This window comes from Bradyrhizobium sp. HKCCYLR20261 (assembly GCF_051168435.1).
In the GTDB taxonomy this organism is placed as follows: Bacteria; Pseudomonadota; Alphaproteobacteria; order Rhizobiales; family Xanthobacteraceae; genus Bradyrhizobium.
The window spans coordinates 55,514-111,840 of sequence record NZ_JBNPUZ010000019.1; the positions used below are offsets into that span (position 1 = coordinate 55,514).

Below are 56,327 nucleotides of genomic sequence, written 5' to 3' on the forward strand. Positions count from 1 at the left end.
TGCTCGTGTTCATGGCCGCGCTCGGCTACTACATCACGCCAGCGCTGATCGGCGGTGCCAACGACCAGATGATCTCGTCGGTGATCGCCTATTACGCCACCGGCGCCGCGAACTGGGGTATGGCCGGCGCGCTGGGCCTGGTTCTTCTCGCGATGACGATCCTGCTCTATGCCATCTATATGCGCCTGACGGTCGAGGAGCAGCGCGCATGAGGCCGCTGCCGATCCTGAAAGCGGCCTTCGCCGCCCTCGTCGTGATCTTCCTGCTCGGCCCGCTGGTCGCGGTGCTGCCGCTGTCGCTGACCGACAGTGTGTTCCTGAACTATCCCATCCCCGGCTACTCGACGCGCTGGTTCAAGGAGCTCGTCACCGCCGACTCCTGGCGGCTCTCGATCGTCAACAGCCTGCTGATCGGCGCCGGCACGACGGTGCTCGCCACCCTGCTCGGCACCCTCGCCGCGCTCGGCCTGCGTGGCAAGCGCGCCTCGCTGCTGTTTTCCACCTTGCGGACGGTGTTCCTGCTGCCGATGGTCGTGCCAGCGGTGGTGCTCGGCGTCGGCATGCAACTGATGTTCGCGCGCTACGGTCTCACCAACACCTATCTCGGCGTCATCATCGCCCACACCGTGGTCGCCGTGCCGTTCGTGCTCGTCAACGTCTCCTCGGCTTTGCAGGGCGTCGACGTCAGGCTGGAGCAGGCCGCCGCCAGCCTTGGCGCCGCGCCGCGGACGGTGCTGTTCTCGGTGACGCTTCCCATTGCGCTCCCCGGCATCATCTCCGGCGCGCTGTTCGCGTTCGCCACCTCGCTCGACGAGGTCGTGCTGACCCTGTTCGTCGCCGGTCCCAACCAGCGCACCCTGGCCCGGCAGATGTTCGCCACCATCCGCGAGAACATCAGCCCGGCGATCGTCTCGGCCGCGGCGGTGTTCATCGTCGGCACGATCGTGCTGTCGCTCGCGATGCTGGCGATCCGGCGGCGGATGGCGTAACGCGCGGCGTGCACGTGAGGCAATTGGGTTACTCGTCATGCCCGGGCTTGTCCCGGGCATCCACGTCCTTCCGCGAGGCCCGACGTGGATGGCCGGGACAAGCCCGGCCATGACGTTGTGGAGAGAGTCGAGCATATCTCGCGATTGAGTGACCTACCCCGCCTTCACATACTTCCGCCAGTCGTGCTCTTCCTTGAACCCGAGCACCTCCCGCGTCTTGCGGTTCGACAGCGGCGCTTCGCGCTCGCCGAGCTCGCGCGTCACCGGCACGCCGGGGCAATAGCGCTGCAGCAGCTCGCGCGTCGGGATGTTGGCCGTGACCGTATCGTTCACCGCGTTGAACACCTGGAAGCCGAGTCCGTCCTTGGCGATCGCCAGATGCACGATCTCGCCGAGGTCGCGGGCATCGATGTACGACCACGCGTTGCGCTTGCGCGACGGCGGGTCGGCGAGGAAGCGCGGGAACATGTCGTATTCATGCGGCTCGATGACGTTGCCGATCCGCAAACAATAAATGTCGATGCCGTAGCGCATCGCGAACGCACGCGCGGTCTTCTCGTTGACGACCTTCGACAGCCCGTAAGAATCCATCGGGTCGATGTCGTAGTCCTCCTCGAGCGGAAAGCTGTGGAAGTCCTTGTCGCCCTCGGCAAAGCACACGCCGTAAGTCGTCTCGCTGGAGGCGATGATGATCTTGCGGACGCCGAGCTTGGCCGCGGCCTCGATCACGTTGTAGGTCGAGATCGTGTTGACGCGGAACGTCTCATTGTCGGGCTCGATCAGCACGCGCGGAATCGCCGCGAAATGCACCACGGCATCCGGCGGAGACGGCGGCCGGCCGGCATTGAATCCGCCGAAGCCGTAATGGCTGGTCAGCGCATTGAAGGCCTGGCCGCTGTCGGTGAGATCGGCGACCAGCGTGTTGATGCCGGGATGATCGAACGGCTTGAGATCGACGTTGAGCAGCTCATAGCCCTTGGCCTGAAGATGCGGCAGCACATGCCGTCCCGCCTTGCCAGTTCCTCCGGTGAACACCACGCGCTTTGTTGTCATCGTCTTTTCATCCTCGTGAGGTGCGTGAACGCGCCTGTCCTTAACAGCATTGCCCCGCCCGGCTCCATAGGAACTTGCCCAGGTCTCGCGGCCGGCTTCGGGCCATGACGGCAACCGGGCCTTCATCAACACCGTGCGATGCTGAACTTTTCCAGGCGTGAACCGACGTATTCAAAGCAAGGCCGAGGTGGAGGTCGCAAATGACGACTCTGGCCAGAGTGATTTCGAAGGCATTTTCCGAGCAATCCCAGGGGACGCACAACACGCTGCTGAGACATTTGACGTTGTTCGGTGCAGCGGTCGTTTTTGTCTGGATATTGACGCTGACCTACGGGCTCGATCTGAGCCCCGCGCTGTTCTGACCGTTATCGCCTGCAGGGTGTGCGCCGCGCCCGCGCGGAGCCGAACTCATCAGCTACAAGTCGGCAGCTCAAAGTCGGCGGATCAAACGCGGCAGCTGCAGGTCCAAGCTGGCCATCTAGCAGATGGCTGGAGGCAGCCGCGATATAGCCCACGGGGGGGGCGATCCTCCTCATTCGCCGCGCGTGCAATAGGCGCCGGCGAGCGTCCTTCGCAAAACCGACACAAGATTCTTTTCACTCATCAGTAGCCAGGTTCTTAGCTTTCTGATAGGTAACTCAGTGTGGTTAGTTGGACGCATTTGGGGCGGCCTGGCCGTCCCGGGAAAGGACGTGGTCATGAAACTGTCGTCGAGTGTTACTCCGTCAGCCGTCGCGCTGTTTGCAGCGATTTTGCTATGTGGCACGGCCGTGGCTCAGCCCGTAGCGGGCCCCGCCCCGACGCTGCCTGGCGTCACCGTCGACGCCCCGAAGACGGCGGCCAAGCCATCTCGACCGACCGAGGCGGCAGGCACGGCGACATCGCACCGGGCGGCCTCGACCCACCGATCAACCGCCCGCGCGGCGGCGTCGGGCCAGACGCCCTCGACGACGAGCAACGAAGTCCTGGACAGGATCTCCAAGCTGGAACGCGCGGCCAGCAGCTGTAACGGTGGCTGCGAGACCAGCTTCAAGTCCGGCAACCAGCCCTGGATCGGCTGCAGCCTGTCGGGTCAGGAATCGGTGCCGTTCGACGGCAAGTGCTCGGACACGCTCACCTACGCCCACTACTCGGATTGCCAGCAGACCAAGGCCTTCCTGGGCTGGGACCGCAACAAGATTTGGTGGCACTGCAGCAGCCTGCAGGTCGGCAACAAGTTCAAGGTCGCCGAAATCAAGCGGTTGAAGTCCACCCGCTGACGCGGTTCGATAAACACATCGTCGCCGGCCCGCGCTTTGCGTGGGCCGGCGACATGCGCCTTGTTCGACGGATGACGTGGGCCGGCACGGCGTATGGGTGCCTCAGGATGCGCCGTCCTGATCGCATCAACCCGGCCCAAGCGATCCCAGCCGCCTGATCCCAGCCGCTTGATCCCAGCCGCCTGGTGGCGAGCCGAGCACACGCATCGAGCGGCCTGTCCGGCCGCGCAATGATCTCGCATCATTCGCTCTCGAACTTCGTCGGAGGCGGGGACAGCACCTGAGGCCCGTGCGCCGTGTCGACGCGAAACACGCCGAACCCGCGCTCGGTGCTTCCATCGCGGCGGAAACGAAACAGGCCCATCACGCCGAAGAAGCCGGACGGCTGGGATATGGTCGTCACGTCAATTCCTCGCGGGCCGTGCTCCCTGAACAGCGCGACGGCAAGTGACCCCGCATCATAGGCGAGATAGGACATGGCGGTCGGCGCTTCACCGAACCGCTCGGTGTATCGGTTCTCGAATGCGCCGAGTCCGCGAAGCTCGGGCGATACGAACCAGCCGCCATCCAGCGCCGGTTCGCTGAGATTGGTGTAGCTGGCCCAGTTCACCGTTCCGACGAATTGAGCCTTGGCCAGATCGCCGCCGTCCGCTTTGACCATGCGCGCAATCCGCCCGACATTCCCCAGGTCGTCGTAAAGAAACACCGCGCCCACCGACGCATCCGCAAGCTTCCGCAGGGCGTCCCGCGGCGGTTCACCGCCAGCCGGGTAACGCTCGACGATGAGGCTGCTTCCGCGATCGGCGACGGACTTGCGCAGCGCGTCTTCGACCCGCCGTCCGGCCTTCGCATCCGGCAACAAGGCGCCGAAGGATTCGAGTCCGCGCGAGCGGCTGAACGCAATCATTGCGTCGGCCATATGATCCCGATCGACATCCAGGCGGAACAGATTCGGCGCCGCGACGATGGGCTCGGCCGTGAGGCAGATCACCGGCACGCCCGCGCCCACGGCCGTCTCGGAGACCTTGCCGACGGCGCCCGGGAGCTGCGGGCCAACGATCAGTCTTGCTCCGAGGTCGAGGACGCGCCGCAGCGCGCGCTCGGAACGATCCGGATCGCCGCCATCATCCTCGACCAGGACGGCGATCCCGAGCTCCTGCCACTCGGCGACCGCCATCTCGAAACCTTGCCTGATCGCACGTGCCGACTTCCCCAATTCGCCGCTGGCGGAGATCGGGAGCACGAGAGCCACCTTCACCTGGAGGCCTTCGGCTGACGCAGCCGATGCCGCTCCAGGACTCCCGGCCAGCGCGGCCGCGGCGATCATCACGATCATCCGCCAGGACAGGGATCTCGTACGGGAAAGCGCCATCACCACCGTCTCCATCGAGGACCGACCGACCTCACCCCATTCGTCCCGGCGTCGGATGTCATGGGATCGTAGATGACCTTGACGGAGCGCTCCGAACCAAGTCCCATCCGTTTCAGCATGCGTCGACCTCGTCCTGGCTTTCCCGATCGGCCTCACGCCTCTGATGAACGAAGCATCGAAGCCAAAATGAAGACGCAAATCCAGAGCGCCATCAAGTCTGCCCAAAGCAGCCATTTGGCTGTGCGCAATGACAACACGGCTTTCAAGATATTCTCGCCTCTGTTCGTCTCTCGATCCAGGAGAGATCATCGTCCGGACATGAGTACGCCGATGCTCGCTTCTCTTCCCTGCTGGATCGAGCTAACTTGTTTGGAAGTCCGGCTGCAAGGGACGACCTATGAGTGCGGAGCGATTTCGCATTTTCGCCGCGGCGGCGTGCCTCGCTGCGCTGTTGCCTCAGACAACACCGACGGCGGCCCAGACCATGCCCGCGCCCGACATCCAGCAAAAGATTGATGCCGTCTGCGCCTGTCTCATGACAAAGGTCGTGGAGAAGGACGATCCCCACATCTGCCAGCGGCTGAAGGATCGCATGGCCGCCAGCCATGTGCCGGGCGTCAGCATCGCCGTCATCCACGACGGCGCCATCGAATGGGCGCAGGGGTTTGGCGTTGCCGAGGTCGGCGGCCGCGCGGTCACCGCTGAGACGCTGTTCCAGGCCGGCAGCATCAGTAAGCCTGTCGCCGCGATGGCGGCGCTTCGTCTCGTCGAGCAAGGCCGGTTGGCGCTCGATGCCGACGTCAACCACGCTCTGACCTCCTGGAAGCTCCCGGCAAACACGGCATCCCCCGGAGCCGTCACCCTGCGCCAATTGCTCAGCCACACGGCCGGGCTCACGGTGCATGGATTTCCCGGCTACGCCGCCGGAGCGGCGCTGCCGTCGCTGGTGCAGATCCTGAATGGAGAGCCGCCCGCCAACACCGCGCCTGTCCGCATCGAGGCGCCCCCGGGAAGCCGTTGGAAATATTCCGGCGGCGGCTACACCATCGCGCAACTGCTGCTCGAGGATATCTCTCGGCAGTCCTTCCCCCAACTCATGCAGGACACCGTGCTGGGACCAATCGGCATGCGCAGCAGCACCTATGAGCAGCCCTTGCCGGTGGCGCTGCGCTCCGGCGCCGCCACGCCCTACCGGGCCAACGGCACGCCGATCCCGGGCGGTTTTCACACCTATCCGGAAATGGCAGCGGCTGGGCTTTGGAGCACACCGACCGAACTCGCGCGCTATGTGATCGAGGTCCAGCGCTCGCTGCGCGGCGATGCCAACCATGTGCTGTCGGCCGGAATGACCCGCGAGATGCTCACCCCCGGCCTCGGCCGGCACGCGCTCGGTCTGCCGATCGGCGGCTCCCCTGACGACCCGTTCTTCTCGCATAGCGGCATCGATGCCGGCTTCGAAGCCATTCTCGTCGGCTATCAGCAGCGCGGCGAGGGCGCGATCGTCATGACCAATGCGCAAGGCGGCCAGTTGCTGGCCGGCGAGATCCTGCGCAGCATCGCCCATGTCTATGGCTGGCCGGATCTGCATCCGATCGTCCGCAGCAGCATCGCGGTCGATCCCGCCCTGCTTGCGACCTATGCCGGCGTCTATCAGCTGACGCCGACCTTCGCGGTCACCATCACGCTGGAAGGCGGCAAGCTGATGTCGCAGGCGACGGGCCAGGGCAAGATCGAGCTGTTCGCGGAGGCGCCAAGCCGCTTCTTCGTCAAGCCGGTCGATGCCCAGTTGGAGTTCTTCACCGCTTCATCCGGGCAGATCACCCACCTCGTTCTCCATCAGAACGGCCAGGAGATGCGCGGCGAACGCAAGCCATAGCCCCGACCAGCGCGCCGGTGGCAGAGCTCACCAGACGGCCAGTGGCGCCCTAGAGATCACAGAGCACGTTCCTGATGAGGTCCGACATTGTCATTCGTCACCCAAGCGCCGCGCCTTGCTGGATGTAGCGCGTTCACGCATCGAACTCGTCCAGCTGACGGTCGTCGGTGGCAACGAGCCCGCGCGGCTGCTCTATGAGAGCGCCGTCTTCGGCGTGCAGCCGAAAGCATTCAATGTGGGCGATCGCTATCTCAATGAACTCCACATGCTCCTCGACCTCGGCCGCAAGGCCAGGGCTCCGCGCGGTCATCCTGATCGGGCCTGTCGCGGTTTCTATGGCGCCTCACGCCGACGCCAGCTGCGAGATCACGAGGTCGAGCAGCGCACGCAGCCGCGCCAGCCGGCGCAGGTCGCGGTGATAGCCGACATAGGTGTCCCGTCCCGGCGGCTGCTCGCCGACGTCGACGGGCCGAAGGCCCGGCGTCGCATCGCCGAGCGGCCGGGGCAGCACGGCGAGGCCCGCTCCTTGCGCACAGAGCATGGCCTGAACGTCGCGGTTGTTGCTGCGCATCGCGACCTCGGCCTTCGGCAGTCGCTTGGCGAGCCAGCGCGCGTCGGGCATGTCGGCGAATGCCGTGTCCATGGTGACGACCCTGATCCCCTGGCCATCGCCCTTCACGCGCCGCGGGCCATCCATGGGACCGTACACGGCGTAGGGAATGTGCAGCAGCCGCCGCGAGATCACCTCCGGCTCGTCGAACGCGCGGATGCGAAACACGAGATCGGCCTCGCGGCGGGGAAGACTGTACAGCCGCGCGTCGGTCAGAAGTTCGACACAGACGCGCGGGTGCAGCCGGCCGAATTCGACCAGCACCGGCGTCAGCATCAGGCGGCCGAACCAGTCCGACGATGAGACCCTGAGGAAACCGTCGAGCTGCGCCTGCGCGCCCGCCAGGCGCCGCTCGAACGCGAGCGCCTCCTCCTCCATTCGCTCGGCATGCGCCAGAACCGCCGTGCCTTCGTGAGTCAGCACGAAGCCTTCGGCCGTGCGCTGAAACAGCGTCTGGCTCACGGCCGCTTCGAGCGCCGCGAGGCGGCGTCCCATGGTCGGCTGCGACAGGCCGAGCCGGCGCGCGGCCGCGCCGAGCGTGCCCTCGCGCGCGATGGCGAGGAAGATCCGCAGGTCGCTCCACTCCATGCAAGACCTTTCGGACAGGGACGCGACGGACACCGCCCCATTCAGAACTGAATGAATTACATACGAATTCGATGATGTCCATTCAGAGTGCGAGCGCCGATGATGCCTTCATCACAGCAGGAGGTCGCCATGACCATCTCGATGAAGGCTGCCATTCTCCACCAAACCGGCGCGCCGCTCCGCGTCACCGCGATCAGCCGCCCCGCGCCGGGCCGCGGCGAAGTCCTCGTCCGCATCGCCGCGGCGGGCACCAACCCGCTCGACACCAAGATCCACGCCGGCCAGGCCGCGCATGCGAGGCACCCGGCGCCATCGATCCTCGGCCTGGACATGGCCGGAACGGTCGAAGCCATCGGCGAAGGCGTCACCCGGTTTCGCCCGGGCGACGAGGTCTACGGCTTGGTCGGGGGTGTCGGCGGCCACCCCGGCACGCTCGCCGAATATGTCAGCGCCGACGCGGATCTGCTCGCGGCCAAGCCGGCGAACCTCAGCATGCGCGAGGCGGCCGTGCTGCCGCTGGTGACGATCACGGCCTGGGAAGGCTTGGTCGACCGCGTCGGCATCCGGCACGGCCAGACCCTGCTCGTACTCGGCGGCGCCGGCGGCGTCGGCCACATCGTCGTCCAGCTCGGCCTCGCCTTCGGCGCGACGGTCTTCGCAACGGGAAATCCCGAGAGCCAGCCCGTGATCGAGCGCCTCGGCGCTGTCTTCATCGACCGCAACGAGCCGATCGCCGACGCCGTCAGTCGCATCACGGCGGGCCGCGGCTTCGACGTTGTCTACGACACGGTCGGCGCACTCGACACAGCCTTCGCCGCGGTCGCGCGGTTCGGCCACGTCACCTCGTCGCTGGGCTGGGGCACGCATCCGCTGGCGCCGCTGTCGTTCAAGGGCGGCACCTATTCCGGCGTGTTCACGCTCCTGCCGCTGCTCGACGGCAAGGGACGGCGGCATCACGGCGAGATCCTCGAACAGGCCGCTCAGCTGGTGGAAGCCGGCAAGCTCACGCCGCTGCTCGACCCGCGCCGGTTCGCACTCGAAGAGGTCGGCGCAGCCTATGACGCGCTCAAGACGGGCAGCGCCGGCAAGATCGCCATCGACATCTCGGCGGCGTGAGCCGGCGCGCTCTCCAAGCCTCACATGCATCAAGGAGTTATCCGATGAGAGTCTGGTTCATCACAGGTGCCTCGCGCGGCTTCGGCGCGCTGGTCGCGCAGCAGGCGTTGGCGAGAGGCGACGCCGTCGTGGCGACGGCGCGCGATCCGAATGCGATCACGAAGCGCATCGGGGCGCACCCCAACCTCCTGCCGCTCGCGCTCGACGTCACCAAAGAGAGCGAGGCGGTCGCGGCGGCGCAGGCGGCGGTCGACCGCTTCGGCAAGATCGACGTGCTCCTCAACAATGCCGGCTTCGGCCTGATGGGCGCGGTGGAGGAAGCTAGCGCAGACGAGATCGAGGCCGTCTTCCGCACCAACGTGTTCGGCCTGCTCGCCGTCACCCGCGCGGTGCTTCCTCACATGCGCAAGGCGCGCTCGGGCCGCATCCTCAACATCTCCTCGATCGGCGGCTATCGCGGCTCGGCCGGCTTCGGTGTCTATGGCGCGACCAAGTTCGCGGTCGAGGCGCTGACGGAGGCGCTGCGCGTCGAGCTGGCGCCACTCGGCATCCATGTCACGGCGATCGAGCCAGGCTATTTCCGCACCGACTTCATGGATGCCTCGTCGCTGAGGGTCAGCCGTCTCGAGATCCCCGACTACAGCGCGACGGTCGGACGGGTCCGCGCGAACGCGGGCAAAATCAACGGCGCCCAGCCCGGCGATCCCGACAAGCTCGCGCGGGTGCTCGTCGACTTCGCCGACGAGCCCGACCCGCCGGTGCGGCTGCCGCTCGGGGCCGACACCGTCGCGGCGATCGAGGCGAAGCACGCCTCCGATGCCGCCATCATCGCGCGGTGGCGCAAGGTTTCGCTCTCGACCGGTTTTTGACAGCAGCTCGCGATCGACCTCGATCCGGACCGGATGTCATGGATCGTAGATGACCTTCACGGAGCGGCCGGCGCTGAGCCCGAGCCGCTTCACCATGTCGTCGACCTCGTCCTGGCTTTCCGGATAGGCCTCGTAGGTGATCTTCGTCTTGAACAAGGTTGGATAGTATCGTGGATGAAGCGTCCACATGACGTCGCGAAAGACGCCGGTTTCCGCGTAGAGATTTCGGACGATCCGTCGCACATAGAGACTGTCGGTGGGAAGCGAGAGCGGCGGCTTGACGGCGCGGTCCTTGAAAAACTCCGTGAACGTCCGCTCATATGTAAAGCCGTGTTCGCCGCCCTGCCGACACGGACCACGCTGCACTTTCTTCGGCTCACCGTCCCGCGGTGCTTCAAGATACGTGCATAGCTCGAGGCCCTGCGGATAGTGCCAGGCGACGAGCGTGTCCTTGAGGATGTAGGTCTTGTCCGACGCCACGAGAAGGAATTGCGCGCACGCCGACAGGCAGTGGTCGTAGACCACGACCGTGGCACGACGATCGCGGACGATGTCGGACAGCGTGACCGCGGGAATTGTATGTCCTCCGAAGCTTCGCACGACGAACAATCCCCCATCATGGAGATCCTTCGCCGACGAGACATCCATATTCTCGGCAAGCACGCCGTCGAAGCAGAGCACGCGCTTGTCCGGGCTGAGGCTCATCGGAGCCTGTCCCGCATGGCGGCAGTGATTCACGGCCTCGTAATATCTCTCGCGATCGACCGCCGGCTCCTGGGCGCACGCCTCCGCTGAACGAAGCGTCGCAGTCAGGATGACAAGGCACATCCAGAGCGCCGTCTGAACCATCGGTGCCATTCCCGCCTCTGAACTTCATATGGTTCGCCCGTCTGCGTCTGGGACGTTGCCAGAGTAGGACCAGCGATCCACGTCGCTTCATGGATCCCGGTGTTCGAGGAATTCCTTCACCGGCCCGACGAAGGGGTGCATGAACTGCCCGAACATGCCGCCGGGAATCGGCTTCACCGTGCCGTAGTTGACCGGCCAGCGATCCCTGGGCAGATGCCACGTTCCGCCGAGCATGTCGAACAGCGGCGTGTGCGCCGCGTAGTTCTTGTCGAGGGCCTCGGCGTCGGAGGCGTGGTGCCAGTGGTGGAATTGCGGCGTGACGATGACGTAGCGCAGCCAGCCGACATCCATCTTGATGTTGGAATGGATCAGCACCGACTGCACGGAGATGAAGATCAGGTAGGCGAAGATCGTGTCCTGCGGGAAGCCGAGCAGGACGATCGGCACCAGCACCAGGGCGCGCGTCGCCAATGGCTCGAGGAAATGCAGGCGCGATCCCGACAGCCAGTCCATATGCTCGGGCGAATGATGCACGGCATGGATGCGCCACAGCCACGGCACCTCGTGATAGGCGCGGTGGGTGATGTATTCGACGGCATCGGCCGCCAGGATCACCAGCACGAAGCGGACGATCGCCGGCAGCGCCACGACATGCGCTTGCAAGGACGGGCTGATCGCCCAGGCGAAGGCGTCATGGGCGAAATGGGTCGAGACCACCAGGAAGACGCCGATCAGCAAATGGTTGACGCCGAAGTAAGCGAGATCGAGCTTCCAGCCCGGGCTGAGCGGCCCCTGCTCCGGACGCACCCGCGGAAACACCCATTCGAGCAGCACGAAGGCCGCACCGGTGAAGAAGAGATCGAGCACCAGCCAGTCGAGGCCGAGATAGACGCGCGGCTGCTGAAAATCCGGCGTCGGCACATAGGGCCCGCCGAGCAGGGTGGCGAGGAACAGCCCGCTGAGCCCGATCGCCGCGCTCACCCGCGGGCCGCCGAGCACGATCCCGACGACACCGAGCCAGGCCCCGGCGACCATCGCGACTGCCAGCGTCAGGCGGAGCAGCTCGACGTCGTAATGAACGCGCAGCTCGGGCGTCGTGAGAAAGGCGGGGTAGCGCAGGCAGAGCACCGCGGCGACGCTGAGCACGCCGATCGCGGCGCAGAGCGAACTGCCGATGCGCCCCTCGCCAATGCGCGGCCTGGAACTGAGTTGAGCCATCGACCGTCTCCCCAACAAAGATTTTTGACGCGCTAGAACGAGCGCGCGAACGTTTCATTGAGCCCCATGGCCAGGGTACGTCGATAGCCGATGACGGTTAAAATTACCGGAAGTCAAAGTCCGCCTGGTCGGAAGCCGCCTTGCCCTGGCATGACCGTCCACGCTCGGCCAGTTCGGCCAAGCGTGAACGAGTCGCGTCGATCACACGGTCGGGACGGTCCCGCCGTCGATGACGAACTCGGCGCCGTGGATCGAGGCGGCGCGATCCGAGGCCAGGTAGGCGATGAGGTCGGCGACCTCGCAGGGTTCGGCGCCGCGACCGATGGAAATGCCACCAAGGCCGGCCAGCACCAATTGCCGGGCGTCCTCGAGAGTGCCACCGTTGGCCTCTCGGATGCGCTCGAGGAATACATCGGCCCCCTCGGTCATGATCCAGCCGGGAGAGACGACGTTGACCCTCACGCCCTTGGGACCCAGCTCCTTGGAGATGGACTTGCTGTAGGTCCGGAGCGCGGCCTTGGCGCTGGCGTAAGCGGTGGTCGCGTCGGGAAGCGGCAGGACCGACTGGATCGAGGTGACGTGCACCACCGCGCCGCTACCCCGCTCGATCATCTGCGGAATCAGTAGCCGGTCGAGGCGGACCGCGGCCAGGAGGTTCAAGTTGAGTTCGGACAGCCAATGATCGTCCGTCAGGGCGACGAAGCCGCCACCCGGCGTGGCCGAGCCGCCCAGCACATGGGCCAGGATGTCGACGCCGCCCAGACGCTCGACCGCCGCTGTGGCCAGGCTTGCCGCGCCTTCAGCCGTCGTCAGGTCCGCCTGGACAAATTCGACGCCATCGATGGGCTCCAGCTCTCCGCGAGCGGCGGTGATCACCCGGGCGCCGCCGGCGAGAAAGCGGTCGACGGTGGCGCGGCCCAGACCCTTGGTACCGCCGCTGATGAGCACGCGCTGTCCCGCGAACTCGGTCGGATCAGCCGTGATGGTCATGCCGTGATCTCCAAGGCCTTGATGGCGTCGTTGTCGAGGGTGAAGCGGTAGGTGAAGCGGATCGGGCTGCCCTCGAAGTCGCCATGGGCAGGACCTTCGACCACGACCTGACCGTTCTCTTGGAAATTCTCTTGGCGAACGGCATCCGGCGTGAAGATCGCCCTGACCGGGATCACCGCTGCTTCGAACAGGGCCCGCATTCCGGCGTGGCCCTCGTGACGGCCTCCATCAGCAAAAATGACCGCGTCGGGCGTGAAGGGGCTCAACATGCCCTCGACATCGAGACGGGCGTTCGCGGCCACATACGCGGCAATGGGAGATGGAAGTTCGAGCGTCATTGGTCTTGTCCTGCTTGCTGCACTCGCAGCCGGGGCGGCTGCGCGTGGAGTCCGTCCGACATAGCGCTGGACAGGTCTTGCGATAATCAGGACAATTCGGGATGCCTCATCACGAAAAGAGGGACAATGTGCAAAGCAGCCTGACGGAACTCGACGCGGTTCTCATGGTCGCGCGCCGGGGCAAGTTTCGCACGGCTGCGCTCGAGCTCGGGGTTTCGACGACCGCGCTCAGCAACGCGGTCGGAAAGCTGGAGCGCACGCTCGGCGTACGGCTCTTCAACCGGACGACGCGAAGTGTGTCGTTGACGGAGGCCGGCGAGCGGTTCGTCGCGCAAGTCGCTCCGGCCGTGCAGGACATTCACGAGGCGATGGAGGTTGCGCGCTCTCAACGGGCCACCCCTTCCGGCACGTTGCGCATCAATGCCTTTCCGACAGCGGCGCGGGAGATCTTCACATCCCTCGTCCTGCCGTTCCTGCGCGTTCATCCCCAGGTCCACATCGACGTCGTCACGGAGGGGCGCCTGGTGGACATCGTCGCGGGCGGCTTCGACCTTGGCGTCCGCAGCGCGGACCTCGTGCCGGCCGACATGATCGCGCTCCGATTGGGGGGCCCGCGGCGCAATGTCGTGGTGGGAACGCCGAGCTATTTGAAAGCGCGCGGGACGCCCCTGATCCCCCAGGATCTCGCCGAACATTGCTGTCTCCGCGTCCGGCTTCCCGATGGCGCGATCTACCGCTGGCCGTTCGAGAAGGACGGACAATCGGTCCATATCGACGTCGAGGGCCCGATCACCCTCGACGAAGCGAGCCTCGCGCGCACCGCAGCCCTCGCGTCCGTCGGTCTCACCCTCGCGATGGAGTCCGACGTGCGAGACGACATCGAGGCAGGCCGCCTCGTGCGCGTGCTCGAGGATTGGACGCCCCTTCTGTCGCCGCTGAGCCTCTACTATCCGAGCCGACGCAACCCGACCGCCGCGTTCAAGGCGTTCATCGACTTCGCGCGTCGCAAAGTGGAGCCAGCATTGCCCTGACGCCGTCCATTCGGTTACGAGCACGGACAGGATCTCGCAGCCGCCAAGTCTTCCGGGTTCGAGAGCATCGGCGCGTTGCGGATCTGGCGCAGTGCGGCCTTGCGCGCACTCAGCTTGTCATCGCCATCCGTGTCGCGTGCCGGCCGCCGCAAGACGAGGGCGTTCAGAAGCTATTGCCTCGCACTCATCGGCGACATCCTGCCCGCATGGTGATGCTGGTCGGTCGCTCAAATCCCTCATGCGCCGTTTCAGCAGTCTTGACGAAACCCATGCGGGCGAAGGCCAGGTGATTTTCCGTCAACTCGATGCGGGTCTGCAGCTCGAGCATGGTGAGACCCAGCCGCCGTGCTTCCTCGCATGCCGCTGCCACCAGCCGTCGCCCGATCCCTGCACCCTGCAGGCCCGGCCGAACGGCAAGCTTGCCGATATAGAGCGCGTCACCCTTGGCTCGCACGAACACACAGCCGACCAGATCGCCGGCACGATCCGCCAGCAACAGCGCTCCCTTGGCAGCGTCGGCCTGCATCGACTGCGCTGTCAGCTGCAAGGCCGATGAAGGAGGGTCGATGCGCCCATCCATGTAGGCGAATGCATCGAGGATCAACGCGCGAACCCGTTCCCAATCGCCGAAGTCGGGAGCGGCACGGCTTATCGTGATCGCCCGCGCATCGGGCTTTGCTGATGTCATCTCGGCGACTTCTCTTCTCGGGAATGGGCGACGGTCGAAACTTTATGGGCAGTCAGCGAGGTCGGCTATGGGTCAGAAGCAGCTCCGCCATGCGGCTGCTTAAGTGCGCCTGCCCCCGTGAGCCGACGTCGCCGGCGATGACCGAAAGGATCACTTTCGCACACTGACCGGTATGTTGAGCTACCCTCCAAGATCAAGCCGTCGAGCAATGTAGAGGTGAGTTTCGTAGTCGACTTCCAGTTCTCCTCCGTGGCGATCGATCGCCTGAGACATTTCGCCGAGCAGCCCTTCACGCGCCTCTTGCGCAAGCATCCTGATATCTGATCGCGTACTTAGGAGAGTTACGTAGCTCAAGCTCGTGTGCCGCCACGTCCACCCATAGCACCGGTGCTCTACAGCCCCAAACAGTCCCGACTCATCAAACCAGCCCTTGAAAGGGCCACTCGGCAGGTACCCGGCTTCGGGCGGGGGTCCCCAGGTGCCCGTATGACGCAACGATATCTCCCTGAACTGCTCGGTCAACAAGGCGGGAAGTCCTACCGGAACATGTCCGAAGACGGCGAGCGAACCGTTGCGTGAAAGCGCCTCCGCAGCCTTTGCGAACCGCAACTCCTGGGCAACCCAGTGCCAGGACTGTGCCGCCATGACCAGTCGGAACGTTGCATTGTTTGGTGGCCATGCCTCGAATGTAGTCTCGATCAATTCGACATGATCATAGTTTGCTAACGTCTCGCGTGCAGCGCGAAGCATTTCAGGTCCGGGATCGATTGCGACGATCCGCAGGCCTCGGGCCGCGAAGCTCTTTGTTGCCTGTCCCGTGCCACAGCCGATCTCGAGGACAGCATCCCCGCGCTTCAGGTCGGCAAACGCGACGACGTCGTCAACAAGAGCCGCGGGATAGTCGGGTCGCGAGGCCTGATATGCGTTAGCAACCTGATCGAAGACAAAGCGCTGCTCCATAGAAGTGCCTCCCATCACCGGGTGTCTTCGACGCGCACCGCCGGGAGAACGACATTGGCCAGCAGGTCGAGCGTCGCCTGCCCTTGCCGGCCGCTCGCATAGAGACCTTGGGTGACCATCATGACCAGCTGGTCCCCTGGGACGATGATCAAGCGCTGCCCGCCCAGGCCCTGACCGGCAACCCATTTGACCTCTCGTTGGTCGACGAGCGTGCGACCGATCCACCACTGATAGCCATAGTAGAACAGACCGCCGAACAGTCCGAGCGCCTGCAGCCGCGGCTTGATCGAGTCCGCGATCCACGCGGCGGACACGATCCGGCGCCCCTGCCACTCCCCTCCGTCGAGCACGAGCTGGCCGATCTTGGCGGCATCGCGCGGACGTAGACGCAGCCCGGAGGCCGTTGCCGGAGTGCCGTTGCGATAGTCCTTCAATTGCCAATCATGGACGCCGAGCGGCTTGAACAACGCCTCGTCGGCGAAGACGTCGATCCGCTGTCCCGATGCCTTTTCGATGACCTTGGCGAGAAGCCCGGTGCCGCCGCCATTGTAGGTGAAGAATGTGCCCGGATCGAAGACGATCGGCTTCTGTACCACGTAGCGCAGCGGATCCGGGTCGTTCACCAGGTGCCATTCGTCATTCTTGTCGTTCCACGGCAGGTTTTCGTCCCATTGCATTCCCGAGGACATCGTCAACAGATGCCGCAGCGTGATCCTGTCCCAGCCGGCGGCCGTCACGTCGGCGTATTCGGGAAGGAATTTGGTGACGGGCTCGTCGATGTTGGCGATGAGCTTGCGATCGAGCGCAATCCCCAGCAGCAGCGAGACGACGCTCTTCGTGACGGAGCGCATGTCGTGCAATGTCGTGGCCCTGAATTCGTAGCGCCCGGCATCGCCGCCCCAGGGCTCGTCGTAGCCGGCAAAATACTGCTCGAAGACCAGCTTGCCGCCGCGAACGATCACCACGCCGTGGACGTTCGCATTCGTGACCCTGAGCCGTCCGGCGATCGCGCACAGACGAGCCCTATCCAGGCCCACCTCCTCCGGCTTCGCCACGGTCCAGCCGTCTTCCAACGTCGCGGGCACACCGCAATCGGCCTGCTGGCCGAGGGCGAGAGCCGGATTGAGCGCGAACCATGCGGCCAGAGCAACGACGTGGGGGCGCATGCGGCGTGTCCTCCATGAGCTGATAGATCCGCTTCCATCTTTGCTCAGAATTCATGACAAGAAAACCGCGCGGGTGACGTGTGGTCGGTCATCTGGAAAGGCATTGCCCAGCAATTCGAGCCATCGCCTTGCCCCTCAGCGATGGCAGCCCCAGAGGGATCGGCGACGGACCAGGAATAGCGCGGGTTGCATGTCGACGCAGCCCAACAGGGCCCTGCCGAGCTTGCAGCTGCTCGCGGGGATAACTCTCGCCGTCTCCGCGTCTGTCGGCTCGAAGGCAACGCCGCGTCGCACGCGTCGAGCGGCGTACGTCAGCCCAAGGGAGCGTCCCGCATCGCGCTTGCCGGAAAGTGCGCGACCTGTCCCTCGACATTCACCCAATGATGTTTCGATCGTTCGAAGACCGATATGGCGGGTGCGGGGAAGTCAGGATCGGCCAAGGCGCCGACAGCCACCCCGATCATCGAGGGCAGCGCGTCAGGCTTCCAGTAGACTGTCGAACCGCAGGTCGGACAGAAGAACATTCGGACGTTTCGACCGCTTTCGCCGACATGAACGAACTCCGTGGACGGTCCGGAGATCTCGACGGTCTCGATGGCATAGAACGCGTTGACGCCGAACGGTGCGCCGGTGCGCCGCTGACATGCCAAGCAGTGGCATGCGACGACCATTTTTGATGGTGCTCGCAGCAAGAGCCTCAGGCTGCCACAGGCGCATTGGGCATGGGTCATGGAACGTCCTCCGTCTTTCCAGGTCGGGACTTGGCAACTCGTCGCGGCTGGTACTGCCGCCGGAGTAGTCTATTGGCTCACCGCCGAGAGAAAGCTCGTTGATGATTTCAGACCGGGTGAAAGGCGGCATTCCCTGGCGCATCAGTCCGGGCGGAGAGCTTCTTCGAATGGCACGACCAGGATACGTGGATGGCCGATCAGGTTAAATCTGCCGGGAGTCAAACCCCGCTTTGGTCAGAAGCCACCTTGCCGTTAGATGGCCGTCGACGTCCGGTTGCACCCGGATAGCGGACATTGCGGGCGCCGGGCGAGAAGTCCGAGATGGGCCAACAGGCGACATCTGAACACTACTCATGTACAAAGGAGCGGAACTGAACGGGCGAGGCTCTCTGTAAGAAAATGACCGGCGAAAACGCAGAGACTGAGTTCCTCAATGTCGACCTCGACATTGCCGGAGAAACCGACGATCTCGAGACGCTTCTGAACTCGATCAAATCTGCAGTGGTTGTACTCAACCATGTAGGCCGATTTGCTTCCGTCGAACTGGCTGAAGAAAGCGGTTCCCTTGAGGAGACCGTGACAGGTCTACTCGACCTGATTTGCACACTTGAGCCGCAAGCTAAGAGCATCTGGGATCGCCTTGAGTTTCGTAGGGCTAACATCGGTGTACAGGCCGCGAGCGAACCCCACGCCGCATGTTTTGCGATCTCGGCCAAAGCAGTGGAGCAACTGGCCGCCCTCCGATTCGAAATTGTTGTCACGGTTTACGCCCCGGTCACGGATTGACCGTGACGTCTGCTTCGGGTCAAAAGCGGTCATGCGAGCGCCGGACGACTTACTTCCGGTCGACAGCTAAAAGCGGACCTTCCCAGCTCCGTCGACAGGTGCAGGAAGGGCGTTGATCGACGTGTTCTGCCGCCCGCGATCAGAGACGGCATCCGGAGGAGCGGCGGTGCACTTCGCGAACTGACTGGGCATGCAGAGTTCTGTCCGCACTGGACGTCCCGCCCCCCCGCTCAATTTCCGGCTGGCTTCCGCGCGTCGGGAGAGGCGGGGCATTTGCGGCGCAGCTCCTTCAGGAGCGCGCGCATCTTGGGGAAATAGGTCGCATCGTCGTCCGGCGTCATGCCGAAGCAGACATAGTTCATGTGATATTTGACCTCCTGGGCAAAACTCCTGCGCCATTCCTCGTGATCGTAGACCGTCAGGATCTCGTCATAGGCGAAGAGCAGATGCGCCACGAAATTCTTGTACAGGACGTATTTGACGCTGTCCGCGCGCAGCGCCGCGAGGTCGGGCTCGGTCAGTTCGGGGTGGCGCAGCTGCGCCTCGCTGTAGGACATGTACACTTGGCGCGCCGCAGCCTCGCGCGCATTGGTGCGCAGCTGATTGATCTGCAACGCCAGCAAGGCGAAGCCGACCACCGACACGGCGGCCGAGATGATCTGGGCCCAGTTCGATTGGGGTCTGGCATTCCCGGCCATGGCGTCCTCGCGGTCCTCGGTGGCGGCGGACGATAGCGGGACACCCTCAACACAATGCAAATGCGGCGCTTGGGAACTTCAAGTGATCCGACCACTGATCAGCTTGCCACCCTTGCACAAACGGATGGACCCGCCCCGATCCAGCTACGTCCAGCCGTCCGCCCAAAGATTCTTCTTTCTTTTTTCCAGAAAACATGCTTTTATCCGAGTCGTCCCGTCTCACACGAGGGACGCTTCGCGGTCGTCACGAACGTCGAGGCGGGATGCGGTGGGCGTGTTGGTGCTGCGCGTGGATCATCTGCGCGGACGAACGGCATTGATGCGCACGGTCAAGTCGCGTGGTCCTGACACCCCGATGCTGGTGTCACGTCTGCGTCGGCGCTCACGCGCCGCGCTGACAACGGTGGCCAGAAAGCCCGGCGCACCGGGGAGATCGCGAAGCAGCCGTCAAAACCATCGCGCGGGGAATGCCGGGTGTTCTCGGCTGAACCTGTGGTGACTGCCGCCTGCTTTTTTGTTGCAGGCGGGCCATGGGTGCGGCCAGCGCCCGGCATTCCCCGTGCCTCTTCCGAGGGAAGAGGGACATCGATCAGCAAGACTCGGACGCGAGAACGCGCCGCGAGGCAGCGAAGCCATGTGCCATCGCAGTCATCACACGCCAGCCGCCGTCATTGCGAGCGAAGCGAAGCAATCCAGAGTCACGCGTGCGACTCTGGATTGCTTCGTCGCAAGTGCTCCTCGCAATGACGGAGACGGTGAGAGAGACCGAGGCGATCGGTATGGATGGCCGGTTGGAGCCAAATCCGACCCGGTCAGCGACGCGGCGGCACAAGAGGCTGCTCTAGCGCTTCTCCTGGCCGTTGCCTTGCGAGCGTCCCGGCGCGCCGCGCCGAACACTGCCCATTCACGATGGAAGATCTTCAATGATCGAGAAAATGGACCAGGCTGGGCCACCGGCCGTTTCGGCCGATGGTGGGCACGACAGGGATCGAACCTGTGACCCCTACCATGTCAAGGTAGTGCTCTCCCGCTGAGCTACGTGCCCTAATCCATAAAGTCCGTTCGGGTGGGCGTCCCTATATCGGCTCCCGCGCAGGCAGGCAAGGACGCAAAATGCCGAAATTGGGAATAATCCGCGAATTCGCGAGCCGCGGTCCCGGCGGCTCAGGCCGCCAGCATCTTGTTGACTTCGCTGACGAGCTCGCGGAGGTGCACCGGCTTGGACAGCACCTTGGCGTTCTTGGGCGCCTCCGAATCGGAGTTCAGCGCGACCGCGGCGAAGCCGGTGATGAACATGATCTTGATGTCCGGATCGAGCTCGGAGGCGCGGCGCGCCAGCTCGATGCCGTCCATCTCCGGCATCACGATGTCGGTGAGCAGCATCTCGAACGGCTCCTCGCGCAGCCGCTGATAGGCCGACATGCCGTTGTCGTGGGGCGAAACCTGGAACCCGGCATTTTCCAATGCCTTGACCAGGAAGCGGCGCATGTCGTTGTCGTCTTCTGCGAGCAGGATCTTGTGCATGGCTTGGGAGTCTGGACCGGTGAGAGGCGAGCGTTGCCGCCACTAAGCCTGACGGGCGGTAAATTTCGGGTGAAAGATTGCAGCTTTTGATCCGACATCGGCAAGGCAATTTGAGGGCCGACGCCACGCGTTTCGCCCAAAAGCTGCGCGCCAGCTCAGAGTTGTTCCAAGCCGGGGATGATCTTTTTCATTGCTTTTCGCTTGGCAGAACGGCTCGGATTATCGAAGATGCGAGTTGGCGAAGGCAAGCGCCTGCGTTGTCCAACGCACGACGGCCGGAAGATACCGGCGCATCAACAGACGTGACACCAACGCACGTGACCTGAGGGGACGACGCCCAGAGATGACCGATTTTGATGGCGAATTGCCGCCGTTCGAGATCATGGAGCCTGCCGAATGGCGCGCGCCCATCATCTTCAATTCGCCGCACTCCGGCTCGGTCTATCCCGACGAGTTCCTGCTGGCCTCGCGAATCGACCTGCCGTCGCTGCGACGCTCCGAAGATTCGTTCATGGACGAGCTGATCGCCGATCTCTTGACGCGCGGCTTTCCGGTCGTGCGCGTGCATTTCCCGCGCTGCTATGTCGACGTCAACCGCGAGCCTTACGAGCTCGATCCGCGGATGTTCACCGGCCGGCTGCCGAGCTTTGCCAACACCCGCTCGATGCGGGTCGCCGGCGGCCTCGGCACCATTCCGCGCGTGGTCGGCGACGGCCAGGAGATCTATCGCGACCGGCTCAATGTCGACGAGGCGCTGCACCGGATCGAGACGCTGTACAAGCCGTACCACCGCGCGCTGCGGCGGCTGATCAACCGCGTGCATCAGCAGTTCGGCACCGTGGTGCTGGTCGACTGCCATTCGATGCCGTCGGTCGGCGTGTCGCGCGACGAGCCGCGGCGGCCGGACATGGTGATCGGCGATCGCTACGGCACGAGCTGCGCGTCGCTGCTGCCGGACCTGTTCGAGGATGTGCTCGGACGGCTCGGCTATTCGGTCGGCCGCAACAAGCCCTATGCGGGCGGCTTCATCACCGAGCATTACGGCAATCCGGCCTCCGGCCTGCACGCGATCCAGATCGAGCTCAACCGCGCGATCTACATGGACGAGCGCAAGCGCGAGCGCGGCCCGCGCTTCGCCCAGGTCGCCTCAGATCTCGCGGTCCTGGCTGAAGTGCTGGCCACCGTGCCGCTCGGTGATCTCGGCCCGTTCCAGGCCGCGGCCGAATAGATCGGACCGAGCCGTCTCATCTTCGCCCGCAATGACGACGATCGCCGCTGGCGCCGGCGCAAAAAAAAAGGGCCGCTTGAATGACAAGCGGCCCAAGTCTAGGGAGGAAACGCCCAAGGAGGGCAGCGATAACGCGAAGCGCTACCGCACCGCAACAATATGCAGATGCGCTGCACAAAGCGCAAGGGTTTTTCGGCCAAACCCCATGCAAAAAACACAGGCCGGGTTGCATTGAGCGCGACCCGATCCTTATTTCATATGAATGTTCAATGGCTTGATCTAAAAGTCTGATCAATGGCGGGATCGGGTACCTTTCGGTTCTGGTTTCGGTTGGGTGGCGAGGGCAGAAATCCCGCACCGATGCGAAGCCGCCGGTCACCGGGCGGAATCCAAGATACCAAGTCGCTGTTCCATATCCGGATGCGCACCTCCCGGCTTTGCGATAGGCATGACGGCATCATCCGCTTTCCGATTCCCTGTTCGAAGGACGTGCCGTGACGGTCATCGACTTCTCTGCCTTCATCGGTCGCCTCGCGACGGCCTCGGGCGAAACCATCCTGCCGTTCTTCCGGACCTCGCTGCTGGTCGACAACAAGAGCAACCGGCAGGATTTCGACCCCGTGACCGAAGCCGACCGCGCCGCCGAGGCGGTGATGCGGCGGCTGATCAAGGCCAACTTCCCGCAGCACGGCATCGTCGGCGAGGAGTTCGGCAATGAGCGCGAGGACGCCGACTATGTCTGGGTGCTCGACCCGATCGACGGCACCAAGTCCTTCATCGCGGGCTTTCCGACCTGGGGCACGCTGATCGCGCTGCTGCACAAGGGCACGCCAGTGTTCGGCATGATGCACCAGCCCTTCATCGCCGAGCGCTTCGCCGGCGACAACGGATCGGCCAATTACAGGAATTCAGCCGGCGAGCGCCGGCTGTCGGTGCGGCGCTGCGAGCGGCTCGAAGATGCCGTGTGCTACACGACGAGCCCGCGGCTGATGAACGAATCGGACCGCGCCATCTTCAGCCGCGTCGAGGCCGAGACCCGGCTGTCGCGCTACGGCGGCGACTGCTACTCCTATTGCATGCTCGCGGCCGGCCATCTCGATCTCGTCATCGAGACCGAGCTCAAGCCCTACGACATCGCGGCGCTGATCCCGATCATCAATGGTGCCGGCGGCATCGTCACCGATTGGGAGGGCGGCCCGGCCCAGAACGGCGGCCGGATCATCGCGGCCGGCGACAAGCGCGTGCACGAGGCGGCGCTGAAGCGACTCGCTGCAGGCTGAGGGAGACGACGGCGCTTCCGTACAAATACGTACAATTCACAATAGGATGCATTGTTAACATGGCATTGAGGCGAGCTGTCTAGGTTTAAAGAAAATGCAGGCCGACGCGCATCGGGCGCGGCCGCACGACTGACCCCGGGGACGATTCATGCTCGGCACCAAGCTCCGCCTCACCCACAAGATCATGGCCATCGCCCTGATCGGAACCGGAGCGCTTGCCAGCGTCGGCGGCATCTACTTCCTCGGAAGCCGGTCCCAGGAAGCGTCCCGCGAGGTCGCAGACAATGCCCGTCGCATTGCCGATCTCAACCAGAAGCTGGCGACGGATCTGCTCGAGGCGCGCCGCGCCGAGAAGGATTTCCTGCTGCGGCGCGACCAGAAATATGCGGCTCGCCACGCCGAGCTCAGCGCGGCCATCAAGCGCGAGCTCGACGATCTGCGCAGCACCGTCCGCAGCCATGGCGAAGCAATGATTGCTGGCAAGGCGGACGCGGTGTCTTCAGGATTCGCCACCTACAGCATGGAATTCACCGAAGCCGAAAAGGCGGAAGTCCGCCTCGGCCTCAACGAGACGTTGGGCCTGTCGGGATCGCTGCGCGCGGCCGTCCACGACATCGAAGCCAGGCTGAAGGACGTCAACGATCCCCGGCTGACCAGCGGCATGCTGATGCTGCGCCGGCATGAGAAGGACTTCATGCTGCGCCGCGATCCCAAATATGTGGCCGAGTTGAAGACCACTGCCGGCGAGTTCGGCAAGGCCGTGGCGGCAGCGGAACTGGCGGCCTCCGTCAAGGCGGACATCGGCCAGAAGCTCGACAAGTATCAGAAGGACTTCCTGGCCTGGGCCGACGGCTCCCAGGAAGCCGCGCGACACGCCGCGGCAATGTCGAAAGCGTTCGCCGACATCGAGCCCTTGATCGCCGAGATCGCAAAGACCGTGGCCCAGCAATATGCGGCGGCGCAAGCCGCTGAGGCCAGCACCGGCCAGACCGTCCGGAGCAGCATGCTGCTCACGCTCGCGGTGTCACTGCTGCTGGTCGCCTGCATCTCCTTCCTGATCGGCCGCGGCATCTCCAGTGCCATCCGCAGCATGGTGCGCGCCATGACGCGGCTCGCCGGCGGCGACACCTCGATCGTCATTCCCGCCATCGGCCGTCACGATGAAATCGGCGAGATGGCCGATGCGGTCGAGGTCTTCAAGACCAACCGCATCGAAGCCGAGCGGCTGCGCGCCGAGCAGGACGAGATCGAAAAGCGCCAGGCGCAGCAGCGCAAGGCCGACATGACCGCACTCGCGCAAGGGTTCGAGCTGGCCGTGGGCCAGATCATCGAGACGGTCTCGTCGGCATCGACCGAGCTCGAAGCCTCGGCGCAGACCCTGACGCGCAATGCGCAACACGGCCAGGCGCTGGCGACCTCCGTCGCCTCCGCCTCCGGAGAGGCCGCCGCGGGCGTGCAGTCCGTGGCCTCGGCCACCGAGGAGTTGTCGGCGTCGGTCAACGAGATCGGCCGCCAGGTGCAGGAATCCGCCCGCATCGCCGGCGAGGCGGTCGGGCAGGCCCGACGCACCAATGATCGGGTCGGCGAGCTGTCACGCGCGGCGACGCGGATCGGCGACGTCGTCGAGTTGATCAACACCATTGCCGGCCAGACCAACCTGCTGGCGCTCAATGCCACCATCGAGGCGGCGCGCGCCGGCGACGCGGGCCGCGGCTTTGCCGTCGTGGCCTCCGAGGTCAAGGCGCTCGCCGAGCAGACCGCGAAAGCCACCGGCGAGATCGGTCAGCAGATCGCGAGCATCCAGTCCGCGACCGTGGAATCGGTCGACGTGATCCGCGAGATATCCGGAACGATCGAGCGGCTCTCGCATATCTCGTCGGCCATCGCAGCCGCCATCGAGGAACAGGGCGCTGCGACCCAGAACATCTCCCGCAACATCCAGCACACCGCCCAGGGCACGCAGCGCGTGTCCGACAACATCGTCCAGGTCGAGCACGGCGCCACCGAAACCGGCTCGGCATCGGCGCAGGTGCTGTCGGCGGCGCAGTCACTCGCCGGAGAAAGCAATCGGCTCAAGCTCGAAGTCACCCGCTTCCTGGAGACCGTGCGCGCCGCGTAAGCTGTCTCATCCCGCCGCCTTGCGCAGATGCTCGACGAGCAGCCTGGCGGGACGCGGCAGGGCCTCGAAGCTCCGGGCGCAGATCACGAGCCTGCGATTCGCCCAGGCGTCGCGGAGCGTCACGAGGCTGATCGGCAGCGAGCGCGCGCAACGCCGCGCCGCGGCCTCCGGCACGACGGCGATGCCGATCCCGGCAGCCACCATCTGGCAGATCGCATCGAAGTCGCGCAGCCGCGCCCGCACGTGCTGGCGGATGCCGAGCCGCGCCGCATGCCGGCCGATATGGGCGTTGAGCGCGGTGCCTTGGGTCAGACCGATGAAGTCCTCCCCCGCCGTCTCACTGAAATCGATCTGCCGCCGGCCCGCAAACGCGCTGCGCCGGTCGGCGACCAGGATCAGCCGGTCCTCGCCGAAGGCGAAGCGCTCGACCGTCTCGGGCAAGGCGTGCTCCGCCGCAAAGCCCAGATCGGCCCGGCCCGACGCAATCGCCTCGGCGATGTCAGTGCTTTCGCGCTCCTCCACGTCGACGTTGATGTCGGGATGCTCGCGCAGAAAGACGGCCAGCGCCTTGGGCAGATGCTCGGCCAGGCCGACGGTGTTGGCAAGCAGCTGAACGTTGGCGCGAAGGCCCGACGCGAACCCGGCGAGCTCGCCCTGCATGGTCTCGACCTGCGCGATGATGATGCGAGCGTGATCAAGCAGGCTCTCGCCCGCCGCGGTCAGTTCGACGCCGCGGCGGCCGCGCTTGAACAACTTCACGCCGAACGCGTCCTCGAGACTCTTGATCCGGGCGCTCGCGGACGCCAGCGCCAGATGCGCACGGTCGGCCCCGCCGGTGATGCTGCGGGCTTCGGCGACGGCAATGAAGAGCCTCAGATCGACCAGATCGAACCGCATGCTTCCTCTGCCTCAGCTCAGGACGAAGGCTGTCTCCGTAACCTCCACATTGTGCGCGCCGCGCGCTCTGGTCAAATGTGAGCGCCATGATCGATTCCATCCTCATCTTCATCGCTGTCGCGCTCACCTTGGCGGGCTTCGTCAAGGGCGCCCTCGGCCTGGGGCTGCCGACCATCTCCGTCGGCCTGCTCGCGGTCGCCATGCCGCCCGGGCGGGCGCTTGCGATCGTGATTGTCCCCGCCGTCATCACCAATATCTGGCAGACCTTCGCTGGCCCCTATCTGCGCGACATCGCCCGGCGCCTCTGGCCGCTGATGGCCGGAACGGCGATCGGCATCTGCCTCAATGCCGGCGCGCTCAGCCATGCCTCGACGCGCTGGGGCAATGTCGCGCTCGGCGTTCTCCTGGTGCTCTACGCCGTGCTCGGCCTCACCAAATTCGCCTTCAAGATCGCGCCACGCCACGAGAAATGGGTCGGCGGCATCGTCGGCCTCGTCACCGGGCTCATCTCGGCCGCGACCGGCGTCCAGGTGGTCCCGTCGGTGCCCTATATGCAGGCGATCGGCCTGGAGAAGGACGAACTCGTCCAGGCGCTCGGGGTATTCTTCACGGTCGCCACCGTCACCCTCGCCTTCACCCTGACGAGCTCCGGCCTGCTCAGCACGGCGACCGCCCTGCCCGGCGCAGTGGCGATGGTGTGCGCCTTCGCCGGCATGTTCGCCGGCCAAGCTGCGCGGTCGCGGTTGCCGGCCGAGGCCTTCCGCCGCGTGTTCCTGATCGCCATGATCGCCCTGGGACTCTATCTGGCGGGCAGCGCCGTGATCGAACTTTCCTGGTAGTCAGCGCGCCTCCAGCATCGCGATCCTCACGCCGAGATAGACGAACAGCCCACCGATCGCGCGGTTGAGCCAGAACAGGGCCGCGGAAGAGCCGCGCACGCGGCGCGCGGCCCGCGCCGCCACCACGGCCACTCCAAGGCACCAGATCGTGCCGTTGACGATGAAGATCGTGCCGAGCAGCAGGAAGGCGATCGGCTTTTGCGGCGCATCAGCCGCGACGAACTGCGGCAGGAAGGCGAGGAAGAACATGGCCACCTTCGGGTTGAGAACGTTGGTGAGAGCGCCCTGCCAGAACACTTGGCGCAACGTCGCCGCGGGCGCCGTTGTCATCTCCCTCCCGGCCTGCGCGTCTGCGGGCCGCCGCGCCAGGAGCTGCGTGAGACCCAGATAGACCAGATAGGCGGCACCGGCCCATTTGACCGCGGCAAACGCCGTGGCCGACGCGGTGAGCAGCGCCGACAATCCGACCGCGCTTGCAACGACGTGGACGAGACAGCCTGCGCTGATGCCGAAGGCGGCCGCGGCGCCCCCGCGCCAGCCCATCTGCGCGCTGCGGCCAATGATGTAGGCCGTGTCCGGACCTGGCGTCATGTTGAGCAACAGGCCCGACACCAGAAACAGCAACAGGTCGTGAATGCCGAGCATGATTGAACGTTTCCTAACCAGATAGGTCTAATGATCGAGGATGCCCGCCTATTGCCGTCGGAAACGGCGGGCCGCAAGTGGCTTCCTCCGCCGGCAAGGTCTCGTGAGTGGTTCCGCAAAAGGGTTGGATTCGGCCGCCTCGGCCATGGTATGCGCGAGGTGGGAGCACGATGTGATGGAACGACGCCTTGCCGCCATCCTTTGCGCCGACGTCGCCGGCTATTCGCGGATGATGGGCATCGACGAGGCCGGCACGCATGCCGCCTTCAAGGCGCATCGCGGCGCCATTCATCCGATCATTCTCAATCACGCCGGCCGCATCGTCAAACACACCGGTGACGGCTTCCTCCTGGAGTTCGCCAGCGCCGCCAGCGCGATCCAGTTCGGGATCGAGATGCAGTGCCTGATGGCGGAGCGGAACGCGGATCTTCCCGCCGAGCGCAGCATGCGCTTTCGGCTTGGGATCCATAAGGGTGAATTCACGATCGACGAGGGCCAGGCGTTCGGCGACGGCATCAATGTTGCTGTTAACCTGGAATCGATTGCGACGCCGGGCGGTGTCGCCGTTTCGGCCAAGGCCTATGAGGAAGCGAGCGCGCAGCTGCCGATCCGGCTGAGCAGCGCCGGAAGCTTCCAGTTCCGGAACCAGCCCGAGCCGGTCCAGGCCTGGATCTGGGAGCCTGGCAGTGAAACGGCATCCCATGACCGGACACAGCGCCTGCCGCCCCAATATCGTACGGCGATCGTCGGCGTGCTGCCCTTCGTCAATCTTGCCGACAGCTCCGATGAATACCTCGCAGACGGGCTCGCGGACGATCTGATCCACGCCTTGTCGCTGCAGTCGTTCTTTCGCGTCCTGAGCCGCACCTCGACGTTCCGCTTCCGTGACCGCACCCTCAGCCCCCGCCTGATCGCGCGCGAAATCGACGCGACCTATCTGATCCAGGGGACGGTACGGCGCTCGCATGACAAGATCCGAGTCACGGCAGAGCTGATCGCGCCCGAGACCGGAGCCCAATTGTGGACTGGACGCTACGACCGCGACCTCGGCGATCTCTTCGCCATGCAGGACGAGATTACGACCAGCCTCTGCGCGGCTCTGATGCCGGAGATCTACCGCGTCGAGGCCTCGATCCCCGTGCGCTCGCCTGGAGCCGATCCGACCGCCTGGGATCGCTTCCTGCGCGGGCTGTCGCACTACTATCGCCCGACCAAGGCAGACTACGAAATCTCCATCTCGCTGTTCCGGCAAGCCATCGCGCTCGATCCGACCCTCGGTCTCGCGCACGCCTATCTCGCGACCATTCTGATGCAAGGCATCAACTTCGGCTGGATCAAGGGCTCTCGGTCACTCTGGGACGAAGCGAAAACCCTGGCGTTGGACAGCGTGCGGCTCGATCCTCGCTCCTCCTTCGCCTATGCGATCCTCGCTTTCGTACAGGCCATGCAGGGGGCCCATGACGACGGCATGAAGGCCGCTCGCAAGGCTACCGAGCTCAATGCCTATGACATGGGCGCGCGCGGGGTGCTTGGGCTGTGCCACATGGTCAATGGCGAGCACCAGCAGGCGATCGATCAGTTCTCGATCGCCGCCCAGCGCGGCAACAGCGATCCGCGTTATCAATGGCCGGCGCTCAACGCCTACAGCCACTATCTCCTCGGCCGCTATGAGGCCGCGCTGTCCTGGGCGCGCGAGGAGTTGTTCCTGTATCCCAATCACCTCCAGGCGCTGACGATCCGGCTCGCAGCGCTGGCGCAGCTTGGCGACACCGAGCAGGCGCGCGCCGCAATCGAGGCGCTGCGCGAGCAATATCCCTGGCTGACGCTGGACCGTCACCTGAAGAACATCCGCTGGAAGCACCGTGCCGACATCGAGCACTACCGCGACGGGCTGATCAAGGCGGGGCTGAGCTGAGCCGGGCCCGCGGCATAGCGCCGAACCGCCACATGGCCTACACATTGCTTCCGCAAAATGATTGGATTCGACCGCTGTTGCCGTGGTATCGCCCTGTGTAGGAGCAAGGACGGAATGGAGAGACGGCTGGCCGCGATTGTCTGTGCCGATGTGGTCGGTTACTCGCGGATGATGGGCGCCGACGAGGCGGGAACCCATGCCGCGTTCAAGGCGCATCGTGGCGCCATCCACCCGATCATTCTCAATCACGGCGGCCGGATCGTGAAGTACACGGGAGACGGGTTTCTCCTGGAGTTTCCGAGCGTCGTCGGCGCCATTGCCGCGTCGGTCGAGGTGCAGAAGCTGATGGCCGAGCGCAATGCGCATCTCCCGGCTGATCGCGTCATGCAATTCCGCCTCGGCCTCAACATGGGCGACGTCATCTTCGACGAGGACGAGGTGTTCGGCGACGGCGTCAACACCGCGGTGCGACTTGAAGCCGCAGCGCCTCCCGGCGGGATCGCCCTCTCCAACAAGGCCTACCAGGAAGCCAGCAAGCACCTGACGGTGACCTTCGTCGATCGGGGCCCGTTCCGGTTCAAGAACATCGAAGAGACGATCAACGTCTGGACCTGGGACCCGGCCGCGCCCGAGAACACCCGCGAGCCGCGGCCCGCCGTCACGCTCCCTGCGCAATACCGAACCGCGATCGTCGGCGTGCTGCCCTTCGCCAATCTCAGCGGCGAGACCGACGAATATTTCTCCGACGGCCTGGCCGAGGATTTGATCCACGCGCTGTCACTGCAGTCGTTCTTCCGCGTGCTCAGCCGCAACTCCACCTTCGCCTTCAAGCACGCCGGCATGAGCGCGCGCCTGATCGCACGTGAGATCGATGCGACATACCTGATCCAGGGCTCGGTGCGGCGCGCCGGCAACAAGATCCGGGTGACCGCAGAGCTGGTCGCGCCGGAGAACGGCGAGCAGCTGTGGGCCGGGCGCTACGACCGCGACATCGGTGATCTCTTCGCCGTGCAGGACGACATCACGGCAAACCTCTGCACTGCGCTGATTCCCGAGATCTACCGCGCCGAGGCCGCAGTGCCGGTGCGGTCCAAGACCACCGACCTGACGGCGTGGGACCGCTTCCTGCGCGGTCTGTCGCACTACTATCAGCCGACCAAGGCCGACTACGAAAGCTCGATTGCGCTGTTCCGCGAGGCGATCAAGATCGACCCGAGCCTCGCCATCGCCCACACCTATCTCGGCACCATCCTGCTGCAAGGCATCCACTTCGGCTGGATCAGGAACACGCGCGCGCTGTGGGAAGAGGCGATGGCGCTCGCCGAAGCCGGCGTGCGCCTCGACTCGCGCTCGTCCTTTTCCTACTCGCTGCTGGCCTACGTCCATGCAATGCAGGGGCGGGTCGAGGCCGGCATGGAGGCCGCCCGCAAATCGCTGCAGCTCAATCCGTATGACATGGGAGCGCGCGGCGTGCTCGGCGTCTGCCATCTCGTCGCCGGCGAGCACCGTCAGGCAATCGAGCTGTTCTCGGTCGCGGCGCAGCGCGGCAACAGTGACCCGCGCTATCAGTGGTCGGTGCTGAGTGCGTTCAGCCATTATCTGCTCGGTCAATATGACGCGTCGCTGTCGTGGGCGCGCGAGTCGCACTATCAGAACCCCAACCATCTGCAGTGCCTCGCCATCCGCGCCGCGGCGCTGGCGCAGCTCGGACGATCCGTCGAGGCGGGTGAAGCGGTCGGCAGCCTCCTCAGCCAGCATCCCTGGATGACGATCGAGCGCCTGCTGAGCAACATCCGATGGCGCAACCCGGCCGACCTCACCCATTATCGCGATGGCCTCGCCAAAGCCGGCATCCCGCTGACCAAGCTCACTCTGGTCGACACCAAGGCCAAATTCGCAGGCGAGTAGCGCGATCGCGACTTGAGGTTGACAGCGCGGCGGGTTACGCCATCATTCACTATTGCATTGTACCGTTCAGATGGTGGCGGCTGCGCCGCCCGTTGTTCGGCGTCATCGGATGCCGGCCCGCTTTGTTCGTGTAAGTCCGTTTTCATCACTCAGGTGCTTTTCGAGGATGTTCTTCGATGCAAGAAGACAGCGCCCGCGTCCGTGACGCACTGCCGGGGCAGATCCCGGTCTCGTCCGACAATCCATGTCCCTTCCTGCGCGCGCTCGTCGCCGGGGGCTTCGTCGACGGCCATAGCGTCCCCCTGAAGACCATCGCCGACAGGGTCGAGGCGGCGAGCGGCGAGACCGGCTTCAAGAAGCGGATCGTCGGCATCGAGACCTTCGGCGTCGCCTTGATCGCCAACGGCCTGTCGCCTCTGCGGCTGTTGAAGAGCCTGTGGTCGGGGGCCGATCTCGACCAGCTCCGCAACGGACCGCTCGACAAGCACGGCGGCGGCTCGCGCATCCTGGATGCCGAGGCCAAGGTCCAGCCTGCGGAGATCGAGCGGTTCGCGAGCTTCGGCAGCGATTATCCGGATCCTGCAGGGGGCACCGAGCGCGGCCTGAACGCCAAGCAGATCGACGCCTTCATGGCCGCCAATCTGAAGCGCGACGGCGACAAGGCGCACTGGTACTATCCCATCCTGATGAAGGGCGAATGGCCGGTGCTGCTGAACATCCTCGGCAAGGGCGAGGGTGACAGCCGCTATCTCTCGGTCGCCGAAGTCAGCACCTTGTTCATCGACCGCCGCCTGCCGCAGCGGATCACTGCGCGGCTGATGGCGAAGCCCAAGCCCGCCAGCATCGTCTGGCGCATCGGCAAGGCCCTGGTCGGCACGGCGATCGTGGCCGGCGCCGCCGTTCTGATCGCCTGGGTGGCCGCCCCCGATGCTGTCAGCGACAAGCTCGTCAAGGTCCTGCCCAAGAGCGCCGCGGCGTTCATTCCGCCCGCTTTGCCCGAGACCGAGCCGACCAAGGCGGCTTATTGGCTCGACCAGGGCTGGAGCACGCAGGACCGGCACTGGTTTCACCATGTCACCCAGGGCACGGCGACCTTCCCGATCCCCTACGCCTGGTTCATGGCGATGGAGCAGCCCTACCTGACGCCATTCGCCAAACCCGGCCTGATCTCCGACAGCGCCTATCTCGAACGCTTCGGCTTCATGCCGAGCCCGAAGAGCGTCGATGGCGATCCGAGCGCGCTGCGCCCCTATGGCTATGCCGCGAGCTCCGCCAAGACCGAAACCGCGCCGGCGCTGCCGGCCGGCCTGAAGCCCACGCCGGCAGGCAATGAAGGCGGCCTCCCGGTCGGCTTCGCGCGACTCTCCGGCTCCACCGATCCGGCCACCGGCGCGCCGCAGTCCGACAAGATCGGACTGACCTGCGCCGCCTGCCACTCCGGCAGCATCCACTACAAGGGCGTCAGCGTGCGCTTCGACGGCGGTCCGGGGATGGTCGACCTGCGCAAGCTCGAAGAGGCCATGGGCTTTGCGATGATCTTCACGCAGTACGTGCCCGGCCGCTTCTCGCGCTTCGCCGATCGCGTGCTCGGGCCGAACGCCTCGGACGCCGATCGCGACGCCCTGAAGAAGGGGCTCAAGGCGGCGACCGACTTCGCGCTCAACATGCAGGCGAACAACTACGCGAAAACCATCGCGGCCAAGGGGCAGACCGAGACCGAGGAAGGCTTCGGCCGGCTCGATGCGCTCAACCGCATCGGCAACCAGGTTTTCTATCTCGACATGGCGGTGAGCGGCCTGCCGAACATGCTCGGCAACCAGGAGGCCATCGACGCACCGGTGTCCTATCCGCCGATCTGGACCGTCCCCTGGTTCTCCTGGGCGCAATATGACGGCTCGATCGCGCAGCCGCTGATCCGCAATGCCGGCGAGGCGCTCGGCGTGTCCGCGCAGATCAATTTCTCGCCGGAGACGGCGAGCGACAGACTGTGGCGCTCGACGATGGCGATCGAGAACCTGCTGCATATCGAGGACATGCTGCGCGGCCCCGACCCGTTCGCGACGACGACGCCCGCTTTCGGCGGCCTCACCTCGCCGAAATGGCCGGAGAAGCTGTTCGGCGGCGACGACGCCTGGAAGATCGACCCGGCGCGCGTCGAGCGCGGCCGGAAGCTCTACGCCAACATCTGCGTCGAGTGCCATCTCGGCCCGGTCGCAGACCCCGTGTTCGACAAGACCTATCCGGACAAGAGCTTCTGGAAGATCAAGCCGGCCGAGGACTGGGAGAGCAAGGGCTGGAACGCCAGGGGACCGATCCTCGATCTGGTGCAGAAGTCGGTCGATGCGATGCAGACCGACCCCGGCCAGGCGAGCATCCTCGCCAATCGCCAGGTCAAGGTGCCCGGCTTCCTCAATGTCGACCCGGCCAAGGACCTCAAGGGCTGCAACCTGCCGCAGGGCTCGACCACCGAGATGCCCTATGCGCTCGCACTGATGGCCGTGGTGCAGAAGGCGAGCGACAAATGGATGGAGGACCGCAAGCTCTCTCCGGCCGAGCAGGCGGCGCTGTGGGGCGACCGCAAGAACTGCCCGAATCCGGCCGGCAAGAGCTACCGCGCCCGCCCGCTCAACGGCGTCTGGTCGACAGCGCCCTATCTGCACAACGGCTCGGTGCCGTCGCTGTACTGGATGCTGACGCCGGCGGCGGAGCGGCCGACATCGTTCTGCCAGGGCGCTCGCGACTATGATCCGAAGCATGTCGGCTTCGACGTGCCGAAGGGCGGCGAAACCTCGTGCAAGGTCGGACAGTCGCTGTTCGCCACCAAGGATTCCGATGGCAAGCCGATCAAGGGCAACAGCACGCTGGGGCACTCGTTCGAGGGTCCGGCCAAGCCCAACAAGGACTATCCGAACGGCATCATCGGCGGCGCGTTCTCGGAAGAGGAGCGCTGGGACCTGATCGAGTATCTGAAGACGCTGTGAGACCATCGCGCGGCGCGCCTTGCCCCCGGCGAGGCGCGCCGCCGGATTCATGCAGCCCTCCAGTCGCCGGGGCGGACGCAGCGCCGGATCGTTCCCTGATCGCCGAGGGAATGCAGCATCACCCAGCCATTGACCACGAGATCGCGCACGCCCTGATGGCGTTGCATCACCTCGTCCATCGCGGCCTCCGGCGCCGCGATGAAGACGTTCAGACGCACCGGCTCATGGATGAAGCGGCTGCCGTCATGCACGGACTGCCAGGGCAGCCCGACCCTGAGATCGCCGGCATTGCCTTCGAGCACGCCGAGCTGGCCGACGATGTTGTGCAGCACCTTGTTGCCGCTGCCGAAGGCGGAATTGTTCACGGTCGAACCGTAATATTGCAGATTGATCCAGCTCGCGACCACCATCGGCGCCGTCATGATCAGCTCCAGCGTGCGATGGCCGTCGTCGCGTGCCGCCTCGTAGGAGTGCAGGAAGGCGCGGCCGCCGAGATCGAGCCCCCGGGTGAAGCTCCGCGGCGCGGCGATGAAGGCGGCGTTGCCGGCGAGCCCCCATTCGGGGCGCACCTGCGACCAGTCGCGGCTGCGCGCGATCACGGCGTCGTCGACATCGGATGTGTCGCGGATGCCGAGCAGCGCGCTACGCTCGAGCCGCGCCAGCCGCGCGGCGTCGTTCAGCCGCGCCTTGAGCCGCGACAGATCCTGCGCGAGCACCGCGGGAACCTCATCCTCGTCGAACAGCGTCACCGTGTCGGTCGTCGTGTCGTGCAGCGCGCCGATGAACCAGCAATCGGCGGGGATGTCGATGCCCTTGGCCCGCAGCCCCTCGCGGACGCGCCAATCATTCAGCACGGCCGCCGCCACTCGCGCATTGGCTTCGCCGGTGTGACCACCGCAGGCGCCGCAATCGAGCCCGGAGGCGTGCGGATTGTTGACGGTCGTGCTGCCATGTCCGGCGAGCAGCACCAGCCGCGCGAACGGCCCGGTCATCGACATCGCCTTCAGCACCGCCTCGGCCATCGCGACGCGCTGCGCGTCGTTGAAGCCGGTGATCCGCCCGCCGAGCTCGCCCGGCGTCAACCGCGGCTGGACCCGCGCGGCGATCTCCGGATCGAGTCCATCCACCACCGGCGACGGCACGGGCCGCGTCACGCCCAGGCTGTCGGTCGCGATCTTGGCGGCAAAGCCGAGGCCGGCGGTCTCGACGAAGGAGAACGACGACACGGCCGAGACCTTGAACGACTTCCACGCCTTGGCCGCGCGCCGCCGCAACAGCCGTAGGCCGAGCACCTCGGCCTGCTCGACATCGTCGGCGTCCTTGACCGCCTCGCAGACGATGAAGGCCGGCTTGAGCAGCACCGGGCACTGCGCGCCGCCTTTGCTGTGGCCGATCGGGACGTATTCAATCGGGAAGCCGAAGAATCCGGCGAAGCCGATCGTCTCGGCCTCGGGATAGGCCGTCTCCAGCGCGCGCCGGAAGATCTCGGAGCGCACGTCGATGCAGAACGCGGCCTGCACCGGCGGCCGCGCCGGCAGCCGCGCGATCGCCGCCTGCGTGCTGTGCGCGGCGAGCCTGGCGACGACCTTGCTCCGGAACGCGATCTCATAGGCCTCGTGCAGGACGAGATCGATCGCGAGCTCCGGCGTCGCGTCCAGCCGGTGATCGGCCGGCAGCTTTGCCGCCTCCGCCATGGCCTGCGCCCAGGCCGCCTTGAAGGCGTCGTCGGTGCGCGCCTGGAACAGCGCGAAGCCCCAGGCGAGCCGGATCGCCAGCAGCTCCGTCAGCGTCTCGTCCCGCCGGCCGTCGAGCTGCGCGCTCCAGCCGATGTAGCGCGCATAGGCCGACCAGCCGCCGAGATCGAACAGCGCGCGCACCAGATAGTCCTCGACCGCCCGCTCCGGGATGCCCAGCCGGTCGACGATCAGCCCGATCGCCTGCACCGGGTCGGACGGCAGTTCGGCGATCGCCTTGCGGAAGCCGGTGAGCCCCATCATTTCCGGATTGCGGTCGCAGGCCGCCAGCGTCCGCCACGCCGCATACGGCTTCAGCTTGCGCACCGGGCTCGGCCAGCTCGCCTGGCCCTCATCGAAATAGGTGGCGCAGAACGCCGAGATCTCGTCGATCATGAAGGCGACCAGCGAGACGTAGCGATCGCCCTCGGCGAGCCGGTCGAGCACCTCGGCCACGGTCGCCACCACGGCGGGCGGCGATGACGGCCCGGCCTCGGCGCGTGCCTTCTGCTTCAGCGCCTCGACATCGAGGCCGGTCGAGGGATGAAGCGCGAGCGCCTGCGCCAGCGCTGCATCGTCGATCCGGCCGTCGTCGAGCGCCTGCCGGTAGTAGGCCCGCGGCATCAGCATCCGCGTGCGCACCACGCGCTCGAAGGTCGCCGCCGTCGCGGCGAAGCTCTGCGAGGTGAAGCCGAGGAATGGGTTCACCGCGACGAAATGCTTCAGCGGCCACAGCGGCGCGACCCGCTGGCAGGCGCTGTCGATGCGGGCTATCAGCGCGGCATCGGCGGCGGTGTCGATCGGGTCCGTCGTCGTCATGGCAAGGGCGGCCTGGGTCATGGGAAATCTCGGATCACGGGTTGGACGGCGAGGAGGTGGAGGTGCGGGGCCAGACCGTCAGCACGAGACGGTTGGCGAGCGTGTTGAGATAGAGGCCGTTGCGCAGGTGGACGTAAGCTGCGATCCAGAACGGCGCGTCGGCGCGGCGCATCATCTGGTTCTGGAACACGGTGACGGCCGCGAACGAGACCACCACGGCGACCGCGATCAGCATCGGCACGACGCCGTCGATCGGGCGCGAGGCGGGGAAGCTGCCGGCCACCAGCCAGGCCATGCCCGTCTGCAGCGCGAAGTACACGATCGCGACACCGACGGCGGTGACTGCGGCGCGGGCGATGACGAAGCCGTTCGGCCGCTCGTCGATCGCATTGGCCATCAGATGCACCAGCCCCATCAGCAGCACCGCGCCGAGCGCGATCTGCGCGGGGTTGCTGCGCAAGGTCATGCCGAAGGCGAGCCCGGTCAGCAGCGCGAGACCGATCACGGCGGCCAGCGCCAGGATCAGCCGTGCCGCATGCGGCTGGCCGCCGGGGCTCGGCGTCCACGACGCCCGGGCGAGATCGATGATGCTGCCCGAGGACAGGAAGGCGTGCGCCTTGTAGAGCGAGTGCGCCACGATGTGCAGCAGCGCCGCGGAGAACGCGCCGAGGCCGCATTGCAGCAGCATGAAGCCCATCTGCGCGACGGTCGAATAAGCCAGCTGCACCTTGACCGAAGTCTGCGTCAGCATCACCAGCGAGCCGAACAGCGCGGTGGCGCCGCCGACGACCGCGAGCACGTCGAGCGCCGGTGTTGCCAGCAGCAGCACGTCGCTGAGCCGGAGCACCAGGAAGCCGCCGGCATTGATGATGCCGGCATGCAGCAGCGCCGACACCGGCGTCGGCGTCTCCATCACCTCGATCAGCCAGCCATGCAGCGGCAGCTGCGCCGACTTCAGCATCGCGGTCGCGACGATCAGCAGCGCGGCGATCGTGACGACGGCCGATCCCGCTCCCTCGCCGGCGCGCGCCTGGGCAGCGAGGCCGCCGAGCTCGAGCGTGCCGAACCGGATGTAGAGCAGCAACGCGGCAAGCGCGAGGAAGGCGTCGCCGAGCCGGCTGGCCACGAATTTCTTGCGCGAGGCGCGGATCGCCGCGGGCCGCGTGTCGTAGAACAGCAGCAGCTTGCCGAGCGACAGGCTGGTTGCGACCCAGGCGACGAACAGCACGACCATGTTGCCCGCGATCGGCAGCGTCAACACGGCGGCCAGCGTCAGCAGCAGCCACCGCGTGAACCGGACCTGCCCCGGATCGCCGTCGAGATAGTTGCGGCTGTAGCGCACGACGACGAGGCCGATGAAGCTGACCAGCACGATGAGGATCGCAGCCAACGCATCGAGCTGCAGCGACAGGCCGAGCCCGAAGGCGCCGAGCAGCGGCGTCCGCCCTGCCCCGAACAATGCTGCGGCGAGGCTCGCGGTGACGGCAATGGCGAAGGCCAGCGCCGCCGCCCCGATCGCGCGGCGGGCGACGGTCCGGGCGCCGGCATCGGTGCCGGCGAACGCGGCAACACAGAGCGTGAGCGGCGCGAGCGCCGCGAGGCAGGGGAGAAGCTGGGTCATGGGGGCTCGGACGATTGATCACATGAGACGGTGGCCCCACGTCTTAACGGCCCCGAAGCCTTCTTAAAATTTCAATCATTGAACACGATCGTTAGAGATTATAGAACGATATCATGCCGCACCTGAACTACCACCACCTGCGCTATTTCTGGATCATCGCCACCGAAGGCAGCATGAGCCGCGCCGCGCAGCGCCTCAACGTGTCGCCGTCCTCGCTGTCGATCCAGTTGAAAGCGCTGGAGGATCAGCTCGGACAGAGGCTGTTCGAGCGCACCGGTCGCTCATTGCAGCTGACCGAGGCCGGCCGCATCGCGCTCGACTACGCCGGCAGCGTGTTCAAGTCCGGCCACGAGCTGATCGAGGCCTTGTCAGGCCTGCGGCCCGGACGGCAATTGCTGCGGGTGGGCGCGGCGGCCAATCTGTCGCGCAACTTCCAGATCGCGTTCCTGCGGCCCCTGCTCGGCCGTAGCGATGTCGAGCTCATCATCCGCACCGGCCAGTTCGCCGACCTGCTGGAGCAGCTCGACGCGCACAAGCTCGACCTAGTGCTCGCCAACCACCCGGCGGCGCCGGATACGCGCAGCAGTTTCGAGAATACGCTGATCGACGAGCAGCGCGTCAGCCTGGTCAGCCGCAAGCCGTCCAAGCCCGCCCGCTTTCGCTTTCCGCAGGACCTCGCGACGATGCCGGTGATCCTGCCCGGCCGCGGAAGCGCGCTGCGCTCGGCCTTCGATGCGCTGGTCGGGTCGAGCGGCATCCGCCCGATCATCGCCGCCGAGGTCGACGACATGGCGATGCTGCGCCTGATGGCGCGCGAGAGCGGCAGCGTCACCCTGGTGCCGTCGATCGTCGTGATCGATGAACTGCGCACCGGCGTGCTGGTCGAGCGCGCGCGGCTCGGCGCCCTGAAGGAGCAGTTCTTCGCCGTCAGCCAGCAGCGTCGCTACCCGAACCCGCTGGTCGCCGAGCTGATCGGATCGCGCGGCAAGAAGGCGGGCTGAGGCCATACCACTCGCTGCCCGATACAGCGCCCTCTCCCCCAAGGCGAAGCGAAGCTTCGCCTTGGGGGAGAGGGCGCATTCACGAGCAGCGCGCTCATTTCCAACGCCTGTCCTCACATGTGAGGACAACGCTATTACACATGGACATACTACACGGATGTCAAACAGCATAACACACGGGATCGCGCTCTCGCGACCAGAATGGCCCGAGCTTTGCGCATCATCACCCTCCGCTGATCACGGGAGGGCGCAGGGAAGGCCGGACCTCGACTGAGGCCAGTGGCCCCCGTGCGGAAAAAGAATGCACGGGGCAGGAACCACAGGTTCAGCCGGACAGACCCGGCCTTCCCTGCGCGGTGGCTTTACGAGTAGAGTCGAGGAAGGGCGCGGTGGCTTGGGCCATGCGGCAACGCCCCGTTTCCCTTCCCCGCTCATCGAACCGGACGTGCGCCTTTCGCGCATCCGGCTCCCGGGCAAGCTCTCATGCCTTCGCCCACGGCAGGTGACGCGTCAGCCCCGGCAGCCGAACCAGCCCCAACGTTTCGTAGAGGTAATGGTCGGGGAAGCGATGTCCCCCTCGGCCGGGAATCCGGTGCTTTTCGCATAACCACTGGCGCAGCCGATGATTGGCGTGGGCATCGACCGCCCTGTAGGCCGGTGAGACCGGCCCGAGACGGAAGTAGTTCGCCCACCCGGTGAGCTTGGCGTTGAGCCGCTTCACCACCTTCTCGGCTGATAGCAACGTCCGGTTCCGGCCTGTCTCGTCCCCGATCGCATCGCAGATTCGCTTGATGCTCTTCTTCGACGGTTTCGAGTTGAGATGTGCCTTCCCGGTCTTTCGGGAGTAGCACCGTCCGAACGTGTAGCCCAGGAAGTCGAACCGCTCTTCCGGCAGACGGCAGATGCGCGTCTTGTCTTCGTTGACCGCCAGTTGCAGTTTCTTGATCGCCTCTCGCATCGTCTGCATGGCGACGTCGGCCGTACCCTTGCAGCAGATCACCAGGTCGTCGGCATAGTTGACCATGACGGCCTTCAGCCGCCGCCGCGCGCCCGATTGTCTCCACCACAACACCAGCCGTCGCATGTACAGGTTCGCCAGCAGCGGGGAGATCGGCGAGCCCTGCGGGATGCCGCGGTGCTCGTCCCGATTCAGCGTGGTCCGACGCTTGCGTCCGCAATCGTCCGTCTCCTCGACCGGCGCCTCGATCCACATCTTGATCAGATGCAGCATGTGCCGGTCGGAGATCCGGCGCGCCACCGATTTCATCAGCGGTCCGTGCGGTATCTCGTCGAAGTAGCCACGCAGGTCCGCGTCGACGACGGCCGTGTACCCCAGATTGAGCAGGCGGTTCACGGTCTCCACCGCATCCAGCGCAGTCTTGCCGGCGCGGTACGCATATTGCTCCGGATCCAGATCGGCTTCGAAGATGGGCTCGAGCACCAGCATCGCCGCCGTCTGAACCACCCGGTCGCGTATCGTCGCGATCCCCAGAGGTCGCATTTTCTTGCTGTTCGGCTTCGGAATCCAGACCCGTCTGACCGCTTGCGGCCGATACGTCTTGTTCCTGAGCTCTTCCGCCAGTTCCCCGAGCCACGGATTCCAGCCAGTGTCGACGTCCGGGCTCTTGCGATCCGCGGACGATCCACCTTGGCCTCCATACGCCTCGATGTCATCGAACGTCTGACCATCCACGCCAGCCGCGCCGCCATTGGCTTTGCACCTGGCATAGGCGAAGCTCAGAACATCCGCCCGATACATCTTGTCGTACAGAAGATAGAACCTGAACTCGGGTTCTGCCTTCGCTTTCGCATGTAACGCAGTCTGCAGCTTCCGGACACTTGGTGGAGTTTCGAGGTGACCCAATCTCCCCTCCCGCGCCACGTCCTACATCGGCTTGAACGAGGGCTCCTTCCCTCCACCGGCGTTACCCGGCTTCCCCGGTACTACGAGCCCATCCGACTCCCCGCCGCGCCCGGCCCGACCTTCACAGGCCTCCGGTTGGTCTCTCGCTCGACCGCGCGATGGGGTCTCCCGTGTTGCTTCGGTTCTCGCTATGGACGTGCCGTCGTCATTACCCCGGTGGAGCCCCTGGGTGCGCCTGTCGTTCTCTTCCCCAGCGATGCCAGCTTTCCCTGTAATAAGGCCAGGTCAGCCTCCACATCGAACTTTTCGAGGCCTGCTCAACGTTCACTCGCGTTACAGCCCGCCCACTCGCCAAGTCACCTCGTGACCCTCTCCACCGGAGGCTTCAGCCGGGTCGTTGCCTTGCCGACTGCTCCGATTGCTACCGGCTGGAACGACCTTTGCCGGAAGGGACTTTCACCCTCTCAAGAACCGCGCCTTTCCACGGCGCACGTTATACGCGATCTCCCCGGTGTCCGGCTCTTAGCCACCGTCGCCCGCGCGCTTCGTCAAGACAGCGCAGCGAGCTTGACGCCAGCATCGGGGCGTCAGGACCAAGCGATTTCATCGTGCGCAGCGGATCGTTCGTCGGCATGATTGCTCACGCTGCGACCCACCGCGCCCACCGCGTCCAGCCTCCCACGCTCGTGACGACCGCGATACGCCCCTCCTCGCGGAGACCGGACGCGCACAGACTACACGAGCTTTTAATTCTGTAAATCAGAATGTTTTTCGTCGCGGGGCTGGACAGGTTTTCGCAACGCCCGCCTGTCGGGCAAATCAGTCGCGCGATGCGCGGCTTTGGAGCCTGCGTCGCCAGAGACCAAGGATCTTCGGCGTGTCTCCCAGATCCTTCCGTGAACTGGGAGCACGATCGTGGCGACAGCGGATCAGAACATCGCAGGCGGGCTGAGATTGACACCGTGCTGGACCAGCACGAGAGACGCGACGACGCCGGTAAGTGCGAACATCGTCACCAGGCCGAAGCCGGAATTGAGGGCGTGGGGACCAAGTAGTTTTCGCGCGATCATCTTCAACATGAATGTGTCCTCCTGGAAATATCAACGCGCATCACTAGAGGGAGGGCGCGTTACCGGGAAGTTTCCGGGCATCGAGAAGGGAGTTGGCCGCATAGCGCGTGGTGAATGCATCCTTGAATGCGCAAGGCGGCCAGCATGAAGCCTGCTTAACGCTGACGGGGGGGGTGAAATTGATGAGCTACGCGCGGTATGCGGGCGCACGAAAAATGTGAGTATCGTGCAGCTCTCCCGCCTGGAGATCGCGATGCCGGCAGCAGGGGTGGACTGCTGGCGCGGGCAGGACGCGTTTGCTGGTGATGATGCACGTCTTTGCCGGTGCACCCGCCCGGCACGACGGTGGCATGGTAACCGTTCGGCTGCTTCCGATGCAGTCGAACTAGTCCGTCCCAGGAGCGGTCACCTCTCTGGTCGACAGCCACCAGCCGTCGCCCGCGAACCAGCAGCTCTCATCGGGCGCATCATCGAGATGGAGCGAGCGTACGGCGTCCCATCTGCCGGAGAAGGCTTCGCTCAAGCGACGGCCTCCCTCGTCGTCCTGAAGGCCGACGCAGCCGATGAATCCGGCGCGGCTGACGAACGTGGCCGGCCACGCCGCGCCCGTGCTGGGACGGGTGATCAGCAGCATGCCGCCGAACACGTCCTGTGGCGCCAGCGGGAAAAGCAGGCGTCCCCCAGGCCGCAGGCTGTTCAGCCAGCTCGGGCTTGGCTTCGCCGCCCCGGCGCAGACGTAGATGACGTCGGCCGGCGGCAGCTCCGCCTCGGCGCCGGATTGTGTGCGCAGCCCGACGTTCGACAGGTCCTTCAGGTTCTCGCGCGCCCGCGCCGCCATCGCCTCGTCGATCTCATAGCCGTAGACTTGACCTTGGGGACCGACCAGTTGCGCGAGGATGGCTGTGTAGTAGCCGCTGCCAACCCCGATCTGCACCACGGTGTCCGCCGGCTTGATCTTGCAGGCGCCGAGCCAGAGCGCGTGCGCAGCGGGCTGGCCGATGTTGATGCCGCGCTCATGGTCCAGAGCGAGCAGCAGGTTCTGGTACAGAAACGCCGGATCATCGTCGGGCGTCTGCACATAGGGATGGCCGCCGATGATCATCCACCAGGGACCCGGTCCCGCAAAGGGCTCGCGCCTGACCGCGCGAAACGCCTCCTCGATGCGTGCATCATCGTGTTTCGCGGAGGCGCAGATCAACTTGGCATAGAACGAACGATACTTTTCCGACCGATCCACGAGGCGGCCTCCCCGGACTTTCTGGCGACGTTTACCGGTATCATATGCCGGCTGACCCGATCGGTCACCAGAAATCCCGGCAGCGCTGCTGTCCTTCCTGGTCGCAGAATGCACCCTTTGCGTCGCCGCGGGACGCGCGAGTGTTGCGCTCAGTGCGCGGCATTCCGCGCGGCCGCAACCGCCCAGGCCAGGAAGATCGCGATCACATCGACGAGATGATCGGGACCACAAAAGGCCTCGAACACCTCGCTCTGGATGCGGCAGTGGCACCAATCGTCATCGTCATCGCCCTGCACCTTCACCTCGGTGAACGGCCGCCCGGCCAAACCGGTGGATGAGAGGTCGATCCGGAGCGACCACCCTGGACTGTCCAGGGTCCCGATCCGGATTCCGGACAGCGGGTCCCACTGGCCGTCGCATTGGGCGGCGTACCAGTCCTGAAGGGCCCTCAGAGATTCGTGCTGGTCCCGCATGGTCATCTCATTCGTTGGCGTCCTGCAGCCCGTGACGCGCAGGAGCCGCAGAGGTCGGTCGCACGCATGCTGGTCAGGCGCGGCGGGGGCAGGATGACGCAAGCCGGCGCGTTACGCGAGAGCCGCCGGAGCACAGTCCGCGGCTGCGCTGTCATCTCCCTCACCTCGCCGCGCTCAGCGCGGCGGACGCGAGCAGCGCCGCTTCGATCGTGTCCCGGGTCTTGCCGAGATGCGCCGTCATGACATTTACCGCCCGCTCGGTGTCGCGGGCCAGCGCCGCCTCCATCAGGTCGCGGTGCTCTCGCGCGACGTCGCGATGACCGCGATCGGCCTTGCGGGCGAGGTCCAGATAGCGCTCATTATGGACGAACAGCAGATCGCGCACCCGCATCATCCACACGCTGCCGCAGGCCTGGGCGAGCGCGGCGTGAAACTCGCCATGCGCGATGGTCCAGGCCGGCGAGAAGCTGCCGTCGGCGGCGGCGATCGGCGTCGCCGCCATGCGGTGATGGGCGGCAACCACGGCCGTCTCCCAGGCGAGATCGCCGTTGGCGATCGCCCGGCGCAGGCACTTGGTCTCGATCTCGATACGCATCTCGGTGAGATCACGGAGATCGGCGACCGACACCGGCGCCACGCGGAAGCCGCGCTGCGGCATCGCCGTCACCAGCCCCTCCGCCGTCAGCCGCGCCAGCGCCTCGCGGATCGCCCCGGGACTGACCGAGAACGCCGAGCCGAGCTCGCTGATCTTCAGCTTCTCCTCCGGCCGGTAGAGGCCGGAGAGCAGGCTGGCACGCAATTGCTCATAGACGGTCTGGGTCGCGCTTCCGGACATGGGAGGACTCAATGGCATCGCGCGCGACCATAACAGACTCAAAAAATAGATTTTCATACAAAAATATATTTTTTGTTTGCGACGGACGCGGAGGCAAGCCTATGCTGCCAACAAAACGCCGCCGATCGAGCGGCCTTCAGGGGAGGAGTCCATGCGAAGCGTCATCGCAGCCGCAGGTCTGGTGGTCATGTCGTCGGTGCTGGCGCCTGGCACGCGCGCCGAGGATCAGCCCGGCATCACCGCGAGCGAAATCCGCATCGGCCAGACCATGCCCTATAGCGGGCCGGTGTCCGCCTTCGGCATCCTCGGCAAGGGCGAGGTGGCCTATTTCGAGATGGTCAACGACCGCGGCGGCATCAACGGCCGCAAGGTCAACCTGATATCGCTCGACGACAGCTATGTGCCGCCGAAGACGGTCGAGCAGACGCGGCGGCTGGTCGAGAGCGACGAGGTGTCCTTCATCTTCTCGACCATGGGCACCGCGCACAACACCGCCATCGCCAAATATCTATCGGCCAAGAAGGTGCCGCAGCTGTTCGTGGCCTCCGGCGCCTCGAAGTTCGGCGACCCCGCACAGTTTCCGTTCGCGCTGATGGGCGTGATGGCGCCGTTCCGCAACGAGGCGCGGATGTATGCACGCTACGCGCTGCAAAAGAAGCCGGACGCGACATTCGCGATCCTCGCGCAGAACGACGATTTCGGCCGCGACTATCTTGCCGGGCTGAAGGACGTGCTCGGCGAGCGCTTCGACACGGCGGTGACGGTGGCAAGCTATGAGTCGACCGAGCCGACCATCGACTCGCAGATCGTAAAGCTGAAATCGAGCGGCGCCGACGCGCTGATCATCGCCGCGACGCCGAAATTCGCCGCGCAGGCGATCCGCAAGACCTTCGAGATCAATTGGCGGCCGATGACGTTCCTCACCAATGTCTCGGTGTGGATGTCCTCGGTGATGGAGCCGGCCGGGCTCGAAGCCGGCACCGGCATCATCTCGACCGCCTACGTCAAGGACCCGCTCGATCCGGCCTGGGCCGATGATGCCGGCGTCAAGGGCTGGCGCGAGTACATGGCGAAATACGTCCCCGACGGCGACATCCGCGATTCCAACTACGTCAACGGCTACAACAACGGCATGGTGCTGGAGCACGTGCTGAAGGCCGCCGGCAACGACCTGTCGCGCGAGAACATCCTGAAGCAGGCGCTGTCGATCAAGGATCTCGATCTGCCGATGCTGCTGCCGGGCATCAGGGTCAGCACATCGGAGGGCGACCACCTGCCGGTCGAGCAGGTGCAGTTCATGCGCTTCACCGGCAAGCAGTGGGAGCGGTTCGGCGAGGTGCTCTCGACCAAATAGCGGCGGGTTGGCGTTTCGGCGCCGGAGGCGTAGACCTCTCCTGTCGACCACAGGAGAGCCGCGGCGCCGATGTCCGAGACTGATGCCCTCACGCTGAAATTCCGCTGCCCGCGGGAGCTCGACGGCCTGATCCCACCGCCGGTGCCAGCGCCGATGGGCATTCCCGACTGGGTCAAGGCGATGCCGGCCACCGCGTTCAGTCAGCTCAACCAGGCGGAGGAGCAGACGGTCAAGCGCTGCCCGCCGTTCATCGATGCGATGACGGCCGGCTTCCTGATTCCGCTGGTCTGCGACCTCAAGGTCGAGGACGGCGGCATCAGTTGGGACAACGAGCTGCCGCCGGGCGGGGCGATCGATTTTCCGCGCTCGCCGGTCAGCTTCCACGACGTGTCGCAGGTCACGGGCTCGCCGCTGTTCGAGGCCGACCGCTTCCTGCTGAAGTTTCACAATCTGTGGACGATCGAGGCGCCGGAGGGCTGGTCGCTGCTGTTCACGCATCCGCTCAACCGCTTCGACCTGCCGTTCACCACCGTGACGGGGCTCGTCGACAGCGACCGCTTTCACGACAGCTTCGTGCATTTCCCGGCGCATTGGCACGACATGTCATTTCGTGGCGTGCTGCCCAGGGGCACGCCGGTCGCGCAATGCGTTCCGGTGAAGCGACAGGATTGGGCGATGCAGACCGCGCCGTTCACCGACGAGGACGTGGCCGAGATTCACAGCGTCCGCGACGCCCTGAAGCGCGAACAGGGCCTGTATCGCAAGCAGTTCAGGGCTTGACCGCCCCTGCCCCGTCGGCGCCGAGGAATCTCGCGGCGTCGCTCGGGCGGAAGAAGAAGCGGCCGTGCGAGCTGACGGCCATCGTGTAGGCGGCGCGGCTGAGCAGATGCGGCCGGCCGCGCATCACCGTGCGCAGCGCGGTCTCGGCGCCGGCGCGGTCGCCCAGCTCCATCAGGCACATCGCGAGATTGGCGCGGGTCTGGGTGTCCTCGGGGCGCAGGCCCAGCGCGTGCTTGTAGGTCCCGGCCGCGTCCGCGTAGTCGCCGTCGAGGAACTGCACCCAGGCGAGCTCGATCAGGATGTCGGGACGGCCGGGCGCGGCGTCGCGCGCCGCGACGAAGTTCTCGCGCGCCCGCGCGCGCTGGTTGGCCTGCAGGCAGAGCCGTCCGAGATCGAGCTTGAGATCGACGCTGTCGGGGGCCAGCGCCAGCGCCTCCTCTATGACGGATATCGCTTCCGCGATCTGGCCGGATTTCGCAAGCCGCCCCGCCAGTTCCTGGAACGCGGGGAGGAACGGCGGCCGCCGCGCCGCAGTCCTGCGCAGTTGCGCGAGGCCGTCAGCCGCGCGCCGGGAGTCGCAGAGCGCGGCGCCCAAGAGCGTCTCGATCTCGGGATCGGGGCTGCGCGACGCTGCCTTTTCCAGCGGCGCAACCGCCTCGGCGGCGCGCTGCTGCCCGAGCAGCGCATGGGAATGGACAAGCAGCGCGGCGCGATCGGTCTTGGCGGTACGCAGGATCGAGGCGGCGATCTGCTCGGCGCGCGCGAATTGCCGCCCACGCAACGCATGGATCGCCTCCTGCAGCGCCTGCGCCTGCAACCTGTTCTGCGCCTTGCTCACGATCCATCATCACCAAGCGAGGGGAACGATAGGTCTAGCCCGCGAGGAGATGAGGTGTCCAGCAAACAGGCGGATGCTGCTCCTGGGTCGGACCGAGCTCAATAAGCTTCCTCACCGTCATTCCGGGGCAATCGGCGATGCGCGGCCGCGCGTCGACGATTGAACCCGGAATCTCGAGCTTGTTGAAAAAGAATTCCAGGCCATGTTCGAGATTCCGGGTTCAAGGCCTTTCGGCCTTGCCCCGGAATGACGCCGGGTTTGGGGCAATCAGCTCAACCGAACAGCGGCGTGCCCGGGACGAAGGCGTCGAACGCGGCCCAGAACTGCGAGCGGTAGCGGTCCTGTTCCTGCAGGATCTCATGCTTGGCGCCGGCGATGACGAGATGCGAGCCGGCGCGCAAGTGATAGGCGAACTCCTCGATCGCCGCGGTCGACACCACGGTGTCGCTGGAGGCGGCCAGCATCAGGATCGGCTGGCGGATCTGCGACGGATAGGTCATGCCGCGAAACGTCATCATTGCCGAAAATGCGGCATCGGCCCAGGCCACGGTGGGCGAGGCAATGCCGAGCGTCGGATCCTCCTCGAGGATCGCGGCGTTGCGGGCGTAGCGCACGGGATCTGATGTCAGCGGATTGTTGACGAAGGGCGCGAGCCCGCTCATCTCGTCATTGCCGCCGGGCACGTAGCGGCCGCCCTGCCCCGCGATCCGCATCGCGCGCAGCAGCAGGCGCGCCGGCAGCGAGGTGCGGTTGCCCGGCAGATCGATCATTGGCGCCGACAGCACGACGCGGTCGAACCAGCGTTTGCCGGCATGGGCGAGCCGCAGCAGCACGGTGCCGCCCATCGAATGCGCCAGCGCGAAGTAAGGCGGCGGGCAGTCCGGCAGCACCACTTCGGTGACGAAGGTCTCGACGTCGAGCTCGTAGTCGGAGAACGAGCGCACGTAGCCTTTGCGGGAATCGCGCAAGCGCCGCGACGAATGGCCCTGGCCGCGCCAGTCGATGATGGCCACCGCAAAGCCGCGGTCGCGCAGATCGCGCACCGTCTCGAAATACTTCTCGATCGACTCGCTCCGGCCGGTGAACACGCACACGGTGCCCTTGCGCCCGGCCGGCGGAGCCCAGCGCGCAAAGCGCAACTCGGCGCCATCAGGGGTCTTGATGGTGCCGGAGGTGGCGTTTTCGGGGACGGGATTGGCGGGAATCGAGACGAGCGTCATGAGGCGCCCATCGAATAGGTGAATGCCTACGGGAATCAAGGGGTGGAACGGCAAAAAGAGCCGGTCCGGGAGGCCCTTGAACGTCCGGACGTCCGAACCATATCGGGATTGTGCAGGCCGTCACGGCTGCACGACAGCCCGGCCCGATGGCGGGCGGGTTTGCCAACAGTCGCTCACCAACAGTCGCTCAATGGAGGACTTTGACCATGCGTACCTACGACCTCACCCCGTTCTATCGTTCCACCGTCGGTTTCGACCGTCTGTTCTCGCTGCTCGACCAGGCGACCGCCGAGCCCAGCCCCGGCTATCCGCCCTACAATATCGAGCGCACCGGTGAGAACGCCTACCGCATCACCGTTGCCGTCTCCGGCTTTGGCAAGGATGAGCTCTCCCTCGTCGCGAAGGAAAACACGCTGACGATCAAGGGCGAGAAGGCCGCCAACGAGAACGGCAAGAAGAGCGAAGTGCTGTATCGCGGCATCGCCGCCCGCGCGTTCGAGCGCTCGTTCCAGCTCGCCGACCACGTGGTGGTGAAGAACGCCAGCCTCGAGAACGGCCTGCTCCATGTCGACCTCGTGCGCGAGATCCCCGAGGCCAAGAAGCCGCGGTCGATTCCGATCTCGACGTCGGCGCAAGGCGCCGAGCAGCCGGTGCTCGAAGGCACCGCCGAGAAGGCCGCCGCCTGATCGCACGTCGATCTTCGGTCATTCGTTGCAGTCGCAGACGCCCCGGGAGACCGGGGCGTTTCGCTATGCTTGCCTGAGATCAGTAAGACGCGGTGGAGTTGACGCGTCAGGACCGCGACGCTACCCGCCGCGTTCCGGCGAAATCATGCTGAAGTGTCGAGTCATTGATCATCGTGCGATGGCAACGCTGAGAGCCAGCGATGACGGTGCTTGCACAAGTGCGCCGACGACGGCGTGGTCGGTGACCGATGGGGTCGGGCGCGTCTCACCTGGCGGGTTTGCCCCGCGCCTCGCCAGATCGCGGTGGCTTCACCAGAAGTCACGCCGCGAGTTGGTATAGGGGAGACCCCGGAGGCCGCCAGCCTCCAGGGTCTGATGAAGTTTCCCTATCACGCTGGCTGAGACGGCTCCGCGCCGATGAAGGATGCATTGCGCCGAGCCGCGCGCTTCTGTTTCAGGCATCCGTTGCCGAACGTGCCCCACTCGGCCGGGTTGTTCTTGCCGCAGCGCCAGGCAAGGCCTGCCGTCTGCACCGGAGCACCGACGACCTTATCGGCCGGAGCAGCGGAGGGGACGGTCGCGTGGGCAGCGGTCAGCAGGAACGTAGCAGAGATTGCCGCGGCGAGAGCGGAAACACGATTGAGGGAATTGCGCGTCATGGGACTAGCTCCTTGTGGGGGTGCAAATGAGATTTACCGACGCCCTTCATTTGGCTGGGCAGATGTTCGTTGCCCCCCGCAGGCTTCGGGTTCGTGGCCGGCCCCGCAACTGTGACCATCCGCCACACCAGGAGCGCGAATATGAGAGCAACCACAACCTTCCCCCTGCAGGCAGAGACCGTACTGCGTGCGGCGGCAGGGCGGCGGGGGCAGCGCATCGACGGGTGCGGCCGGTCGCGCTGCGGCCAGCGATTGAAGGCACGGCCGAGAAGGCCGCCGCGTCACCGGCCCGACAGCTCGCGAGAATACGAACGCCCCGGGAGACCGGGGCGTTTTTTGTGGGGGACCGGCGCGGTCCGTCGTTCGATCGCGATCGAGGTTACTGCGCAGCCCGCTGCTGCGGCGCGGGACGGGGCAGAGCAGCAGCGCGCGGCGGCGATGGCGCGGGGCCCGCAAAGCAGGAGATGGTCCCGATCGCGTTGCCGCCATACTGCACGAAGCCGGCAGACGTCGGCGGCGAATGCTGCACGGTGATCGGCAGATAGATGTAGCAGACCGACCCGTCCGCCGGATCGCGCCAGCGCTGCACGATGGTGTCCTGCAGCGGGCCCGCATATTGCCGCTCGAGCTGCATCCGCGGCATCTGCATCCATTGCGGCGACGGTTGGGGCTGCGGCGCGACCTGTTGTGGGACCGGTTGCTGTTGTTGAACAGGTGGTGGCGCTGGTGCGCCCTGGGCGAGGACTAAGCCCGGATCGAGCATGACCGCCAACCCGGTCAGCAGCCAGCGGCAGCGCCGTTCCAAGCCAGCAGCAACGATCAGGCGTCGATCTACCACGCCACCTGCACGCCGACGCGTCCTCCGAACTGGCCGCCTTCAGCGCGCATGCCGTAGCTCGCCGATCCCGACAGCACGACGTTGTCGGAGATCCGCGCCAGCGCGGTCATCGCGACCGCGCTCTGGCCGGCAAAGGTGCCGTAATTGGTCGCGAGCGCAAAACGCTTGTTGTCGGGCAGGAAGCCGCCGCCCATCGCCATCGCCATCGCGATGCCGGAATTGGCCTGGCTGATCTGGCTTTGCAGCCCGTTGATCTGCGTTTGTATTCCGGTGATCTGCGTCTGCAGTCCGGTGATCTGGGTCTGGACACCCGCGGCCACGCTGTTGAGCTGCGAGACGTTGACGGCATCGGTCTGGCTGATGCCGGCGGCCACGTTGGTCACGCGCCGCTCACTGCCCGCAGCTCCGACGGAGACCGTATTGGGCGCGCTCGCCACCGAGCCCTGGCCGATCGCGACGGAATTGGCGGCGGCCGCGTTGGCGCCGTTGCCGATCGCAACGTTGCCGGCCGCGCCGACCCTTGCACCTGTGCCATAGACCGCAGCATTGGCGAAACCGTTGTCGGTGGCCCCGGCTCCGATCACCGCCGAGCTGGCGGCGGACGTAGCGCCATTGCCGATCGCGATCGCGCTGAGACCAGACGACTCCGCGCCGAAGCCGATCGTTACTGAAGTATCGCCAGTCACGAACGTGTTGTTGCCGATCGCGATCGCGTTCTGGGCGTTGACCACGTTGCTATTGCCGACGATGGCGCTGCCTGACGCATTAGCCGTCCTTGCGGCTTGATTGTTGAAGCCGAGGACGGTGACGTTGTCGCCCCAGCCCGGCGTACCGACAAAGTTAATGCCGTTTAGTGAGTTGAAGCTGCCTAAGGCGACGCTGCTTCTCCCATTGACCGTATTAACAGTGCCGATCGCGACGGCGTTGTCACCATTCGACCTGGCTGCGACGCCAAGCGCAATCGCGTTATTACTTGCTGGGAGTACACCGGCCGATTGACCTATGGCGATACCGTTGTAGGAGTTTGCATTGACGACGGAGGAGCCAATGGCAATGGAGTTTACTGCACTGGCGCGAGCATCGATCCCTAACGCCGTGCTGGCACCGCCAGTTGCTTCCGAACGGGCGCCGATTGCGGTTGCTGCCGCTGCATTCGCAACTGCACCGTCTCCGCATGCCAAACTATCAGCCGCGCCTGCGTCATTTCCCGCCCCATTCACGATCGGCTGAGAGGCGAAGGCACCCGGCGCCCCGAGATACGTAGGAGAGCCCGCGGGCGCACCACCCGTGATGGGTATCGCGTAAACAGCGGAAGGGGGAAAAGCATTGACCGCGATCACCGTTCCAGACGGCACAGACGCCACGCTGCCTCCCGCGGTCGCGCCTGCAACACCGCATATGACGGCGCGCGCTGGGCTCGAGCCAAGTGCCAATGTCGAGGCGATAATCGCGAAGGCTGCCAGGGGGTACAGGCCGCGCTGGCCGGCCCGAAAGAGCCATGAGATTAGACCGCTCGGATCGCAGCCGTCCCCCGCGCCCGGCGGACGATATCCGGAACGCAGTTCAGCCGTCCCCACGATCTGCTGCCCCTCGATTTCCTGGTCTGTTTCACAGTATTTCTACGGGAAAGTAGATCGGCCACAGGAATGCACGCAATGAAACAAAGGGACTCTAATTCCGCGCCGGACCGGGCCGCGCTCGATCAGGAAGCGCGGGCTTTGCAGTCTCACCCGAACTTCGATCGCGCGGTCCGGGCGTTCTGCCAGGGCATGATCGAGACCCATGCCGGCCGTCGCCTCGCCAATATCGGACTCGGCCATACGCTGGGTTGGGCGGTCGCGGTGCTGATCGTCTATCTCGATCACGTCAGCCCCGAGGGAACGACGAGTTCGCAACTCATCGAGCTCTGCACCAACGGAGGCCTCGCGGGCCCGAAGGCGGTGAAGGGCGCAATCCAGACGCTGCTGTCATTTGACCTGATCGGGCAGGACGACCATCCGACCGACGGGCGCGCGACGCGGCTGCGACCGTTGCCACTGCTGCTGGACATCCAGAGCGACAATGTCGCGGCGCGGCTCGCGGCGCTGGAGACCGTGCAGCCGCTTCCCGCGCCTGCGCACGAATGGGGCCGCCAGCGCCATGTGATGCTCGCCTTCTACGGCGGCAATGTCGAAGTCTTCGCGCGCCATCGCTTCAGGCTCTATGACGGCTTCCCGGAGATCCAGGCCTTCATGGATCGGGCGTCCGGCTATCTGCTTCTGCTCGAGCTGCTGCAGAACTGCGGCCCCACCGACGGGGCAGGCGTCCTGACCGCCGTCCAGCCATCAATCCTGGCGCCGCGCGTAGACGTCTCGCGGACCCATCTCAACAAGCTGCTGGCCGCCGCACGCGACCAGGGCTGGCTGACGCTCGGACCACGCCGCGGCGAGGTGCTGCTCGACGCTGGGTTCTACCAGCGCCTGCAGCATTGGATCGCGCTCGAACTGGTCTGGACCTGGTGGCTGGTCCGCGCGGCTTAGAAGCGACCGACCGCGCGCTGGAGACGACATGCGCAGAGCTACCGAAGCGTTTTCTCTAGCCTTGCTGCGGTGCAATCAAACACTTGTGAGGTCGGTAACGGCCCGCGTACCGGACGCGAACAGCCCAGTGTTGCCTACCCCTAAGTCACTGGAGCCTTTCCTTGAACGTCGTTCGCACTCTCACCCTCATCGCCGCCCTGACCTCCCTGGCCGGCCCCGCCCTCGCCCAGCCGGCAGCGCCGCTCAGGGTCCATAATGTCGTCCTGGTGCACGGCGCCTGGGCCGATGGCTCCAGCTGGGCCAAGGTCATCCCTTATCTGCAGGCCGCCGGCCTCAAGGTCACGGCCGTGCAAAATCCCCTGACCTCGCTGGCGGACGCGGCCGCCGCCACCCGCCGCGCTCTGGACCAGCAGGACGGACCGGCCGTGCTGGTCGGCCATTCCTGGGGCGGCACGGTCGTGAGCGAGGTCGGCACCGATCCGAAGGTCAGCGCGCTGGTCTATGTCGCGGCACGGGCGCCCGATGCGGACGAGGATTTCGTCAAGCTCGCCGGGCAATATCCTACTCCGCCGGCGCGGGCGGGTATCGTCGATCATGACGGCGAGACCAAGCTCAACGAGAGCGCCTTCCTGAACGACTTCGCCAACGGCGTCGATGCGACCACCGCAAAGGAGCTCTATGCCGTGCAGTGGCCGACGGCGGCGACGATCTTCGCCAACCGCACCACGCAGGCGGCGTGGCACGACAAGCCGTCATTCTATGCGGTGTCGAAACAGGACAAGACCATCGATCCCGATTTCGAGCGCTTCCTGGCCAGCCGCATGCACGCCACCACGATCGAGCTCAATGCCGGACATTTGTCGATGGTCTCGCATCCGAAGCAGATCGCGGAGCTGATCCTCAAGGCGGCCAGGCAGCACGAGTAGTGCCTCCGGCGATGCCGGCTTCCAACTGAAGATGGGATGCCCGCAGAGGCGGGCATCCCGCACGCCGCGGCGGTGGTGATGAACCGAGGTGCCGGTGACGACCCGATCGCCCGGTCAAGCCGGGCGGTGACAGTTGCGGTGGCGGCAGGCGGTGGGGCGGACCGCTTGCCGGCTGCTGCTACTCCAGGCCTTGCGCCGGCGGCATCTTTGCGGTGGGCAGGATCTGCGGCGCCGGCTTGGCTGCCGGCGCGGTCGATCCGGTCGTCTGCGGAGCGGCTGCCGCAGACTGGACGGGCTTGGCGTCGGCCGGCTTCGCCTCCAACGATTTCGCCTCGGCCGGCTTGGGCGCGTCGGCCTTGGCCTCGATCGGCTTGGTCTCTGCCGGCTTCACGTCTGCCGACTTCGTTTCTGCAGGGTTCAACTCGACAGGCTTGATCTCGGCCGGCTTGACGTCGGCGACCTTCGGCACAGCGGCCTTGGGGGCGTCAGCCGGCCTCGGCGCGAGCGCCGCGGTCTGCGGCGACGGCGCGGCGGGTCGGACGGCCGGAGCGGCCAGCCTTGGTGCCTGCGTCGGGGCAACAGCCGCCACCCGCGGCGCCACCGGAGCCGGCTGCACGATACGTGGATCGGCGCGGATCACGGTCGGCGGCGGCAGCCGGTCGAGGCCGACGCGCGGCGCCGGCTCGTAGCGCATGCGCTCGTACTGCTCGCCCCATTGGAACGCCGGCACGAAGCGGATGATGCGGCCGGAGCGGGCGTCAACCACCAGCTTGCCGTCCTCGCCCTGGCGGTCCAGCACCGCGACGACATAGACGTTGCCGCGCTGGCGCGGTGCGCCGAGCGGCGAGAAGCCGTTGTCGCGCAGGATGGCGTAGACCTCGTGCACCGGCAGGAACGCGGGCGCGTAGCCATAGTCCTGCTGATAGCCTTCACGGTAGCCGTCCTGCCGGTAGCCGTCGCGGTAGCTATCCTGGCGGTACACCGGCGCCGGCGGCGCGTAGCGCTCCTCGCGATAGCCGTCGTCCGGCCCCGGTCCGTAGCCGTAGCGTGGCGGCGGCGCGGGCACGACCGCCGGCGGCGGCGCCTCGGAATAAGGCGCATCGAAATCGGAGACCGCCGTGTACGGCCCGCGCATACCCGGCAGCGGCTCCGCCTGGGCGGCAAAGGCTGCGATCAACGAGGCCGAGACGGCTCCAACTAGCAACTTCATGGCTCAAAGCTCCTGCATGCCCCCGCACGTGAAGCTGTTCGCTTCTTCTCAAGTGCCACGGAAGGTCTGCCGCGATTCCGGCGGTCCTGGGTCGGAGTGTGGGCGGGATCGGGGCGCCGTGT

52 protein-coding genes and 1 tRNA gene (1 of these 53 cut by a window edge) are annotated in these 56,327 nt (G+C 65.7%); 23 read left to right on the plus strand and 30 right to left on the minus strand.

Annotation, left to right across the window (positions count from 1 at the left end):
* Together ACQR1L_RS30075 and ACQR1L_RS30080 are read left to right on the plus strand one after the other, a co-directional pair.
* On the plus strand, positions 1-212 hold the end of the coding sequence (locus tag ACQR1L_RS30075) for an ABC transporter permease (protein ID WP_434861614.1). It extends 898 nt beyond the left edge of the window; 212 of the gene's 1,110 nt are visible here — the last part of the coding sequence; its start codon lies off the left edge, out of view; its stop codon occupies positions 210-212.
* Positions 209-988 carry an ABC transporter permease gene (locus tag ACQR1L_RS30080; RefSeq protein WP_434861538.1) on the plus strand — a complete coding sequence of 260 codons (780 nt, stop codon included), beginning with the start codon at positions 209-211 and terminating at the stop codon, positions 986-988. The genes ACQR1L_RS30075 and ACQR1L_RS30080 overlap by 4 nt, the downstream gene beginning before the upstream one ends.
* A 153-nt stretch (positions 989-1,141) precedes the next feature.
* Here the strand turns inward: ACQR1L_RS30080 and ACQR1L_RS30085 are convergent, their stop codons facing one another.
* Complete coding sequence (locus tag ACQR1L_RS30085) at positions 1,142-2,041, minus strand: NAD-dependent epimerase/dehydratase family protein (RefSeq protein WP_434861539.1); 900 nt, start codon at positions 2,039-2,041, stop codon at positions 1,142-1,144.
* A gap of 200 nt (positions 2,042-2,241) precedes the next feature.
* On the opposite strand from ACQR1L_RS30085, the gene ACQR1L_RS30090 reads away from it, so the two are divergent.
* Both ACQR1L_RS30090 and ACQR1L_RS30095 read left to right on the plus strand, forming a co-directional pair.
* A complete protein-coding gene (locus tag ACQR1L_RS30090) occupies positions 2,242-2,403 on the plus strand; it encodes a hypothetical protein (protein WP_434861540.1) in 162 nt (53 codons plus the stop codon).
* A gap of 336 nt (positions 2,404-2,739) precedes the next feature.
* Complete coding sequence (locus ACQR1L_RS30095) at positions 2,740-3,300, plus strand: hypothetical protein (RefSeq protein WP_434861541.1); 561 nt, start codon at positions 2,740-2,742, stop codon at positions 3,298-3,300.
* A gap of 241 nt (positions 3,301-3,541) precedes the next feature.
* On the opposite strand, the gene ACQR1L_RS30100 is transcribed toward ACQR1L_RS30095, so the two are convergent.
* Positions 3,542-4,687 carry a penicillin-binding protein activator gene (locus ACQR1L_RS30100; protein WP_434861542.1) on the minus strand — a complete coding sequence of 382 codons (1,146 nt, stop codon included), beginning with the start codon at positions 4,685-4,687 and terminating at the stop codon, positions 3,542-3,544.
* 57 nt (positions 4,688-4,744) lie between these two features.
* Here ACQR1L_RS30100 and ACQR1L_RS30105 point away from each other — a divergent pair, with 57 nt between their 5' ends.
* Together ACQR1L_RS30105 and ACQR1L_RS30110 are read left to right on the plus strand one after the other, a co-directional pair.
* Complete coding sequence (locus ACQR1L_RS30105; protein WP_434861543.1) at positions 4,745-5,188, plus strand: hypothetical protein; 444 nt, start codon at positions 4,745-4,747, stop codon at positions 5,186-5,188.
* A gap of 19 nt (positions 5,189-5,207) precedes the next feature.
* On the plus strand, positions 5,208-6,548 hold the full coding sequence (locus ACQR1L_RS30110) for a serine hydrolase (RefSeq protein ID WP_434861544.1): 1,341 nt from the start codon (positions 5,208-5,210) through the stop codon (positions 6,546-6,548).
* A 133-nt stretch (positions 6,549-6,681) separates the two neighbouring features.
* On the opposite strand, the gene ACQR1L_RS30115 is transcribed toward ACQR1L_RS30110, so the two are convergent.
* Complete coding sequence (locus tag ACQR1L_RS30115; protein WP_434861545.1) at positions 6,682-6,858, minus strand: hypothetical protein; 177 nt, start codon at positions 6,856-6,858, stop codon at positions 6,682-6,684.
* Positions 6,859-6,891: 33 nt separating this feature from the next.
* Positions 6,892-7,746, minus strand: coding sequence for a LysR family transcriptional regulator (locus ACQR1L_RS30120; protein WP_434861546.1), 855 nt, complete (start codon positions 7,744-7,746; stop codon positions 6,892-6,894).
* Positions 7,747-7,875: 129 nt separating this feature from the next.
* Here ACQR1L_RS30120 and ACQR1L_RS30125 point away from each other — a divergent pair, with 129 nt between their 5' ends.
* Both ACQR1L_RS30125 and ACQR1L_RS30130 read left to right on the plus strand, forming a co-directional pair.
* Positions 7,876-8,862, plus strand: a complete 987-nt coding sequence (locus tag ACQR1L_RS30125; protein WP_434861547.1) for a zinc-dependent alcohol dehydrogenase family protein — start codon at positions 7,876-7,878, stop codon at positions 8,860-8,862.
* 44 nt (positions 8,863-8,906) lie between these two features.
* Positions 8,907-9,731: an SDR family NAD(P)-dependent oxidoreductase gene (locus ACQR1L_RS30130; protein ID WP_434861548.1), complete on the plus strand. Its 825-nt coding sequence runs from the start codon at positions 8,907-8,909 to the stop codon at positions 9,729-9,731.
* Between the two features lie 36 nt (positions 9,732-9,767).
* Here the strand turns inward: ACQR1L_RS30130 and ACQR1L_RS30135 are convergent, their stop codons facing one another.
* The 4 genes from ACQR1L_RS30135 to ACQR1L_RS30150 all read right to left on the minus strand — a co-directional run bounded on the left by ACQR1L_RS30135 (position 9,768) and on the right by ACQR1L_RS30150 (position 13,126).
* Entirely contained in the window at positions 9,768-10,436 is a 669-nt protein-coding gene (locus tag ACQR1L_RS30135) for a hypothetical protein (protein WP_434861549.1), read from the minus strand.
* 231 nt (positions 10,437-10,667) lie between these two features.
* Positions 10,668-11,798, minus strand: a complete 1,131-nt coding sequence (locus ACQR1L_RS30140) for a sterol desaturase family protein (RefSeq protein ID WP_434861550.1) — start codon at positions 11,796-11,798, stop codon at positions 10,668-10,670.
* 201 nt (positions 11,799-11,999) lie between these two features.
* A complete protein-coding gene (locus tag ACQR1L_RS30145) occupies positions 12,000-12,788 on the minus strand; it encodes an SDR family oxidoreductase (RefSeq protein WP_434861551.1) in 789 nt (262 codons plus the stop codon).
* A complete protein-coding gene (locus ACQR1L_RS30150; protein ID WP_434861552.1) occupies positions 12,785-13,126 on the minus strand; it encodes a nuclear transport factor 2 family protein in 342 nt (113 codons plus the stop codon). Before ACQR1L_RS30150 ends, ACQR1L_RS30145 begins: the two co-directional genes overlap by 4 nt.
* 164 nt (positions 13,127-13,290) lie before the next feature.
* On the opposite strand from ACQR1L_RS30150, the gene ACQR1L_RS30155 reads away from it, so the two are divergent.
* On the plus strand, positions 13,291-14,157 hold the full coding sequence (locus ACQR1L_RS30155; RefSeq protein ID WP_434861615.1) for a LysR family transcriptional regulator: 867 nt from the start codon (positions 13,291-13,293) through the stop codon (positions 14,155-14,157).
* 184 nt (positions 14,158-14,341) lie between these two features.
* Here ACQR1L_RS30155 and ACQR1L_RS30160 read toward each other — a convergent pair whose 3' ends face one another.
* The 4 genes from ACQR1L_RS30160 to ACQR1L_RS30175 all read right to left on the minus strand — a co-directional run bounded on the left by ACQR1L_RS30160 (position 14,342) and on the right by ACQR1L_RS30175 (position 17,702).
* Complete coding sequence (locus ACQR1L_RS30160; protein WP_434861553.1) at positions 14,342-14,845, minus strand: GNAT family N-acetyltransferase; 504 nt, start codon at positions 14,843-14,845, stop codon at positions 14,342-14,344.
* A 180-nt stretch (positions 14,846-15,025) separates the two neighbouring features.
* On the minus strand, positions 15,026-15,805 hold the full coding sequence (locus ACQR1L_RS30165; protein WP_434861554.1) for a class I SAM-dependent methyltransferase: 780 nt from the start codon (positions 15,803-15,805) through the stop codon (positions 15,026-15,028).
* A gap of 14 nt (positions 15,806-15,819) precedes the next feature.
* Positions 15,820-16,860 (minus strand): serine hydrolase domain-containing protein, encoded by a 1,041-nt coding sequence (locus ACQR1L_RS30170; RefSeq protein ID WP_434861555.1) that lies wholly within the window; start codon positions 16,858-16,860, stop codon positions 15,820-15,822.
* A gap of 422 nt (positions 16,861-17,282) precedes the next feature.
* Positions 17,283-17,702 (minus strand): GFA family protein, encoded by a 420-nt coding sequence (locus tag ACQR1L_RS30175; protein ID WP_434861556.1) that lies wholly within the window; start codon positions 17,700-17,702, stop codon positions 17,283-17,285.
* Between the two features lie 399 nt (positions 17,703-18,101).
* On the opposite strand from ACQR1L_RS30175, the gene ACQR1L_RS30180 reads away from it, so the two are divergent.
* Entirely contained in the window at positions 18,102-18,488 is a 387-nt protein-coding gene (locus tag ACQR1L_RS30180) for a hypothetical protein (protein WP_434861557.1), read from the plus strand.
* Between the two features lie 230 nt (positions 18,489-18,718).
* Here ACQR1L_RS30180 and ACQR1L_RS30185 read toward each other — a convergent pair whose 3' ends face one another.
* The 3 genes from ACQR1L_RS30185 to cpdR form a co-directional block, all read right to left on the minus strand.
* Positions 18,719-19,186: a hypothetical protein gene (locus ACQR1L_RS30185; RefSeq protein WP_434861558.1), complete on the minus strand. Its 468-nt coding sequence runs from the start codon at positions 19,184-19,186 to the stop codon at positions 18,719-18,721.
* A 970-nt stretch (positions 19,187-20,156) separates the two neighbouring features.
* Positions 20,157-20,231: transfer RNA gene (locus tag ACQR1L_RS30190), tRNA-Val, on the minus strand.
* A gap of 119 nt (positions 20,232-20,350) precedes the next feature.
* Positions 20,351-20,710, minus strand: coding sequence for a cell cycle two-component system response regulator CpdR (gene cpdR / locus ACQR1L_RS30195; RefSeq protein ID WP_006610087.1), 360 nt, complete (start codon positions 20,708-20,710; stop codon positions 20,351-20,353).
* Positions 20,711-21,053: 343 nt separating this feature from the next.
* Between cpdR and ACQR1L_RS30200 the strand changes: the two genes are divergently transcribed.
* The 3 genes from ACQR1L_RS30200 to ACQR1L_RS30210 all read left to right on the plus strand — a co-directional run bounded on the left by ACQR1L_RS30200 (position 21,054) and on the right by ACQR1L_RS30210 (position 25,337).
* Positions 21,054-21,938, plus strand: a complete 885-nt coding sequence (locus tag ACQR1L_RS30200) for an N-formylglutamate amidohydrolase (protein WP_434861559.1) — start codon at positions 21,054-21,056, stop codon at positions 21,936-21,938.
* A gap of 494 nt (positions 21,939-22,432) precedes the next feature.
* Positions 22,433-23,218: a histidinol-phosphatase gene (gene hisN / locus ACQR1L_RS30205; protein ID WP_434861560.1), complete on the plus strand. Its 786-nt coding sequence runs from the start codon at positions 22,433-22,435 to the stop codon at positions 23,216-23,218.
* 148 nt (positions 23,219-23,366) lie between these two features.
* A complete protein-coding gene (locus ACQR1L_RS30210; RefSeq protein WP_434861561.1) occupies positions 23,367-25,337 on the plus strand; it encodes a methyl-accepting chemotaxis protein in 1,971 nt (656 codons plus the stop codon).
* 6 nt (positions 25,338-25,343) lie between these two features.
* On the opposite strand, the gene ACQR1L_RS30215 is transcribed toward ACQR1L_RS30210, so the two are convergent.
* Positions 25,344-26,234, minus strand: a complete 891-nt coding sequence (locus ACQR1L_RS30215) for a LysR substrate-binding domain-containing protein (RefSeq protein WP_434861562.1) — start codon at positions 26,232-26,234, stop codon at positions 25,344-25,346.
* A gap of 86 nt (positions 26,235-26,320) precedes the next feature.
* Between ACQR1L_RS30215 and ACQR1L_RS30220 the strand changes: the two genes are divergently transcribed.
* Entirely contained in the window at positions 26,321-27,073 is a 753-nt protein-coding gene (locus ACQR1L_RS30220; RefSeq protein WP_434861563.1) for a sulfite exporter TauE/SafE family protein, read from the plus strand.
* Here ACQR1L_RS30220 and ACQR1L_RS30225 read toward each other — a convergent pair whose 3' ends face one another.
* Positions 27,074-27,718, minus strand: coding sequence for a LysE family translocator (locus ACQR1L_RS30225; protein ID WP_434861564.1), 645 nt, complete (start codon positions 27,716-27,718; stop codon positions 27,074-27,076).
* 175 nt (positions 27,719-27,893) lie between these two features.
* Here ACQR1L_RS30225 and ACQR1L_RS30230 point away from each other — a divergent pair, with 175 nt between their 5' ends.
* The 3 genes from ACQR1L_RS30230 (at position 27,894) to ACQR1L_RS30240 (ending at position 34,522) form a co-directional block, all read left to right on the plus strand.
* Positions 27,894-29,633, plus strand: a complete 1,740-nt coding sequence (locus ACQR1L_RS30230) for an adenylate/guanylate cyclase domain-containing protein (RefSeq protein ID WP_434861565.1) — start codon at positions 27,894-27,896, stop codon at positions 29,631-29,633.
* 114 nt (positions 29,634-29,747) lie between these two features.
* Entirely contained in the window at positions 29,748-31,541 is a 1,794-nt protein-coding gene (locus ACQR1L_RS30235) for an adenylate/guanylate cyclase domain-containing protein (protein ID WP_434861566.1), read from the plus strand.
* Positions 31,542-31,717: 176 nt separating this feature from the next.
* Complete coding sequence (locus ACQR1L_RS30240; RefSeq protein WP_434861567.1) at positions 31,718-34,522, plus strand: di-heme-cytochrome C peroxidase; 2,805 nt, start codon at positions 31,718-31,720, stop codon at positions 34,520-34,522.
* Between the two features lie 47 nt (positions 34,523-34,569).
* On the opposite strand, the gene ACQR1L_RS30245 is transcribed toward ACQR1L_RS30240, so the two are convergent.
* Positions 34,570-37,095, minus strand: a complete 2,526-nt coding sequence (locus ACQR1L_RS30245) for a YbcC family protein (protein WP_434861568.1) — start codon at positions 37,093-37,095, stop codon at positions 34,570-34,572.
* A 13-nt stretch (positions 37,096-37,108) separates the two neighbouring features.
* Positions 37,109-38,695, minus strand: coding sequence for an NADH-quinone oxidoreductase subunit L (locus tag ACQR1L_RS30250; protein ID WP_434861569.1), 1,587 nt, complete (start codon positions 38,693-38,695; stop codon positions 37,109-37,111).
* A gap of 113 nt (positions 38,696-38,808) precedes the next feature.
* Here ACQR1L_RS30250 and ACQR1L_RS30255 point away from each other — a divergent pair, with 113 nt between their 5' ends.
* Entirely contained in the window at positions 38,809-39,696 is an 888-nt protein-coding gene (locus ACQR1L_RS30255; protein ID WP_434861570.1) for a LysR family transcriptional regulator, read from the plus strand.
* A gap of 481 nt (positions 39,697-40,177) precedes the next feature.
* Here ACQR1L_RS30255 and ltrA read toward each other — a convergent pair whose 3' ends face one another.
* From ltrA to ACQR1L_RS30280, 5 genes are all read right to left on the minus strand, one after another.
* The gene (gene ltrA / locus ACQR1L_RS30260; RefSeq protein WP_434861571.1) at positions 40,178-41,560 is read right to left on the minus strand and encodes a group II intron reverse transcriptase/maturase; all 1,383 of its coding nucleotides are present in this window, start codon (positions 41,558-41,560) and stop codon (positions 40,178-40,180) included.
* Between the two features lie 929 nt (positions 41,561-42,489).
* Positions 42,490-42,639 (minus strand): hypothetical protein, encoded by a 150-nt coding sequence (locus ACQR1L_RS30265; protein ID WP_172132221.1) that lies wholly within the window; start codon positions 42,637-42,639, stop codon positions 42,490-42,492.
* A gap of 376 nt (positions 42,640-43,015) precedes the next feature.
* The gene (locus ACQR1L_RS30270) at positions 43,016-43,867 is read right to left on the minus strand and encodes a protein-L-isoaspartate O-methyltransferase family protein (RefSeq protein WP_434861572.1); all 852 of its coding nucleotides are present in this window, start codon (positions 43,865-43,867) and stop codon (positions 43,016-43,018) included.
* A gap of 149 nt (positions 43,868-44,016) precedes the next feature.
* Positions 44,017-44,340, minus strand: a complete 324-nt coding sequence (locus tag ACQR1L_RS30275; RefSeq protein ID WP_434861573.1) for an immunity 53 family protein — start codon at positions 44,338-44,340, stop codon at positions 44,017-44,019.
* A 160-nt stretch (positions 44,341-44,500) separates the two neighbouring features.
* A complete protein-coding gene (locus ACQR1L_RS30280; RefSeq protein ID WP_434861574.1) occupies positions 44,501-45,175 on the minus strand; it encodes a GntR family transcriptional regulator in 675 nt (224 codons plus the stop codon).
* Between the two features lie 151 nt (positions 45,176-45,326).
* Here ACQR1L_RS30280 and ACQR1L_RS30285 point away from each other — a divergent pair, with 151 nt between their 5' ends.
* Together ACQR1L_RS30285 and ACQR1L_RS30290 are read left to right on the plus strand one after the other, a co-directional pair.
* On the plus strand, positions 45,327-46,529 hold the full coding sequence (locus ACQR1L_RS30285) for an ABC transporter substrate-binding protein (RefSeq protein WP_434861575.1): 1,203 nt from the start codon (positions 45,327-45,329) through the stop codon (positions 46,527-46,529).
* Between the two features lie 69 nt (positions 46,530-46,598).
* Complete coding sequence (locus ACQR1L_RS30290) at positions 46,599-47,309, plus strand: hypothetical protein (RefSeq protein ID WP_434861576.1); 711 nt, start codon at positions 46,599-46,601, stop codon at positions 47,307-47,309.
* Here ACQR1L_RS30290 and ACQR1L_RS30295 read toward each other — a convergent pair.
* Together ACQR1L_RS30295 and ACQR1L_RS30300 are read right to left on the minus strand one after the other, a co-directional pair.
* A complete protein-coding gene (locus ACQR1L_RS30295) occupies positions 47,299-48,147 on the minus strand; it encodes a tetratricopeptide repeat protein (RefSeq protein WP_434861577.1) in 849 nt (282 codons plus the stop codon). The two genes, ACQR1L_RS30290 and ACQR1L_RS30295, sit on opposite strands and share 11 nt — an antisense overlap.
* Positions 48,148-48,419: 272 nt before the next feature.
* Entirely contained in the window at positions 48,420-49,367 is a 948-nt protein-coding gene (locus ACQR1L_RS30300) for an alpha/beta fold hydrolase (protein WP_434861578.1), read from the minus strand.
* Between the two features lie 206 nt (positions 49,368-49,573).
* On the opposite strand from ACQR1L_RS30300, the gene ACQR1L_RS30305 reads away from it, so the two are divergent.
* On the plus strand, positions 49,574-50,053 hold the full coding sequence (locus ACQR1L_RS30305) for an Hsp20 family protein (RefSeq protein WP_434861579.1): 480 nt from the start codon (positions 49,574-49,576) through the stop codon (positions 50,051-50,053).
* Positions 50,054-50,442: 389 nt separating this feature from the next.
* On the opposite strand, the gene ACQR1L_RS30310 is transcribed toward ACQR1L_RS30305, so the two are convergent.
* The 3 genes from ACQR1L_RS30310 to ACQR1L_RS30320 all read right to left on the minus strand — a co-directional run bounded on the left by ACQR1L_RS30310 (position 50,443) and on the right by ACQR1L_RS30320 (position 52,914).
* On the minus strand, positions 50,443-50,712 hold the full coding sequence (locus ACQR1L_RS30310) for a hypothetical protein (protein WP_434861580.1): 270 nt from the start codon (positions 50,710-50,712) through the stop codon (positions 50,443-50,445).
* 379 nt (positions 50,713-51,091) lie between these two features.
* Positions 51,092-51,355, minus strand: coding sequence for a hypothetical protein (locus tag ACQR1L_RS30315; RefSeq protein ID WP_434861581.1), 264 nt, complete (start codon positions 51,353-51,355; stop codon positions 51,092-51,094).
* A 188-nt stretch (positions 51,356-51,543) separates the two neighbouring features.
* On the minus strand, positions 51,544-52,914 hold the full coding sequence (locus ACQR1L_RS30320; RefSeq protein WP_434861582.1) for a YadA family autotransporter adhesin: 1,371 nt from the start codon (positions 52,912-52,914) through the stop codon (positions 51,544-51,546).
* Between the two features lie 291 nt (positions 52,915-53,205).
* On the opposite strand from ACQR1L_RS30320, the gene ACQR1L_RS30325 reads away from it, so the two are divergent.
* The gene (locus ACQR1L_RS30325) at positions 53,206-54,069 is read left to right on the plus strand and encodes a hypothetical protein (protein ID WP_434861583.1); all 864 of its coding nucleotides are present in this window, start codon (positions 53,206-53,208) and stop codon (positions 54,067-54,069) included.
* Positions 54,070-54,230: 161 nt separating this feature from the next.
* A complete protein-coding gene (locus ACQR1L_RS30330) occupies positions 54,231-54,995 on the plus strand; it encodes an alpha/beta fold hydrolase (protein WP_434861584.1) in 765 nt (254 codons plus the stop codon).
* A gap of 178 nt (positions 54,996-55,173) precedes the next feature.
* On the opposite strand, the gene ACQR1L_RS30335 is transcribed toward ACQR1L_RS30330, so the two are convergent.
* Positions 55,174-56,205: a hypothetical protein gene (locus ACQR1L_RS30335; RefSeq protein ID WP_434861585.1), complete on the minus strand. Its 1,032-nt coding sequence runs from the start codon at positions 56,203-56,205 to the stop codon at positions 55,174-55,176.
* Between the last annotated feature and the right edge of the window lie 122 nt (positions 56,206-56,327).

Coding starts and splice junctions, on each gene's coding strand:
- ACQR1L_RS30080 (WP_434861538.1), top strand. CDS start 209: ATGAGGCCGCTGCCGATCCTGAAAGCGGCCTTCGCCGCCCTCGTCGTG.
- ACQR1L_RS30085 (WP_434861539.1), bottom strand. CDS start 2,041: ATGACAACAAAGCGCGTGGTGTTCACCGGAGGAACTGGCAAGGCGGGA.
- ACQR1L_RS30090 (WP_434861540.1), top strand. CDS start 2,242: ATGACGACTCTGGCCAGAGTGATTTCGAAGGCATTTTCCGAGCAATCC.
- ACQR1L_RS30095 (WP_434861541.1), top strand. CDS start 2,740: ATGAAACTGTCGTCGAGTGTTACTCCGTCAGCCGTCGCGCTGTTTGCA.
- ACQR1L_RS30100 (WP_434861542.1), bottom strand. CDS start 4,687: ATGGAGACGGTGGTGATGGCGCTTTCCCGTACGAGATCCCTGTCCTGG.
- ACQR1L_RS30105 (WP_434861543.1), top strand. CDS start 4,745: ATGACCTTGACGGAGCGCTCCGAACCAAGTCCCATCCGTTTCAGCATG.
- ACQR1L_RS30110 (WP_434861544.1), top strand. CDS start 5,208: ATGACAAAGGTCGTGGAGAAGGACGATCCCCACATCTGCCAGCGGCTG.
- ACQR1L_RS30115 (WP_434861545.1), bottom strand. CDS start 6,858: ATGACCGCGCGGAGCCCTGGCCTTGCGGCCGAGGTCGAGGAGCATGTG.
- ACQR1L_RS30120 (WP_434861546.1), bottom strand. CDS start 7,746: ATGGAGTGGAGCGACCTGCGGATCTTCCTCGCCATCGCGCGCGAGGGC.
- ACQR1L_RS30125 (WP_434861547.1), top strand. CDS start 7,876: ATGACCATCTCGATGAAGGCTGCCATTCTCCACCAAACCGGCGCGCCG.
- ACQR1L_RS30130 (WP_434861548.1), top strand. CDS start 8,907: ATGAGAGTCTGGTTCATCACAGGTGCCTCGCGCGGCTTCGGCGCGCTG.
- ACQR1L_RS30135 (WP_434861549.1), bottom strand. CDS start 10,436: ATGAGCCTCAGCCCGGACAAGCGCGTGCTCTGCTTCGACGGCGTGCTT.
- ACQR1L_RS30140 (WP_434861550.1), bottom strand. CDS start 11,798: ATGGCTCAACTCAGTTCCAGGCCGCGCATTGGCGAGGGGCGCATCGGC.
- ACQR1L_RS30145 (WP_434861551.1), bottom strand. CDS start 12,788: ATGACCATCACGGCTGATCCGACCGAGTTCGCGGGACAGCGCGTGCTC.
- ACQR1L_RS30150 (WP_434861552.1), bottom strand. CDS start 13,126: ATGACGCTCGAACTTCCATCTCCCATTGCCGCGTATGTGGCCGCGAAC.
- ACQR1L_RS30155 (WP_434861615.1), top strand. CDS start 13,291: ATGGTCGCGCGCCGGGGCAAGTTTCGCACGGCTGCGCTCGAGCTCGGG.
- ACQR1L_RS30160 (WP_434861553.1), bottom strand. CDS start 14,845: ATGACATCAGCAAAGCCCGATGCGCGGGCGATCACGATAAGCCGTGCC.
- ACQR1L_RS30165 (WP_434861554.1), bottom strand. CDS start 15,805: ATGGAGCAGCGCTTTGTCTTCGATCAGGTTGCTAACGCATATCAGGCC.
- ACQR1L_RS30175 (WP_434861556.1), bottom strand. CDS start 17,702: ATGACCCATGCCCAATGCGCCTGTGGCAGCCTGAGGCTCTTGCTGCGA.
- ACQR1L_RS30180 (WP_434861557.1), top strand. CDS start 18,102: ATGACCGGCGAAAACGCAGAGACTGAGTTCCTCAATGTCGACCTCGAC.
- ACQR1L_RS30185 (WP_434861558.1), bottom strand. CDS start 19,186: ATGGCCGGGAATGCCAGACCCCAATCGAACTGGGCCCAGATCATCTCG.
- cpdR (WP_006610087.1), bottom strand. CDS start 20,710: ATGCACAAGATCCTGCTCGCAGAAGACGACAACGACATGCGCCGCTTC.
- ACQR1L_RS30200 (WP_434861559.1), top strand. CDS start 21,054: ATGACCGATTTTGATGGCGAATTGCCGCCGTTCGAGATCATGGAGCCT.
- ACQR1L_RS30210 (WP_434861561.1), top strand. CDS start 23,367: ATGCTCGGCACCAAGCTCCGCCTCACCCACAAGATCATGGCCATCGCC.
- ACQR1L_RS30215 (WP_434861562.1), bottom strand. CDS start 26,234: ATGCGGTTCGATCTGGTCGATCTGAGGCTCTTCATTGCCGTCGCCGAA.
- ACQR1L_RS30220 (WP_434861563.1), top strand. CDS start 26,321: ATGATCGATTCCATCCTCATCTTCATCGCTGTCGCGCTCACCTTGGCG.
- ACQR1L_RS30225 (WP_434861564.1), bottom strand. CDS start 27,718: ATGCTCGGCATTCACGACCTGTTGCTGTTTCTGGTGTCGGGCCTGTTG.
- ACQR1L_RS30230 (WP_434861565.1), top strand. CDS start 27,894: ATGGAACGACGCCTTGCCGCCATCCTTTGCGCCGACGTCGCCGGCTAT.
- ACQR1L_RS30235 (WP_434861566.1), top strand. CDS start 29,748: ATGGAGAGACGGCTGGCCGCGATTGTCTGTGCCGATGTGGTCGGTTAC.
- ACQR1L_RS30240 (WP_434861567.1), top strand. CDS start 31,718: ATGCAAGAAGACAGCGCCCGCGTCCGTGACGCACTGCCGGGGCAGATC.
- ACQR1L_RS30245 (WP_434861568.1), bottom strand. CDS start 37,095: ATGACCCAGGCCGCCCTTGCCATGACGACGACGGACCCGATCGACACC.
- ACQR1L_RS30250 (WP_434861569.1), bottom strand. CDS start 38,695: ATGACCCAGCTTCTCCCCTGCCTCGCGGCGCTCGCGCCGCTCACGCTC.
- ACQR1L_RS30255 (WP_434861570.1), top strand. CDS start 38,809: ATGCCGCACCTGAACTACCACCACCTGCGCTATTTCTGGATCATCGCC.
- ACQR1L_RS30265 (WP_172132221.1), bottom strand. CDS start 42,639: ATGTTGAAGATGATCGCGCGAAAACTACTTGGTCCCCACGCCCTCAAT.
- ACQR1L_RS30275 (WP_434861573.1), bottom strand. CDS start 44,340: ATGCGGGACCAGCACGAATCTCTGAGGGCCCTTCAGGACTGGTACGCC.
- ACQR1L_RS30280 (WP_434861574.1), bottom strand. CDS start 45,175: ATGTCCGGAAGCGCGACCCAGACCGTCTATGAGCAATTGCGTGCCAGC.
- ACQR1L_RS30285 (WP_434861575.1), top strand. CDS start 45,327: ATGCGAAGCGTCATCGCAGCCGCAGGTCTGGTGGTCATGTCGTCGGTG.
- ACQR1L_RS30290 (WP_434861576.1), top strand. CDS start 46,599: ATGTCCGAGACTGATGCCCTCACGCTGAAATTCCGCTGCCCGCGGGAG.
- ACQR1L_RS30300 (WP_434861578.1), bottom strand. CDS start 49,367: ATGACGCTCGTCTCGATTCCCGCCAATCCCGTCCCCGAAAACGCCACC.
- ACQR1L_RS30305 (WP_434861579.1), top strand. CDS start 49,574: ATGCGTACCTACGACCTCACCCCGTTCTATCGTTCCACCGTCGGTTTC.
- ACQR1L_RS30310 (WP_434861580.1), bottom strand. CDS start 50,712: ATGACGCGCAATTCCCTCAATCGTGTTTCCGCTCTCGCCGCGGCAATC.
- ACQR1L_RS30315 (WP_434861581.1), bottom strand. CDS start 51,355: ATGCCGCGGATGCAGCTCGAGCGGCAATATGCGGGCCCGCTGCAGGAC.
- ACQR1L_RS30325 (WP_434861583.1), top strand. CDS start 53,206: ATGAAACAAAGGGACTCTAATTCCGCGCCGGACCGGGCCGCGCTCGAT.
- ACQR1L_RS30335 (WP_434861585.1), bottom strand. CDS start 56,205: ATGAAGTTGCTAGTTGGAGCCGTCTCGGCCTCGTTGATCGCAGCCTTT.